Here is a 49,529-nt window from a genome sequence, read left to right as displayed (position 1 = left end):
CCCATTCCGAACCCGGAAGCTAAGGCCCACAGCGCCGATGGTACTGCACTCGGGAGGGTGTGGGAGAGTAGGTCGCCGCCGGACATTCTTTGAACACCGGGAAGGCCCCGCCAACGATGGCGGGGCCTTCCCGCGTTTAACCACCAACCACCCCACGCCCCGACTAGGCTGGGGCTATGAATTCGTCCCTGTTCTCCCACGCGCAGCAAGAGCCTGAACCCTCCAAGAGCGGTGATCCAATGCACTGCCGCGTCACCGTGCCGCGGGAAAGCCAGGAGGCTTTCAGCGGCTTCACCGATCTCATCCATCTCTGGTGGCCGGTGGACCGCCAAAGTGTGGCGGGCGAGGGCAGCCACGTGGAGTTCGAGGACCATGTCCTGACAGAAACGACGCTGGATGATGAGGTTCATGTCTGGGGCGAGATCCTGGAATGGACTCCCGGCAGCCATTTGCGCTGCACCTGGCATCCGGGCACGAGCCCCGCGGCGTCGGGGGAAGTCGACGTCGAATTCGTAGACGTTGGCGATGGCCGCACGGAACTGCGCCTGACCCACTCCGGCTGGGAGAACATGCCCGAGGGCTGGCGAGAGCGGGCCGCCTATGCCGACGGATGGCCGCAGGTGCTCGGCCGCTACGTCCGGTTCATGGGAGGGACTGCGTGACCAGCAACAGCAACGGAACGACCACCGGAGGCCCCGAAAGCGTGACGGATTCTTTTCTGAAGGAACTTCAGCGTGCCCTGCCTGCGGGATCGGTCAGCACCGACCCCACGGACTTGGCTGCCTGCGCCACCGACCAAGGCCCGGTCCTCGACCACCAGCTGCCCATCGCCGTCGTCCGCGCGCAGAGTGCGGAGGACGTGCAGGCAGTGATGCGGTCCGCGCAGGCTGCGGGAGTGCCCGTGGTGTGCCGCGGGGCGGGCACGGGGGTCTCCGGTGGCGCGCACGCGTCCAGGGGCTGCCTGGTGCTGAGCCTCGCGGCCATGGACCGGATCCTGGAGATCCATCCGGAAGACGAGATCGCGCGCGTGGAACCGGGCGTGATCAACGCCGACCTGAATGCCGCCGTCGCCGAGTACGGGCTGATGTACGCGCCGGACCCGGCCAGCTACCGCAGCTCGACAATCGGCGGGAACATTGCGACGAACGCCGGCGGGTTGCGCTGCGCCAAGTACGGGGTGACCCGCGAATCCGTGCTGGCCCTTGACGTGGTGCTCGCCGACGGGACGCTGATCCGCACCGGCCACAGGACGTTCAAGGGCGTGGCGGGTTACGACCTGACCGGACTGTTCGTAGGCTCCGAGGGGACCCTGGGCGTGGTGGTCGGCGCGACGCTGCGGCTGCGCTACCTGCCGGCCGCCCTGGAAACCGTGGCGGCGTTCTTCCCCGATGTGGCAACTGCCGCCGCCGGGGTGCTGGCGGTGGGACGGGCGCGCGTGCAGCCGGCGATCATGGAACTGCTGGACGCAAACACCATGGCGCAGCTGGACCGGGAACAGGGGTCCAACCTGCGCAGCCGCGGCGCCGCGCTGCTGCTGATCCAGACCGACGGCCATGCGGCAGAGGTGGAAGCCGGCATCATCCGCGAGGTCCTCACCGGGCTCGGCGCCGAGATCAAGGCGGCGGACACCGCCGAAGCAATCCGGCTGATGGAACTGCGCCGGCACAGCCGCGGCGCCGAGGTGGACGATGACTACCGGGTGGGGGAGGACGTCGCGGTTCCCCGGTCCCAGCTGGTGCACTACATCAACGAACTGCAGAAAATCGCCGAGCGCCACGGCGTCGGACTGAAAGTGGTCGCGCACGCGGGCGACGGCAACCTGCATCCGACGTTCTGGGTCGGGCCCGGGGACGTGGCCAAGGTGGCGGCGCTCAACGAGGCGCTGGACGAGTCCATCGACGTCGGGCTGGCGCTGGGCGGCACGATCACCGGCGAACACGGTATCGGCCAGTTCAAGGTGCGGTGGCTGGGGCGCGAACAGAGCCACGAGGTGCTGGAACTGCAGCGCCGGCTGAAGGATGTGTTCGACCCTCGGGGGTTGCTGAATCCCGGCAAAGCGTTGCCGGCGCGGATCTCCGAGGCCACGTCGGCGTGAGCCGCGGCGGGGGAACGCATGCCGGCCGTCCACGCGCCCGCCAGTAGGCTGGTGGCATGAGGAAAGAGACGCTGTGGGAAGAGATGAAGCGCCGGAACCCTGGCCATTCGGCGTGGTACATCCAGCGCTTCGAGCAGATGCGCGCCGAAGGCGCCGACCTGCACGGTGAGGCCCGGCTGGTGGACGCCATGGTGCCGCGCGGCAGCAGGGTCCTCGACGCCGGCTGCGGGCCGGGCCGGCTGGGCGGCGAACTGGCGCGCCGCGGACACTCGGTGGTCGGCGTCGACATCGATCCCGAGCTGATCGAAGCGGCCCGCAGGGACCATCCGGACTGTACCTGGCTGGTCGGCGACCTGGCGGAGCTGGACCTGCCCGCGCAGGGCGTCGCCGAGCCGTTCGACGTGATCGTCAGCGCCGGCAACGTGCTGACCTTCCTCGCCCCGGGCACGTCGGGCGGGGTGCTGCGCAACCTGGCCGGCCACCTGGCTCCCGCCGGCCGGCTCGTGACCGGGTTCGGCGCCGGCCGCGGCTACGACTTCGACGAGTTCTTCTCCGACGCCGCAGCGGCGGGCCTGACCCCCGACCTGCGGTTGGCCACCTGGGACCTGCGCCCGTTCACCCCGTCGTCGGACTTCCTCGTGGCGATCTTCAGCAAGAGCGGAGGGCAGCCTGCCTGAGCGCTGTCAGCCTTCGTCCGTCGCGGCCGCGTCCAGGGCGGCGGCGGTCCGCGCATCCGGATCGAGCATGATGGCGGCCTCGTCGCGGCGGTGCCGCAGCACGGTGTCGACGTAGGACTGCACGGCTTCCGCCAGCGGCACGTTGCGGTCCTGCGCTTCGGAGATATACCAGCGGTGCTCGAGCACCTGATGGACCACTTCGGCCGGTTCCAGCTTGCCCGCCAGTTCACGCGGTATGGCGCGGACAATAGGTTCGAAGACATGACGGACCCAGCTGTGGGCGCTGATCTCCTCGCTCTGCTCCGGCTGGTTGTCCGCCCGGTAGGCATCCAGGTCATTGAGCAGCCGGCGTGCCTGGTTCGCCTGCACGTCGAGGCCCGTGAGCCGCAGCAGCCGGCGCTGGTGGTGCCCGGCGTCCACCACCTTGGGTTGGAGCTGGATGGTGGCCCCGTCTGCGGTGGTGTTGATGGAGAACTCCTCCACGTCGAACCCCAAGTCGTTCAGGCGGCGGATGCGGGCGTTGACCCGCCACCGCTCACCCAGGTCGAACGATTCCTCCGCCGTCAGCTCCACCCACAGCTTGCGGTAGCTGTCCATAATCCGCTCGCTGGTGGCCACCGGATCCACTCTTTCCTCGAGCAGGCCGCCCTCGACGAGGTCCATCATCTCGCCGGCGATATTCACCCGCGCGATCTCGAGGTCATGCTCGCGCTGGCCGTCGGAGAGCCGCTGGTGCAGCTCGCCGGTTTCGGCGTCCACCAGGTAGGCCGCAAACGCTCCGGCGTCCCGGCGGAAGAGCGTGTTGGACAGCGAGACATCGCCCCAGAAAAACCCCACCAGGTGCAGGCGCACCAGGAGCAGCGCCTGCGCGTCGATCAGGCGGGTTAGCGTCTCCCGCCGCAGCGTCTGGGAAAACAAGGCGCGGTACGGCAGCGAGAAACGAAGATGCCGGGTGACCAGCACCGGTTGCAGGGGAGTGCCGTCGGTGCGCAGCCGCCCGGTCATCACGGCCACCGGTTCCACGCAGGGGATGGCCAGCCGCTGCAGCTTGCGCAGCATCTGGTATTCGTGCCGGGCAGCTTCTTCGCCGGTCTCCTTGATCGCCACCACGCCCGCGCCCAGCGGGGCGAACCGCACCACGTGCCGGGACAGCCCGCGGGGCAGCGCGGCCAGGTTTTCCGGCGGCCAGTCTTCCAGCGCAAGATGCCAGGGCAGGTCCAGCAGCCGTTCGTCGGTGGTGGCCGCGGTGATGCTCAGCGACGCTATCGAGGCGGCCCCGCCGGACAGGGGCGCGCCGGCGGTCCCTTGGACGGGACCGCCGGTGCCGGGATGTTGGTCAGCCATGATGACTACATCCTAGGCGCGGGGCCTAGTCGGCTGTCTTGCCGGCTTCGATCGGAGTATTGAGGTCCTCCACCGAGGCGGGCGGCGTGCCGGGGGCATGTTCGCCCAGCCGCAGCCCGTTCTCGGTGTCGAACAGGTGCACGTGGCCCTCCTTGGGCCGCACGTAGGTGGTGCTGCCGGCCGGAGGCGGGGTGCGTCCGTCGACGCGGCCGGTGATGTCGTAGCGTTTGCCGTCCAACTCGGTGTGCCCGTAGACGTACGCGTCGGCGCCAAGTTCCTCGACGACGTCCACGAACACCGCGAGCCCCTGGCCGTCCTCGGCGCGCTCCAGGTCCTCCGGCCGGACCCCCAGCGTGACGGTGTTTCCGTGCGCGGCGTCCAACAGGTTGCGCGGCACCGGGTATGTCAGGCCGCCGAACTGGACACCGCCGTCGGTCACCGGCAGTTCCAGCAGGTTCATGGCCGGCGAGCCAATGAAACCGGCCACGAAGACGTTGGCCGGCCGGTCGTAGAGGGCGCGCGGGGTGTCCACCTGCTGCAGGATGCCGTCCTTGAGCACCGCCACGCGGTCGCCCATGGTCATGGCTTCCACCTGGTCGTGGGTGACGTAAACGGTGGTGACGCCCAGCCGGCGGGTCAGGGAGGCGATCTGCGTGCGGGTCTGCACGCGAAGCTTGGCGTCCAGGTTGGACAGCGGTTCATCCATCAGGAAAACCTGCGGATTCCGCACGATCGCCCGGCCCATCGCCACGCGCTGGCGCTGGCCGCCGGAGAGCGCCTTGGGCTTGCGGTCCAGGTACTCCTCCAGGTCCAGCAGCTTGGCCGCCTCGCGGACCCGCTCGACGCGTTCTTCCTTGGACACGCCGGCGATCTTCAGCGCGAAACCCATATTGTCGGCAACGGACATGTGCGGGTACAACGCGTAGTTCTGGAACACCATGGCGATGTCACGGTCTTTCGGCGGTACGTCGGTGACGTCGCGGTCGCCGATCAGGATCCGTCCCGAGTTCACGTCTTCGAGGCCGGCCAGCATCCGCAGCGAGGTGGACTTGCCGCAGCCCGAGGGGCCGACGAGGACCAGGAACTCGCCGTCGGCGATCTCCAGCTTGAGGCTGTCCACCGCGGGCTTTTCGGTGCCCGGATATAAGCGCGTGGCATTGTCGAACGTTACCGTTGCCATGGTTGTTTTCCCTTCACGGGCAGGTACGTGCCCGACGATCCGTAGTGATGGGTGCGTGTTCAGTTTTCGAGCCGCCGCACGGCGGTGTGAGGCGGCTCACGCCCTCAGTATGCCACGGCTGTCAACGAGCCCCTGCGGCGCGGCGACCGGGGACACACGCTCCACGAAAAGTGCCCGGCAGCCAGCAGCCGGTCGCCGCCCTGCCGCGCTAGGCCGGCAGGGCGGCGGCCCGCAGGTCGGCCAGCAGCGCCAGCGCGGCCGCGAACGTCTGCGGAGAGTCCACCCGGTACGCCGCGGCGGTGTCTCCCGGCCCCACCTTGACCCCGACGTCGGAGCCCCGCAACACGGCGAAGGCGTGTTCGTCGGTGACGTCGTCGCCGGCGAAGAACACGGCGGTCGCGCCGGTGAACGAGCGCAGCAGCCCGAGGCCCTGGCCCTTGTCGGCGCTGAGCACCGACGTCTCGAGCACGCGCTTGCCGTCGCTGAGATAGAGCCCGGGGACCTCCTGGAGCTCGGCGCGGGCGCGCTCGGTGGCCGCCGCCGCCACGGCGTCGTCAGCGGTTCGGGTATGGAGCACGACGCCGGCCGGCTTGGCTTCCAGCCGGGTGCCCGGATGGGCGGCCACTACTTTTTCGACGACGGCGGTGGCCGCCGCCAGTGCCTGCTGCTGCGCGCCGTCCAGCACCAGGGGAGGGCTGTCCGGTCCGGTGAAGACCTCGCCGCCGTGCGAGCCGATGAGCAGGGTCCGGTCGTCCGGGGAGGCGACGGCGCGCAGGCTGGCCAGTGCCCGGCCGGAGATGAAGGCGGTGGACGTCCCCGGCAGTGCCGCCAGCGCGGCCACGGCGGCTGCCGAGGCCGGCAGGGGGCGGGCGTCCTCGGCCCGGGGCACGATCGGCGCCAGCACGCCGTCGAAGTCCAGCGCCACCAGCAGCGTCTCGGTGCGGGCGATCCGCTCCAGCGCCTCCCGCAGCTCCAGCGGCACCAGATCGCGGGCGCCGGGGTCAAGCGCGGCGGCGTCAGGGGCGCCGACACCGGGGACACCGGCGTCAGCCCTGCCGGCGCCGGGGCTCACGGGCAGGTGCGGCTGCCTCTCGTCGCGGCGCTCAGTCATCGGCCTGCGGCTGTTGCAGGGCCTTCAGGAACGCGCGCGACCAGTGTTCGACGTCGTTCTGCAGGATCTGCCGGCGCATCGCCCGCATCCGGCGGGTGGCCTCGGCCGGCGGGATGTTGACCGCCCGGATGATGGCATCCTTGAGCCCGTCGATGTCATGCGGGTTGACCAGGATGGCCTGCTTGAGCTGGTCCGCGGCGCCGGCGAATTCGCTGAGCACCAGCGCCCCGTCCACCCCCTTGCGGGAGGCTACGTACTCCTTGGCCACCAGGTTCATGCCGTCGCGCAGCGCCGTCACCAGCATCACGTCCGCGGCCAGGTAGAGCGCCACCATTTCCTCCACCGGGTAGCTGTGGTGCAGGTAGCGGATGGCGGTGTTTTCCAGGGTGTCAAACGTGCCGTTGATCCGGCCCACAGAACCTTCGATTTCCTCGCGCAGCAGCCGGTAGGACTCGACGCGCTCGCGGCTGGGCGAGGCCACCTGGATCAGCACGGCGTTCTCCACGTTCAACTTGCCGTCTTCCAGGAGTTCGCCGTAGGCCTTGACCCTGTGCCGGATGCCCTTGGTGTAGTCCAGCCGGTCCACGCCCAGCAAGACGGTGTCGGGGTTGCCCAGCTCCTGCCGGATCTGCTCGGAGCGGGCGATCACGTCCGGCCGGTTGGCCAGCTCGCTGATGTGGGCCACATCGATGGAGATCGGGAAGGCGCCGGCCTTGCAAAGGCGGGCGCCGCCGTCGTTGTTGACCACCTGCACCTGCTGCTGGCGCACATTCAGGCCGCTGAAGCGGCGCACGCAGCGCAGGAAGTTGCTGGTGTCGCTGGGGCGCTGGAAGCCGACCAGGTCGGCCCCGAGCAGGCCCTCGATCACCTGCCGGCGCCACGGCAGCTGGGCGAAGATCTCCAGCGGGGGGAACGGGATGTGGTTGAAGAAACCGATCTTCAGGTCCGGGCGCATCTCCCGCAACAGCTTGGGAACAAGCTGCAGCTGGTAGTCCTGGACCCAGATGGTGGCACCCTCGGCCGCGATCTCCGCAGTTGCTTCGGCGAAGCGCCGGTTGACCGTTTTGTAGCATTCCCACCAGGCGCGGTGGAACTCCGGCGGGGCGATCACGTCATGGTAGAGCGGCCAGAGCGTGGCGTTGGAGAAGCCTTCGTAATACAACTCGACGTCGTCGGCGCTCAAGGTCACCGGGACCAGATGCATGTTGTCGTGGTCGAACGGGTCCACTTTCTCGTCCGGTACCCCCGGCCAGCCCACCCAGGCGCCGTCGGTCTTCGCCATCACCGGGGCCAGCGCCGTGACCAGCCCGCCGGGCGAGCGCCGCCAGGGACCCTGACCGTCGTCCTCGGGCGCTCGGTCCACCGGCAGGCGGTTGGAGACGACGATCAGGTCGTACTCCCCGAACTGAGATCCTTCTGCTTCCTCGCCGTTCATCTCTGCGGAATTCGCCAACTGACCTCTCCTTTGTGTATACCGTCCTGTTCATGACTTTATAAGGAATGGCAACCCGAGGCTTCCCCGGAGCGCGCTGAGGCATCAAACGTGAACGCGGCCACTCGTTCCGCCTGAACATTGAAGTTGCAACTAAACTAGACCTGTAGTGCCCTGCCTGGGCGAAGCAGACCAACAAGACGCGAGGATCCATGGCTACCCAAAACAGCCCTAAGTCGACCAAGGCCGAGCGCACTGCCGCGGCCCGCGAGAAGGCCCGCCAGATACGCGAAGAGCAGCAGAAGCGCGAAAAGCGGAACTCGCTGCTGGTCAAGGGCGGGGTGGTCGTCGCTGTCCTGGTGATCATCGCGGTGATCGCCGGGGTTGTCATGTCCAACCAGCGCGGACAGGTCGCCGACGTCGGTGCCGCGCCGGCCCACGGCAACGAGTTCGGCGGGTACACCGTCACGCAGGACGGACTGGCGGCCACCGAGCCCATCCAGGTCGACGTGAACAACATCCCGGAGCCGGCCTCCACCGAGGGCGACACCATCGTGCCGGCGGGCGTTGCTGCCGCGCCCGAGGGCGAACCGGCGAACATCGTGGTTTACGTGGACATGGGTTGCCCGGTCTGCAAGGACTTCGAAGGACAGTACGGCGGGTACCTGACCGACCTCACCTCCTCCGGCGAGGCGACCGTGGAGTACCGGGTGGCGACCTTCCTCGACCGCGTGTCCACCACCAACTACTCGTCCCGGGCAGCCAACGCCATGGCCTGCGTGGCCGACTCCCACCCCGAGGCCTTTAACGGCTACCTGACCCAGCTCTTCGCGCAGCAGCCGACGGAAGGCGGGGCCGGACTGGACAACGCCACCCTGACGAGCATCGCGGAAAGCGCGGGAGCCACCGACGTCGCCTCCTGCATTGACGACGGCGAATTCCGCCCCTGGACCGCGTTCGTCAACCAGACGTTCAACGAATACCAGGTCGGCGGCACCCCGGCGGTCTTCGTTGACGGCCAGAAGTGGACGAACTCCGGCAACTTCCAGGAGTTCGCCCAGGGCATCATCGACGCCCGCGCCTAAAGCATCCGCCGGGCTGGTCCCGGCCGGCATCCGGGCGGCGGTTGCTGCGGTTTCACGCAGGGCCGCCGCCTGGGCTACCCTTATCTAGCCGGTTTTGTCCGGCACGCTGGCCCTTCGGTCAGCACGCCTCCTTAGCTCAGTTGGCCAGAGCACCTGTCTTGTAAACAGGGGGTCGCCGGTTCGAATCCGGCAGGGGGCTCCACGAACCCCTCTTTGACTAGGCAAAAAGCTGGTCGAGAGGGGTTTCTCGTGTTACGACGGCAGCCAAAACCAGTCTGCGCACCCGCCGTCCGGAGGCACTGAGGGTCCTGCAATACGGCGGCGCCCGCTCCTTCACCGGAGGAGGGCCGCCTTTCGGTGTTCGGGCGGTCAGCCCGTTTGGCGTTTAGGTGAGGCTTTCGAACACCATCGTTGCCTGGATGCGGTCACCGCCGCCGAATCCCTTGCTGCCGCTGCTCGCGGTGGTGATGGTGTGGAGCCGGTAGCCCTTCGCGGCCTGCTCGTTGATGGCTTGCTCGAGGGATTCCAAGTTGCCCGAGCCGGTTCCGAGCAGCTTCTCTTTGAGGATTACCTGCAAAACGACATATTTCATGAAACGTTCCTTCCGCTGCGGGGCAATTGGGAGCAATGCTACTCGATGCGTTGGGTACGGCCCTCTAAAGGCTCTCCTACATGCTTGGCGTCGTGCCGCTGCCGGCCAGTCAGCAGATTGGTATAGCCTTCTTCTCAGCTTGACCTTTCCGACAGAATGGACCAGTCGTGCAGATTGAACGACTTCACGCACAAGCCGCGGATCAGAGGACGGGCAGGCTCGCCCTGGGCCTATCTCTCCTTGGCCTGGCACTATTCCTGGCTGGCCTGCTGCTGCCGACGATCTGGGTGCTCATGTGGGCGTCGTTGCTGCCGTTGCTGGCAGGACTGATCGCCGGCCTCGTGGCGCTCTCGAAGAATGCGGGCAGGAAACCGGGAGTCTGGGCGATCGTCATCGCCATGCTGCCCATCCTCGCCGGGGCCGTCTTTGGTGCGCTGGTATGGATGGCGCTCTTCAGCGCCATCCTTTAGCAGGCAGCTTCGCACCGAGTGCGGGCTTTTTGATGCAGCAGAGGAACTCGCCGGCATCGCTTCATTGGCCCCATCGGATTACGCGTCCCGCCAACGGGGCTGTCCCTAGGCTGCCTTGACGGCTTTCATCTCGGGGCAGGGCCATTCAACGAGCCGGACGAAGTTGCCCTCCTCGTCATAGCAGCAGTCCTCGCAGATCACCGGTGCGGGCAGTTCGTCGCAGGCGTCGCAGCGGCCGCACGAGTTGGGATCCATGAAGTCGATTCCGATGCCGCGGGAATGTGTCGTGGCCATCTCGTCCTCCTTCTCTCCATCTGAGGTTGCTGCCAACCTAACACCGGCCTCTGACAGGATCGGAGATTTCCAGCGGCGTTGCCGGGACCGGCACGGATTCGGGTCCACAGGAGGGCAAGGAGCGGATCATCATATGGCACGGGCTGAGGGCTGAGGGCTGAGAACTGAGGGGCGAGGGGCGAGAACTGAGGGGCGAGGGGCGAAGGATGTGAGGGGTCAGGAAAGGCGTCACGGTGACCATCCGCCGTCGCAGGATTGGCTCTAAATTGGGGCGGCGCGAGGCTCTGCCGTCACCGATCCCCGGGCCAGCACCTCAACCCATTGTGTGCCCGCCAATCGGCGCCTACCCTAAGAGCCAAGGGTAGGAGTTGGCCATGGAAGTCACCCTTTTCGTTATCGACCTCGTGCTCGCCTTTGCCCCTTTTATGGTGCTGGTGCTTGTGCCGAATCGACGGGAAGGCCGACCCGTTGCGCCGCACCGCCGCTCCCCATCCGGCTTGGCAGCTGCCCGCCGGGCCAGGAAGAAGGTAGTCCCGGAAGGGGCCGGGAATCCTCTCCTGCCAGCGCCGGCGGGTGTCGGTGGAGTAACCGCGGCGACAGTGCGGCTGCGGCCCGCCCGGCGGTTGACCCGGCCGAGGTTCCGTCGCGGCCCAGGACGTCACACCAGGGGACCGCGATAAACGGGAGCATGGAACCGGCGGGTTGAAGCACTTCCACAGGTGCTCACCGTTGTTTGCCCCCTGCCCGCTCCGGAGCCTTTGAACCGCGGAACCGATCCTTGTCTGCGGCTTGTTCCCCACCGCGAAGACTATTGATCGATCAGTGATTTCCCTCCGCTCTGCTCCACCTTCATATGCCTGCCGCTTCGGCGTGTCCATCCGGGCGGGATGAGGCGTCTGCCGTAGACATGAATGGACATGGAGAAGAAGAAACCCCTCGCACTTGCCGGCTTGGCGCTGGCCATCCTGCTGTCCGGCTGCACCTCGCCCGCCGAAGCGGACCAGCCCCTGGTCGCCCCGACCATCGAGGTGACCGACAGCCCCGAACCGACCCGGGTTCCCGAAACCCCGGAACCCACCAAGAAGACGGAGGAGCCCAAGGCCCCGCCGGCGCAGGAACCGGAGGAGGAGCCTGCCGGCGCCGGCACCGCCCTGGAACAACTGGAAAGCATCGCGATCAAGGGCCGCGCCCCGAAGACCGGATACTCGCGCGACCAGTTCGGTGACGGGTGGCTGGATCCGGACCGCAACGGCTGCGACGCGCGTAATGACATCCTCCAGCGCGATCTGGACTACACGGTTCTCAAGGCCGGCGGCTGTGTGGTCACCTCAGGGGTGTTGGCCGATCCCTTCACCGCCACGACCATCGACTTCGTCCGCGGCAACAAGACCAGCACGGCCGTCCAGATCGACCACGTCGTCGCCCTCTCGGACGCCTGGCAGAAGGGTGCCCAGCGGCTGGCCAAGAACCAGCGCGAAGTCTTCGCCAACGATCCGCTGAACCTGGTGGCGGTGGACGGACCCACCAACGGCTCCAAGTCCGACGGCGACGCCGCGACCTGGCTGCCGCCGAACAAGGCGTTCCGCTGCGAGTACGTGGCCCTGCAGACCGCCGTTAAAGCCAAGTACGGACTCTGGATGACCCAGGCCGAGCACGACACCATCAAGAACATCCTCTCCACGTCCTGCCCGGACCAACCGGTCCCGGCCGACGGGGGAGTGGACGTGCCAGTGGCAGCCGAGCCGGCGGCACCCAAGCCCGCTCCTGAGCCAAAGCAACAGCCTGCACCGGCGCCTGTCCAAGAGGCGCCAGCCGGCGGGAACGTGTTCTACAAGAACTGCACCGCCGTGAAGGAAGCCGGCGCGGCCCCGATCCGGGCGGGCGACCCCGGCTGGGACACCAAATTCGACCGCGACGGCGACGGCGTCGGCTGCGAGAGCTGACGAGAGCTAACGAGCGCGGTTGAATCGCCCGAGACATGGTTTCCACGAGGGGCCGGCGCCGCAGCGGTGGCATGACGGTCAGTAACGGCGCCGCAGTCTCATCCGGAGGGGGCGGCCGTCCGGGTCGAAGAGGAGCCGGTAGGCCGGGGCTGCCAACCGGCGCTGCCAAGGGGATCCCTCCGCCGGGCTATGGGAGCGCAGCCGTCCTTGCGGCCGCGGCAGCAAACGACCTGCACGATGCCAGGCATCGAGCTCGTCGGCGCTTGAGCGGACGGCGCGTACAGCCTCGCGGGGATCGAGGAGGTCAGCATTATCGCCGGGGACGCGTCCCAAATGTTCGCAGAGTAGCCGCAGGCGCAGGTCACGGGCGAACGGGCGGGCGCCGTCACCGAGTTTTGCCGGGTCTGCCGGTGGCCTCGGGTCGCGCTGTTCGTCGAGCACGGCGGCCGTGAGTTCGGAATCGTGGCTCCAGGATCGCCGGTTCAGGTTGGCGCTGCCCACGGCGGCCCAGACGTCGTCGACCACGCAGACTTTCGAGTGGACGTAGATTGGCCAGCCCTGCCCGTTTTCGATGTCCAGCATCAGCAGCCGGTCGCCTCCGGCGTCGTGCACCATGCGCCAGGACAAACCCTGACCGAACAGCGCCGGTGGAACCTTGAGCCTGCCCTCCTGGTCCGGGAAGCGGGGGCAGACTGCGATGACATGGAGGCCGGGATTGCGGCGCAGGGCTTCCGCGAAGACCCGGCCGACGTCGGCTGACCACAGATACTGGTCCTCCACGTAGACCAACTGTCGTGCTCGCCGCAGCGCCTTCGCGTAATCGCGGGCCACGCTGCGCTCGCCGCCGGGTGCGAACGGGTAGCCCGGAGAGCGTTTGGGGTAGGTGCGCAGCAACTGCACCTCGCAGTCACCCGCGGCAGGCGGTGCCGGCCGCGGGGGAAGCAAGGGGGAAGCCTGCTGCCGGAGGCCGCGGATCATGTCCGGCAGCCGGTGCCATGGCAAGCGTGCCATCGGTGCGGGGTCGTCCCAGCGCTCACGAAACACCTTCTCCACCTCAAGGACGACCGGTCCGCGCAGCAGCAGCTGCACATCGTGCCATGCCGGAGTCGGTCCGTAGGCGCGGGCAAATCTGCGGGGCTGCGGGTCCCCTCGATGGGTCTCGTCGTCGCGGCGGGACCGGGCCAGATCCATCCCGCCCACGAAGGCGACGTCGGTGGAAGGATGGGCCGCGCGCCGGATGACCACGAACTTCTGGTGGTGACTGCCGAATCTGCGAACGCGGTGGTCGAGCAGCATCTCGGCACCCGAGGCGTTGATGTCGGCGGCCAACTCCCGGTTCTGTCCCAGCGTGCCCACTATCCAGGAGGGATGGGATCGCCACAGGAGCCCCTTGACCGTGGCTCCGCGCCGCGCGCTGCGGCTCAGTGCTTCCGCCACGGTCAGGCCGGCGGTGAGCAGCTCGTCGGCGTCCATCCGCCACCCGGCAAGCAGGACCAGGTCCCCCGGCCCCGTGGCATGCAACTCAGCGGCCAGGAGCGGGAAATACTCCCGGCCGTGCACAAGCACGCGCACCTCGTTGCCGGCCGTCCATGGGAGCAGCTGTGTAGCGTCGTTGCCCCGCTCGGCCCCCGACAACAGCCAGTGTTCGAGAGAAGAGCCGGTCGCTTCTCCCGCCAGCCTCATCTCAGCATCATGCCCGCCCGCCCGGGCACCGGCAATGCACAGTCCCCCGGACCGGGTCCGGGATGCCACACCGGGCTCGGCCTAGCGGCTGCAATTACCTGCGACGGGTACTCCCAGCGGGAGTGCTTCCCGGGTCATTCCCGAGTGGACTCGGGCAAGGAAGCCCCGGGTGAGCCGTACTGGAAAAGCCGGGGCGTGGCTGCGGAAAGTTCTTTGGCAAAGCGGACCAGCATTGCGCCGAGGATTTCCCGGTCTTCAGGCGACCACGTGGAAAGGATTTCGTCGAAGGCCGCCGCGCCGGCCTCGCCGATTTGCCTTTGCAGTTCGATACCCCTGGCTGATGTGCCAAGAAGGGTGGCGCGGCGATCCGCGGGGTCAGGTTGGCGATCGATCAGTCCTCTGCCTTCAAGCCGGCGGACTTGCGGGTTCATGGTCGATTTATTCACTCCCCACTGTGCGGCCAGGTCCGAAAGGCGCATTGGGCCGTTCCCGGTGAGGTATTCCAGCAGCGCCGTATCGGTTGGCGAGAGGTCAGCGGCTGCCGGGCCGAAGACGAAATGTCGGATTTTTTTCCTGCTGGCCCACTGGAGCATCAGGGCGAAGCCGTGCGGACCTGTACTCCTGATGTCGGCCTGTCGCCGTCGCCCGCTGTCGCTGTATCGGTCATGGGAGGAGCCTACCGAGAAAGATTCGGTTCGGCTAACCTAACTAAATTTGCTAAACTTGATGCGTCCACCAAGACAACACCACTGGAGGTAGGAACATGACCACCACATCATTCCAGCATCAGTCGACTGTTTCCGGTCCGGCGGCCCCGGGAACCTCAGCCGTGCTCGCCGAGTTCAAGGACTACCTGCAGGCGCAGCGCCTGGTGGACCGCCTCTCGGATGAGAAGTTCCCGGTGGAGCATGTGCGCATTGTCGGCCTCGGCATCAGCAGCGTGGAGCAGGTCACGGGCCGGATGACCAAGGGCAAGGCCGCGCTGGCCGGAGCTGCGGGCGGCGCCTGGTTCGGCCTGCTCATCGGACTTCTGTTCGGGCTCTTCGTCCCCGGCATTGTCTGGCTGAGCGTGCTGCTGGGAAGCGTCGTCATCGCAGCCGTATGGGGGGCCGCTTTCGGTTTCATCGGGCATTGGAGCACCGGGGGACGCCGGGACTTCAAGTCGGTCAAGTCCCTCGAAGCCGAGAGCTACGCCGTCATGGTCGACGCCGACTACTTCGCCACGGCGGCTGCCATCGCCAATCGGTAGCCTGCCGGAGGGGGCGGGCGTCCCCTCCGGGGGACCGCGGGAGAGCCCCGGGAGCGGTTCACCCTCGCCACCTCTGACCCGTGGCTAGCGAAACGACCGCATCCACCACCGTTGTCGCGTCACTTACGGGATTCGGGGTCCTCGTCTCCAATGTGCCCGGCGGCGTTCGCGTCAAGGACACGCTGGACGAAGGCGGAGTACTCCTCCATGTAGTGGCGCAGGAAGGCCTGCGTCGACTCGTCCCTGACGTCGCCGTCGTCGCCGTAGATGTCCGGGTTGAAGCTGATGTAGGCCTCGGGGGCGTTGAGCTGCGGGGCGTCCAGGAAGCTGAGAACGCTGCGCATGCTCGACTGCATGACGGCGGTGCCGATGCCTCCCGGGGAAGCGCCGATGATGCCGGTGGGCTTGCGGGCGAAGGAGTTGGTCCCCCACGGGCGGGACCCCCAGTCAATGGCGTTCTTCAAGGCTCCGGGGATGGACCGGTTGTATTCGGGTGAGATGAAAAGGATGCCGTCGGAGGCCTCCACCGCTTCCTTCAGTGCCCGGCCCTCGGCGGGGTAGTCGGCGTCGTAATCCGAGTTGTAGAGGGGGAGGTCCCGGATGGGGATCTCGTTGAACTCCATACCCTCCGGGGCGAGCTTAATCAGCGCCTTCGAAAGGGTCCGGTTGATGGAGCCGCTGGCCAGGCTCCCGACAAAATATCCGATCCGATAGTTGGGCATGACGGTTTTCCTTCCAGTCAGCCGGCCGGAGCCGGCATTCATCCTGAGGCCCGGACTTGACCCGGCCCGGCGATTGTCAGGCCACTCCCGTACTAGCACGACGTGCCGCACGCCGCCAGAGCAGCGGACGGAGCGGCACTACGATCGGCAGGATCCTCCGCGTTTCCCGGCGTAGCCCGGATGATGGGCAGCCTCGGGCGCCGGGCGGCTGGGGCGGCCTGACCCTCGACAGCCCGCCTGCCCGCGTCGACAATGGACAGACCCGGTCCGCCTGCAGGCGGCCCCACCTCGACCCGAGGAGCATGCGGTGACCGACAGCAGCGTCGAGGCAGAGAACGCGGCCGCGGCCGCCGTCGTTAGCCACCACCGTGAGATGCTGGCCCGGCTGCAGGCGACGACGGCGGAGCTCACCCGTGCCCTCGACACCGGAGACGAAGACACCGTCTACAACGCGCACGGCATACTGCTGGAGTGGGGCGAACGGGAGATGTTGCCACACGCCGAGTTGGAAGAAGCCCAACTGTACGGGCCGGCCGGGGCGACCGGGGAAGCCCGGCTCCTGGTGGAGTCGCTGCTGGCCGACCATACCGCGCTGGCCTCGCTGCTGGACGAACTCCGGGGCGCCGAAGGAATGGAGACGGCCACGGTGGCCGCCTCGATGTGCAGCGTGTTCGCACTGCACATCGAGAAGGAGAACAGGCTGCTGGTGCCTTTCATTGCCCGGACTCCGGATCTGTCCTTGTCCTCGGCGGTGGAGGGCCTGGTGGAACTCGTCGGCGGCACGCACGTGCACGCGCCGGACGAGAACAAGCGCGCCCACGGGTGAGGGCCTGCAGGCGGCTGAGGAGCCAACACGTAAGCGACGGTGAGGGGAGCAATGCTGTGAGCGAAGACCGCCCGGAACTGGATCCGGACATCCCGCAGAACGAAGACGGCATCGTCATCGAACCCGGATCGGAGATCGACCGGGACCTCGAAGAAAACCTGCCGGCGGACAAGGACGGCGCCGGGTCGGAAGGGGAGCCGCCCCCGGGCGGGGAAGAGTAGCCCGGCAGAACCAGCTCCGCAGGACGCCCCGGCGCGCGCCGGTCAGGAGCACGGCTGGGCGCAGCCGGTCCTCAGTCCTCGGGCGCTCGGCGTCAGCTGCCGATGATCAGGGTTTGCCAGCCGCCGACGCCGATGACGGCCCGCGAGCCAAGCTTGTTGATCAGCACCGGGTAGTGGTACAGATTGCCGCGGGAGTCGCGGGCCAGTACGCCTTGCTTTCCGTCGCCCAGATGGTCCCGGATCAGGGACAGATGCGTCATCGCGTTCCAGCCCGAGGAGCCGATGATCCGTCTGGTCTCGGAAATGAACTTGCCGGCGCCGTTGGACCGGTACAGCTTGAGCTGGCCCTGGGGTGTCTTGGCGACGACGTCCATCTTGGCGTCGCCGTCGATGTCGGCCGTGAAGATCGGCAGGGACTTCCATCCGGTGCCCAGCAGCGTGCGGCTGCCGTGATTGAGTCCGGCCGGGTTCGGATAGTAGTAGAGCCGGCCGGTATCGGTGTTGCGGGCCAGCAGCGCAGGGTAGGGGTCGGCCTGTTTCCACGCGGTAACGGTGACGTCGTAGTTTCCCCACCCGCTGGATCCGATGGTGGCGGCACTTTCCAGTCCGCCGTCCGGCTTGCCGAAGTGAGCCGTCAGTTTGCCGGACTTCCAGCGCACCACCACATCGAGCACGCCGTCGGCGTTCCAGTCGGCCACCTGAACCTGTGACACTCCCTTGAACCCGCTCGCTACAAGCCGGCGCTTGTAAAGGTCGTGGCCCTTGGCCGAGTCGTAGGCGTAGAGGTTCCCCGCGGAGTCGATGGCCGCGACGTCGCCGTGCTGGAAGCTGGCGCGCACCATGCCCGGATGCGGGGGCAGCGTTGCCCGGGTGGTTGCGTAGCCGGCCATGTTCGCCACCGCCACGTACATCCCGTACCAGTCCTTGTGCGTGGTCTTCATATACCCCACGCCGATGTCCGTGGCGTTGGGGCTGAGCAGGCCGGCGCGGTGCGCGGGGGAGTTCATCCACCAGTCCACCACCTCGCGGGCGGAGTTGTTGATGGCGATGTTCTCGGTGTACCAGTCGAAACCGGGCGGGATTTCCTTGCTGCCGTAGCCCGGGCGATGGATCTTGTTCATGTCCAGCGTGTTCTTATTGATCCGCGTGTTCAGCTCCTCGGACCACTGCTGGGCGACATTGCCGACGTTCTGGTTCCAGACCACGGGCGAGAGGCCGTTCTGCGCGCGGTAAAGGTTCGTCAGCCGCAAAACCTCGGCCACGAACGGATCCTGCGCGGTCCTGGTGACCGCCGAGGCCGGGGCCACCCCCGCGAAAGCGAGGGCGAGCAGCAGGATGATGGCAATAAAAGGTTTCACAAGAACGCGCACACCATTCAGGGTACGGGTTGATCGTTAAAACCACGACGGTGAGACTCTTGGCGGACGTCCCCGCGCGCAAAGAAATGACGCCCGCCCGAAAAATCACCACCAAGGCGAGCACGACGACGGCGGGAGGCTTCCCCGCGAAGCCTCCCGCCGCCCTCGAGCGCTGACGCGCGCCAGCCCCGCCCGCCCGGTTGACTACTCCGCCAGCCGCTCCCGCACCAGCGGCGCCACCTTGGTGCCGTAGAGCTCGATGGAGTTCATCAGCTTTCCGTGCGGGAGGGTGCCCAGGCTGTACTTCATGTCCCAGCGGGACAGGCCCAGGCCCTTGACGACCTTCACGATCTTGGTGGCCACGGTCTCCGGGGAGCCGACGAACAGGGCGCCGTCCGGGCCCGCCTCGGCCTCGAACTGGCCGCGGGTCATCCGGCTCCAGCCGCGCTCGCGGCCGATCCGCTCCTGCATGTCCGCATACGGCAGCCACATCTCCTCGCGGGCCTGCTCGTCCGTGTCCGCGATGTAGCCGGGGGAGTGCGCTCCGACGGGCAGCGCCGGCTTTTCGAACTGGTCCAGCGCACGCTGGTAGAGCTCGGTGAAGGGGGCGAAGTTCATCGGCGCCCCGCCGATGATGGCCAGCATCAGCGGCAGGCCGTAGTGGGCCGCGCGGACCACCGACTGCGGGGTGCCGCCGACGGCGATCCAGGTTTTCAGGCTGCCGGACGCCGTGGGCGGGTAGATCCGCTTGTTGTCCAGCCGCGGCCGGGTGCGGCCGGCCCAGGTGACGGGCTCTTCCTTGAGCAGTTCGGTGAAGAGGTGGAGCTTCTCGTCGAAGAGGACGTCGTAGTCGGCCAGGTCCAGGCCGAACAGCGGGAAGGACTCCGTGAACGAGCCGCGGCCCAGGATAACCTCGGCGCGGCCGTTCGAGGCGGCGTCCAGGGTGGAGAAGCGCTGGAACACCCGGACCGGGTCGTCGGAGCTGAGCACGGTCACGGCCGAGCCCAGCCGGATGCGGCTGGTCTGGCCGGCGATCGCGGCCAGCACCACATCGGGGGCCGACACGGCGAAGTCCTCACGGTGGTGCTCGCCGATGCCGATGAAGTCCAGGCCGACCTCGTCGGCCAACTTCGCTTCGGCGATCACGTTCCGAATGACCTCATCGTGCGGCAGGAGCTTGCCGTCGGCTCCGGTGGTGACGTCCCCGAAGGTGTCCAGCCCGAGTTCGATTGTCTGTGCCACGCGGTGGCCGCCTTTCATCATTAAGGTATATATGCATATGCATGGTGTCTACTGGCGGCAACCGCGGGCCGGCCCGGGTTATTCCGCGGCGCGCGGGCGGGAGAGCGGGGGGACCAGCTGGCCGGACTCCCGGCGGATCCACCATTGGCCGGTGCTTCGTTTTTCTGCCCACGTGGAAAACCGGTAGTGGTAGAGCGTCGCGCGCACGTAGAGCGGCCGTACGCCGTCGAATGGATCGTGCCTGAGCAGCTTCAGCGTGGCCTCGTCCGCTTCCAGCAGCCGCACCAGCAGCGGGATGAACCAGTTTTCGCCGCGGGAGCCCAGCGCCAGGAACCACATCAGCCAGTCGAGCCTCAAGTGGTAGGGCGCGTACTGCCGCGGCATCCGCTGCGGGTCTCCGGGCTTGCCCCTGAACCCGTACTCGCGCCAGTGGACGCCGTCGGCGGACCCTTCCACGGCCACTTCGTAACGCTCCCGCGTGATGGAGCCGAAGGCGCCGTAGGCATTGGCCAGGTGCCAGCTGTTGAAACTGGCGTTCATCAGCTGATGCCGGCTGAACAGGTTCTTCAACGGCCAATAGCTCAGGTACACCAGCAGGGCGCACACCGCGAGCACCACAACGGTGAACCACACCGGTTCCTGCCGGTACTCCGGCGTGAAGTCACCCACCGGCAGGATGGCCTGCACCGCGTCGTCGGACACCGCCGCGAAGGCGAGCAGGATGGTCAGGGTGTTCAGCCAGGCGAAGTTGCCCGACGCCACCAGCCACAGCTGCGTGACGATCACGACCGCGGCCGCCATGCTGCCCACCGGCTGCGGGAAAAACAGGAAGAACGGCACCACCAGCTGGGCAAAGTGGTTGCCGGCCACCTCCACCTTGTGCAGCGGTTTGGGCAGGTGGTGGAAAAACCAGCTGGCCGGATTGGGCATCGGCTGGGTCTCGTGGTGGTAGTACAGGGCGGTCAGGTCCCGCCAGACCGGGTCGCCGCGCATCTTGATCATGCCGGCGCCGAACTCCAGCCGGAACACCAGCCAGATGAACAGCCACAGCACCGGGGCCGGCGGCGCCACCCGGTCCGAGCCCAGGAAGGCGGCAAGGAAACCGGCCTCGAGCAGCAGCGTCTCCCAGCCGAAGCCGTAGAACGTCTGGCCCACGTTCACGATGGACATGTACAGGAACCACAGGGCCAGGAACGCGATCATCGGCAGCCACGGCGGCCCCAGCTGCGGCAGCCCGGCCACCACCAGGGCTGCGATGACGACGCCGGCCCAGGCCACCGCCCGCAGCCGGCGGTCCGTGTATCCCCAGCGGAAGAGGGTGAAGCCGCGCGGGGTTCTTCGCTCCAGCAACCGGGGCACGGGCAGCAGCCCGTGTTCGCCCAGCAGGGCCGGGAACTGGGCCAGAGCCGAGGCGAAGGCGATCAGGAACACCGCGGCGATGCCCCGCTGCAGCACCTGCCGCGCCAACTCGAACCCCTCGGCACTGAACCATTCCATGGCATGTCCAACGCTACGACCGGCCGGTCCGCTGTCAAGCAACAGGCCCGGCTCGAAGGAGCCGGGCCTGCCGGGGGTTGAGCTTCACCAGGTGGGCCGGCGAAGCGGTGATGCGGGGGAGGTGCGTAGTGGGGTAGGTGCGCAGTTGGGTCAGCCGAAGAGCGCGGAGACCTTCAGCAGCGTCTGGCTGACGCCGTAGAGCAGCGGCACGCCGACCAGCACCCAGCCGAGGGCTACTTGGGCTTTCTTCATCTCAGGCCTCCTTTCCGGCCATCGCGGCTTCGCCGGCATCCCTGGCCGGTGCCTCGTGGTACTTGCTGTCCACCGGCTTGACCATCAGGTTGGCAATGAAGCCGATGACCAGCAGGCCCACCATGGTGAGCAGGGCCGGCTGGTAGGCCTGCGCCGTCAGCTCGCCCGGCTTGCCCTGGGCATCCAGGAAGGCGTTGACGATCAACGGCCCGGCGATGCCGGCGGCGGACCAGGCCGTGAGCAGGCGGCCGTGGATGGCGCCCACCTGGAAGGTGCCGAACAGGTCGCGCAGGTAGGCCGGCACGGTGGCGAAGCCGCCGCCGTAGAAGCTGATGATGACGGCCGCCAGCAGCACGTACAGCCCGGTGGAGGTGTAGCCGAACAGGGCGAGCACCACGTACAAGGCGGCGCCCACGCCCAGGTACAGCATGTAGTTGTTTTTGCGGCCCAGGTAGTCGGAGGTGGTGGACCAGACAAACCGGCCGCCCATGTTCGCGATCGAGAGCAGCCCCACGAATCCGGCCGCAACGCCCGCGGACACCAGCGAAACGCCGTCGGGCTGGCGGAAGAAGTCCTGGATCATCGGGGAGGCCTGCTCCAGGATGCCGATGCCTGCCGTGACATTGCAGAACAGGGCGACCCAGACCAGCCAGAACTGGCGGGTCTTGATGGCATTCTTCGCCGAGACGTTCGCCGTGGTGACCAGGGCCTTGGCCTTGACCTTCGAGGCGTCGAAGCCTTCGGGCTTCCAGCCGTCCGCCGGCACCTTGATCGTGAAGGCACCGAACAGCATGTAGGCCAGGTACACCACGGCCAGGGTCAGGAACAGCTTGCCGACGGCGTCGCCGCTGGCCACCCAGCCCGGGGTCCCGTCGAAACTGGGGTCGTAGAACTGCAGCAGTGCGGTGGAGACCGGGCTGGCGATCAGCGCGCCGCCGCCAAAGCCCATGATCGCCATGCCGGTGGCCAGGCCGGGGCGGTCCGGGAACCACTTGATCAGGGTTGATACGGGGGAGATGTAGCCGATGCCCAGGCCGATGCCGCCGATCACGCCGTAGCCCAGGTAGACCAGCCAGAGTTGTTCGGTGAAAATGCCCATCGAGCCGACCAGGAAGCCGGAGCTCCAGAACACCGCGGAGGTGAACATCGCCATGCGCGGACCGTTGCGGTCCACCCAGGTGCCCATGACGGCGGCGGAGAGCCCGAGCATCACCATGGCGATGGAGAAGATGATGCCGATCTCGGTCAGGCTGACGTCGAAGTGGGCGACCAGGGCGTTCTTGTACACACTGGTCGCGTAGGCCTGGCCGATACACAAATGCACGGCCAGCGCCGCCGGCGGAATCAGCCAGCGGTTAAAGCCCGGAGGGGCGATCGTATGCGATCGGTCCAACCAACTCATCGTCGGGCGTCCTTTCAGGAGAGGGGTGCGAGCAGAACTGCAACGTGTGCTTCAGTTCACATAGTGGCCGATGGTTGGGCCAGGCAACCGGATTGATCCGGCGTGTCGTCCGGCACTGCCCTTGGGGGCGCCGCGGCCGGTACGGTGGAGGAATGGAACAGGTCCTCGCCGTTCGGGGCGTGGAGGGCTACCGGCAGTACCGGGCTCCGGCGCTCGCCGTGACCCCGGCGGGCAGCGCCGTCGTCGCCTATGCAGGGATGGGAAGGCAGGGCCGGTCGCCTGCGACCGGCGACCTGCTGCTGCGCCGCAGTTTCGACGGCGGCGCGACCTGGGAACCGCAGCAGGTGGCGTGGGCGGACACGTCCGGACACGCGGCGGGCCGGCCGGGACTGTTTTCCGACGCCGCAACCGGGCGGATTTTCCTGGCCTTCGTCGCGGCGGCCGGAGGCGGCGAAGCGGGGCCGGACCCGGCGGCCACGGCACGGCGCTTCGAACTGCTGTCTTCCGACGACGACGGCGCCACCTGGCAGCACCGGTCGGTCGCCCCGCGGCCTGCCTCGGACGCGATCACGCGGCTCGCCGCTGCCGGGCCGGGCACCGGCGTGCACGCCGGCCGATACGCCGGGCGGTTGCTGGTGCTGTTCGCGGTGATGGCCGAGGGCGCGGGCGCGGGGGCCGCCTCCTGCTACAGCGACGACCACGGGGACACCTGGACCTTGGGAAAGCCGCTGCCGGCGCAGGACTCCGGCCCGGCCGCGGAGGACGGCGGGGGTGCCGCCGTCTGCCTGACCGACGGCCGGGTACTGCTGCATACCTGGGCTGCTCCCCGGCGGTTGGCCGCGGTCTCTGACGACGGCGGGCACAGCTACGGGCCGCTGCAGCCGGTCGACGAACTGTCCGATCCCGGGAGCAGCGGCTCCCTGGTCCGCTTCGACGGGCTGCCGGCCGTGGGCGGGCTGGCCGCACCGGCCAGCGACCGCTGGCTGCTGGCCGCCAACTGCCAGGACCCGCTGCTGCCCCGCAACGTGGTACTCAGCCTCTCTCGGGACAACGGGCACTCGTGGCCGCACAAGCTCACCGTTTACGGGAGCGGTGCCAGCGGGCCGGCCGCGGTGCGGCTGCCGGACGGCCGCATCGGGGTGCTGTACCAGCGGCAGGGCGGACGCGAGATCGTCTATGCCACCGCAGATCCGGGGCGGCTGCTGGCGGCCTGGCCGCGCGGGGCCGTCACGGCCCGGGACGACGACGACGCGGCGGGGCCGGGCCCCGTGACCGGGCCGCTGCCGGTGCCCAAGGACTACCCGCTGCGCTTCGACATGGTGCTGGAGGAGATCCGCAGCCCGGCCGGGGGCGGGCCGGCGCCCGGCCACCGCGCCGGGGACGTGCTGGTCTTTGCCGGGCGGGCAAAGATGCTGGGACCGCAGCACCTGAGGGTGAGCCTGGCCGGCGGGTTCGACAACGCCGCGGATTTTCCGCCCCAGGACCTGGGCCCGGGCGGAGAAGCCCGCTACCTCCATCCTGTCCGCACGGTGACGCGCGCCGACGTCGCGGCCGGAGGCCTGACCGTTTCCTTCTCCTGCACCGCGGTCCCGGCGGACGAACCTCCCGGCGGCGCCCCGGTGGCGAGCCGCACGCGGGAGTTCAGCATCGACGTCGTCAGCGGTGAAATCCGCGAGACGTGACGCGCGCCTCGGCACCATCCCGGCGCCCTCCCTGCGAGGTGTGCAAGGATTTAACCCGGGATCAACGAGCGCCGCCCGGCGGTGGCGGAGACGCAGAACGGAGAGGGATTGCAGGACAAGGACCCAGACCAGGAATCCATGTCACCCATGACTCCGCAGGCGGGAATGCTGCCGATCATCAAGCCGAAAAACATCCCGGCCAACGACGCCGGCCGCGGCTCCGGCACCGGACGCGCCGGTTCGGCCGCAGGACCCCAGAGCACCCACCCTCCGGTGCCGCGTCCGACGGACCGGCCGGTAGCCAAGCAGGTCAAGCCCGTTCCCAGCGGCACCGCGCCGCTGCCCGCCTCCGCGGCAGCCTCGCGCTCGAACGCGGCGGCCCGCCGGATGCTGCGCAAGCTCGTGCAGGGCGAGGCCCCGCCCACCGCGCCGATGAGCATCGTCGAGAGGCTGGCCGGCAGCCCCTACGCGAACCCGATGATCCAGACGGCCGGGGTCGATGCCTCCGCCCGCATCACGCTGGACTTTGCCCTGGACGTGGCGGAAACCATGTTCCGCTACGGGGCCGGCGCGCTGGAGGTGGAAACCAGCATCATCGCCGTGACCGCGGCCTTCGGGCTCAGCGACATCGACGTGGACATCACCAACCAGTCCGTGGTGATCAACTACGCCAAACCGGACACGATTCCCATTACCGTGATGCGGGTGGTGCGGTCCTGGACCAACAACTACGCCGGCCTGTCCCTGGTGCACGAACTGGTCACCGACATCGTCAACGGCGGGGTGGGGCGCAGCGAGGCGAAGGAACGGCTGCAGGAGATTACCTCGCGCCCCAAGCCCTTCGCCCGGTGGATGGCCATCGCGGCCGGCGGCGTGTTCTCCGGCTTCATCATTGCCTTCCTCGGCGGCAGCGTCTTCGCGGCCCTGGTGGGCGGCATCTCCACCGTGCTGATGGGTTTGGTCGGGCGGAAGCTGAGCAAATGGCGGATGCCGGACTTCTTCATCACCGGCATCGGCGCCTGCCTGGCCACCGTCATGGCGCTGCTGTTCTGGACGCTGCACGTGCCGATGAGCCCGTCGCTGGTGATCGCCGGCGGCATCCTGTTCCTCCTGCCGACCGGTCGGCTGGTCTCCGCCACCCAGGATGCGATCAACGGCTTCCCGGTCACCGCGTCGGGACGCTATCTCTCGGCCTTCTTTACCTTCGCTGCGATTGCCGCCGGCGTCGCCGTGGGGCTGGTGGGCGGCTCGATGCTCGGCGTCAGCCTGCCCGAAGTCTTTGTGGAGGGCCAGGGCCAGTACCCCTACGTGGTGCGGGCGCTGCTGCTCGTGGTGTCAACCATTGCCCTCAGCATGACCGAGCAGACCAAGCTGAACATGCTGCTGCCCACGGCCGCCGTCGGGCTGGTCGGGCTGTTGATCTACGATCTCGCGGTGTGGGCGGGGATCGGCGACCGGATCGGCCCGGCCGTCGGGGCCGTGGTGATCGGGTTCCTCGGGCGCATCGTGGGCCTGCGGATGGGCTCGCCGCAGCTGGTGGTGGCGGTGCCGGCCGTGCTGTTCCTGCTGCCCGGGCTGTCCGTGTTCCGGTCGATCTTCGAGTTGACCGTCAACTCGGAGGCGCCGTTCAACGGCATCCTGGGGCTGTTCGGTGCGCTGACGGTGATCCTGGCCATTGCCGGCGGTACCGTGCTCGGCGACAACCTGGCCAGGCCGTTCACCAAGGGGCTGGGCTCGAACGAAAACCGGCGGGCCCGGCGCCGCTGAGGACGCCGGATCCGCCGGGTGCGGGATGGGTTGCCCGGCGCCGGGGGCCGGGGCGGGCGTCGGGGGATGGGCGCTCGGAGCCCCGGATGATCCCGGCTCAGGCCGGGTAGTTCTCCGGGAAGATCTGGCCCGCCGGCGTGCGCTTCTCCGCCTGGAAGGCGTCTTCGGCCCGGCCGTAGGCCCAGTAACCCGAGATGGAGACCTGATCGCGGGACAACCCGTGGTCCTTGAACAGGACATCGCGCAGGGACTTCACCTCGTCGCGCTCGCCGTGGACGAATGCATCCACGCGGCCGTCGGGCCAGTCCAGGCCGGCTATGGCGTCGCGCAGCAGGGTAGCGGTCCCGGGCGTTTGGCCGCGCCGGAACAGCCAGTGGATTTCCAGGTTGGCGGGAGCGCCCAGCTCCTGCACGTCCGCCTCGGAATCCACTTCCAGGAAGGCATGGCCGCGCGCGTCCGGGGCCAGTGCCTCAATGGCGGCGGCAACTGCCGGCAGCGCCGCGTCGTCGCCGGCCAAAAGGTACCAGTCGGCGTCGGGATCGGGCCGGTACGCGCCACCGGGTCCGTTGAACATCATCCAGTCGCCCGGCTTGGCCCGCGCGGCCCAGGGGCCGGCGAGGCCTTCGTCGCCGTGGACCACAAAGTCGACCACTACCTCGCGGGTGTCGCGGTTTAGCCGGCGCACGGTGTAGGTGCGGGTGACGGGCAGCTTGTCGGCCGGAAGGGTGTCCTTCAGCTCCGCGACGTTCACCGGAAGCTCCACATCCAGCGCGGGGTCCAGGAAGATGATCTTGATGTACTGGTCGGTGGCGTCCTTGGCGGCAAACCGTTCGGCGAACGAATCGAAGGCCTCGCCGCCGGCGTAGACCCGGACCATGTGCTGTGAAATCCACTCGGTGCGCGTCACCTGGAGATTCGTCTGCACCCGCGGCGGCCGAGCGTTCCGTCCCGCACGGGCGGGGGCTGCTGCCGGTTGTGTCTGCATCCTGCACTACTCCTGACGAAGGGAAACTCCTACTGAGGAGAACCTAATTCACCGGTCGGGTAATCCCAATTTGCGGATGGTAAAGGTCACACGCGCGCCCAGGAACGCACGGACCCCCACCGCGAACCGCTTGGCCTCAGCGGTCCGGGCAAGGTCCCAGCTGTCCACGTTTGGCCGAAACTGTCCATGTCTTGGAAACCGTTGAGGCCTTGACCTGCGGCGACGCCGGAGCCGCGCGCAAAACATGGACAAAACGTTCCGGCGTCTGCCAGCCAGCAGCCCACCCGCCCAGGCCCGGCTCAGCGCAGCTCCCAGTGCACGGGTTCGGCGCCCTGGGCGGCCAGCAGTTCGTTAACCCGGCTGAAGGGCCGCGACCCAAAGAATCCGCGGGAGGCCGACAGGGGGCTGGGGTGCACGGTCTCGATCCGCGGCACCTGCTCCAGTACCGGAGCCAACTGCTGGGCTTCGCGGCCCCAGAGCAGTGCCACCAGCGGGCCGCCGCGCTGGGCCAGCGCCCGGACCGCGAGTTCGGTGACCTGCTCCCACCCCTTGTTGCGGTGGGAGCCGGCCTTGCCCGCCTCCACGGTCAGTGCGCGGTTAAGCATCAGCACGCCTTGGTCGCTCCAGGCGCTCAGGTCTCCGTGCTGGGGCGGCCGGATGCCCAGGTCCATCTGCAGTTCCCGGTAGATGTTGGCCAGGCTGCGCGGCAGCGGACGCACGTGCCGTTCGACGGCGAAGGCCAGTCCGATCGAGTGTCCCGGCGTGGGATAGGGGTCCTGGCCGACGATCAGGACCTTGACCTTGGACAGCGGGCGCTGGAACGCCCGCAACACGTTGGCCGGCGCGGGCAGCAAGGTCTTTCCGGCGGCGCGCTCGCCGTCGAGGTAGGAGGCCAGATCCCAGAGCAGGGGTTCGGCGGGGGCGAGCACCTCGGCCCACTCGGGATGAATCACGGCGGAGAGCTCCCGGGGGGAGGCAAACGGGTACGGGGCGCCAAGGTCCGCGGCAGGCGGGTGGGCTGGCAGCGGAAAGAGGGCACCGTCGTCGTAGTTCACAGTTCCATCTTTGCGGAAACCACCCGCCGGCCGGCAATCAGGTCGCGCACGCCGCTCGCTCGGCCGTTCGGGACGGGCCACGGGGCGGTGAATGACATGCCTGTGATTCGCCTTTATCATGGGGGAGGTATTGATAGCTGTCAGCAAGTACTAGGAAGCGCAGGTGTGTTGTGGCGGGTTCGGCCGAGGCCAGTGCCTTTTCACTCGAGGCCGAGGTTGACGACGCCAGCCCGCTGAGCGAACGCGACCAGCGCATGCTGGCCCTGGAGCGGCAGTGGTGGAAGTACGCCGGAGCCAAGGAGCAGGCCATCCGCGAACTGTTCGACATGTCCGCCACGCACTACTACCAGATCCTGAATGCGTTGATCGACACCGAGGATGCGTTGGCGCACGATCCGATGCTGGTGAAGAGATTGCGTAGACTACGTACGTCCCGCCAGCGCGCGCGCACTGCTCGCCGGCTGGGCACCGACGCCTAGAACCGGGGCGGCCTGGTAGGCCGGTTTCCGTTTCGCCACCACAAGGATGCACTGAAAGCGATGAGCAAGTACCCCCGGGATGAGTTCGACCAGGTCCCCGAAACTTCAGACCGCCACGGTGTGCACCGCGCACGGATGGCGACGCCGAAGTCCAACGGCCTGGGCCTGATCGTCCTGGCCGCGGTACTGGCGTTGGCGGTTGGCGCCCTGTCGTTCTTCGTGCTTCCGCTGCTAGGAGGCGGGGGATCTTCGACCCCGGCCGCTGGCCAGGCCGCCCCCGCGGCCAGCGTTTCGCCCACGCCAACGGCGCAGGAAACCGAAACCGCCGAGCCGGAAGCGACCGCCACCGCGAAGCCGACCGAGGAGGCAACGGAAGAGCCCACCGAGGAGCCGACCGAGGAGCCGACCGAGGAACCCACGGAAGAGGCCGCGGCGGTCAACAAGCAGGACCCGGTGATGATCCTCAACGGCACCGGCGTGACCGGGCTGGCCGGAACCGTGTCGCAGCGGGTGCAGGCGGACGGCTGGTCGATCGCGGTCGTGGACAACTGGGGCGGTGCCCCGCTCGCCGGCTCGGTGATCTTCTACAACCCGGGCCAGGAAGCCAACGCGCGGGCCCTCGGACAATTGCTGGGCATCAGTGCGATGCAGGAAAACGGCAACGTCTCGCAGTACGTCACCGTGGCGCTGGGACCCGGCTACCAGTAAGGCATTCTCCTCGCCGGGCCGCCACTGTGGCATTCGCCAGGCCGGACCCCCAATAGGCCGTGCGCCGGGATTGCGCGCCGGCCGGGCCGCCAATCGCCCGTAGCACCGTAGCCCCATTACCCATGCGGAGCGGCCTCAAAGCGGAATTTCGGTTACGCCTCAATAACATTTAGGTGTGCGGTAGCTCACTTCACCCCGCTGCGCGGTTAAGGTGAAACCATCCTGCCGCTGAACCGTACACGGCAGGCTGGAACTACTGAGTATGGAGAACGCTATGGCGCTGGGAACCGTCAAATGGTTCAACGCGGAAAAGGGCTACGGCTTCATCACCGTGGACGAAGAAAATTCCGATGTTTTTGTCCACTGGTCCGCTATTCAAATGGATGGTTACCGTTCCCTCGATGAGGGGCAGCGCGTAGAGTTCCAGATCGGCCAGGGCCAGAAGGGTCCGCAGGCAGAAGAGGTCCGGGTCGCCCCGTAGCAGACCCGCAATGACGACGGCGGCGGAGGCTGGAGTGCCTCCGCCGCCGGTTTCGTCGCGCCGGTTTCTCGCGCCCGTTCCGTCGCGCCGGTCGGGTTATTCCTTGAGCGGGATCCCGCGGGCGTCGCGCTTGAACGGCTCTGCCCCGACCAGGATCATGATGCCCTCGACGAACCCCCAGACGGCGCCGAAACCAAACGTCAGGAACGTGACGACAATCTGCACCACGCCGATGGCGACGTGGCCCAGATAGAACCGGTGGACGCCCAGGCCGCCCAGCAGGATGCCGAGCAGCCCGCCGATCAGCCGGGACTTCTGTTCCGGATAGTAGTAGCCCGGGGGAGCCCCGTAGTACTGCTGCTGCCCGTAGGGCTGGCCCGACTGGCCGGGCTGCGCGTATGGCTGTCCCGGGGCGCCGTACGGCTGCTGGCCGAAGGGCTGCTGGCCCGGGGCGGGCTGCTGTTGCCCCGGAGCCCCGTAACCCGGCTGGCCGGGCTGCGGGTATTGCTGTCCCGCTCCGTCGTACGGCGGCTGTCCGCCGAGCGGCCTCGTCGGGTTGGTGCCCGGTGCCAGGGGCTCGGTGGGGTTACTGGTGTTCTTCTCGTCCGGTGATTCAGACATGGTTCTCCGACCTTTGCCCGGTGCCGGGCCGATTGTTCGCGTGCGCTGTCTTGCCTGCCAATCTACGCGGGAGGGGCCTGTCGTTTCCATGGGGGTCCACCCTGATTGTTGGCCCGGGGGTGCTCAGGGGGATCTCGGCCGGAGAAGCGCGTCATCCGGCAGGCCCAACAGCTTGCACTCGACACCTGCGAGTGCTAATTATTGAGTTAGCACTCTCGCGGGCTGACTGCTAAGAAAGCCCGTAGGGAGTGAAACCCGCCACCTCGGTGAGGTGAGCGGCGCGGCGTACCGAATCCGCCGTCGTCGTGAGCCGTCCGTCGCGGGCACCGCAGGTGGCCAGCAGCCGTCAAAAGCTGCGTCCAGTGTCTATTGTCCAGAAGGGACGTAAGCCGCTATGGCAAAGATCATTGCATTTGACGAAGAGGCCCGCCGCGGCCTCGAGCGCGGACTCAACACCCTCGCTGACGCCGTTAAGGTAACCCTCGGCCCGCGTGGCCGCAACGTCGTGCTCGAGAAGAAGTGGGGCGCCCCCACGATCACCAACGATGGTGTTTCCATCGCCAAGGAGATCGAGCTGGACGACCCGTACGAGAAGATCGGCGCCGAGCTGGTCAAGGAAGTCGCCAAGAAGACCGACGACGTCGCCGGTGACGGCACCACCACCGCCACCGTCCTGGCCCAGGCCCTGGTCAAGGAAGGCCTGCGCAACGTTGCTGCCGGCGCCGACCCGCTGAGCCTGAAGCGCGGCATCGAGAAGGCTGTTGACGCCGTCACCACCGAGCTCATCGCTTCCGCCAAGGAAATCGAGACCAAGGAACAGATCGCCGCTACCGCGTCGATCTCCGCCGGAGATCCGCAGATCGGCGAGCTGATCGCCGAGGCCCTGGACAAGGTGGGCAAGGAAGGCGTCGTCACGGTCGAGGAGTCCAACACCTTCGGCCTGGAGCTGGAGCTCACCGAAGGCATGCGCTTCGACAAGGGCTACCTGTCCGCATACTTCGTCACCGACGCAGAGCGCCAGGAGACGGTCCTCGAGGATCCGTACATCCTGATCGTCAACTCCAAGATCTCCAACGTGAAGGACCTGGTTGGCATCCTGGAGAAGGTCATGCAGTCGGGCAAGCCGCTGCTGATCATCGCCGAGGACGTCGAGGCCGAGGCCCTGGCCACCCTGATCGTGAACAAGATGCGCGGCACCTTCAAGTCCGTGGCCGTCAAGGCTCCGGGCTTCGGTGACCGCCGCAAGGCCATGCTGGCCGACATCGCCATCCTGACCGGCGGCCAGGTCATCGCCGAAGAGGTCGGCCTCAAGCTGGAGAACGCCACCCTGGACCTGCTGGGCCAGGCCCGCAAGGTGGTTGTCACCAAGGACGAGACCACCATCGTCGAAGGTGCCGGCGAAGCCGACGCCATCGCCGGGCGCGTCAACCAGATCCGGGCCGAGATCGAGAACTCCGATTCCGACTACGACCGCGAGAAGCTGCAGGAGCGCCTGGCCAAGCTGGCCGGCGGCGTTGCAGTCATCAAGGCCGGTGCCGCAACCGAGGTCGAGCTCAAGGAGCGCAAGCACCGCATCGAGGACGCTGTCCGCAACGCGAAGGCTGCCGTTGAGGAAGGCATCGTCGCCGGTGGCGGCGTGGCCCTGATCCAGGCCGGCGCCAAGGCGTTCGCCAACCTCAACCTCGAAGGCGACGAAGCAACCGGCGCCAACATCGTCAAGGTTGCCATCGACGCTCCGCTGAAGCAGATCGCCCTCAACGCCGGCCTGGAGCCGGGCGTCGTGGCCGACAAGGTCCGCGGCCTGGCCGACGGCCACGGCCTGAACGCCGCCACCGGTGTCTACGAGGACCTGCTGGCTGCGGGCGTGAACGATCCGGTCAAGGTGACCCGCTCTGCCCTGCAGAACGCGGCCTCCATCGCCGGCCTGTTCCTGACCACCGAAGCCGTGGTCGCCGACAAGCCGGAGAAGGCCGCTCCGGCCATGCCGGGCGGCGACGAGATGGGCGGCATGGGCGGCTTCTAAGCTTCCCCGCCACAACCTCGGCCTGACAGCAGGCCACGGTTCAGCGAGGCGCGGTTCCCGTCATGGGAGCCGCGCCTCGCGGCCTTTATCCCCTTTCCGCAGCGAGCCAGTCGGGCCTCTCGTGCCAGGCTTCCAGCTCGGCCGAGAGGTTGTGCCGGGCACGCTCCAGCCACTTCTCCCTGGCCGCGGGGGTCCGGTAGAGCGGATCCAGCGCCAGCAGACCGCGGACGACGGCGGTGCGCCCGGCGGCGAAGTCGGCGTCGGGCACGTGCGCATAGTCTTTGCGGACGTCCCGGACATAGCTGCGGTACTCCGCCGGCGATCCGCCGAGGACGGACAGGTCGGCGTCGCACAGCAGGGCACCGGTTAGATCCTGCGGGCCGGGCGAATGGATGGCCGTGAGCAGGACCAGCCGAACCACTTCGGCCGTCTCCTCGCCGCTGCAGCCCGCCGTCGGCAGGCAGGCAGCCGCGAGATCAGCCGATTCCTGTTCGTCGACACCGGGCCGGCCGTTGTAGACGGCGTCATGGAACCAGGCCGCCAACCATACTGCCCGCGGCCGGGGAACGGAGCCGGCCGGGGCAGTGAGCTGTTCCAGCGCCTCCAGGACAGCCAAAAGGTGGCCGGGGCCATGGTAATGGCGGTGCGGTTCTCCCCAACGGTCCAGCAGGTCTCGGCCGAGGTCCTCGTGTCCGGGCAGCAGCTCGTTCCACCGGCGGAGCAGCACCCTGCGCAGCCTCTCCGGGCGCTGACGGGCCGGTACCCGCAACCCGCTCGCCTGCAACCGGCGGGTCAGGTCACCGGCGCTGACTTCGACGGCACCCAGCCTGACCAGCTCGGCGTAGCGGCTGGCCGGCACATCGTAGTGGTCCCGGTCGAAGGCCCGCTCGCGGATCCCGGCTGCCGCGGCGAAGCGGTGCAGCTCGGCCAGCGACGTGTCGGAGACCAGATGGGAAAAGTGGGTGCCATGCGCGGGCCAGAGCGGAGGATCGATGAGTATTGCCACGTGCCCAGCCTAGGGCCAGGAATGTCTGCCCCGCGCCCGCCCTAGGGCCAGGAATGTAGGCCACGTGCCCCGCGCACGGACAGGAACGGTGGTCGGATCTGAAAAGATGGAGATCATGACTATCACTGCTGCCGCCGATGGCTCCGCGCTCGGCAACCCCGGACCGGCTGGCTGGGCCTGGTACATCGACGACACCGCGTGGGCTGCCGGGGGCTGGCCGCACGGCACCAACAACCAGGGCGAGCTGATGGCCGTGCTGGACCTGTTCCGGGCCACGGCGCACCTGCCGCAGGAACACCTGCGCGTGTTGTGTGACAGCCAGTACGTGATCAACTGTGTGACCAAATGGATGCCGGGCTGGAAGCGGCGGGGCTGGAAGAAGGCCGACGGCAAGCCGGTGCTGAACATCGACCTGCTCAAAGACATCGACGCCGCGATCAAGGGACGCAGCTACGAGTTCGAGTGGGTGAAGGGCCACGCCGGACACAGGCTGAACGAAGCCGCCGACGAACGCGCCCGAGCGGTGGCCCTCGCCTTCCAGAACGGCACCGGCGCACCGGCCGGCCCGGGCTTTCCCGGCGGACCGGGAACCTCCGGCAGCGCCGTCATCGGATCGGCGCCGGGTGCCGCCCGCCCGGGAACCACCCCGGCTGCCGCCGCCCGCCCGGGGAATACCCCGGCTGCCGCCGCCCGTCCGGGAAACACCCCGGCTGCCCGGCCGGCGGCCGCAGTCGTGCCGGAACCCGATCTTTTTTCCGAGTTGGAAGACTTCGCCGATTCGTCCGCGGTCGGGGACGCCGCGGAAGAGCTGGTGGTGCGGCTCGAGAGGGAGTTGCTCAGCCCCGCCGTCCGGGCTGACTACGGGCGCCTGGCCGTGCTGCTGCACCCCGACTTCGCCGAGATTGGCGAGGCAGGCCGGATGTGGACGCGGGACGCGATGATCAGCGAACTCCAGGAAAGCCCCGATCTGGACGCGTCCATGGAGGTCTTCGCCGTCGAACGGCTGGGGGAAGACAGCATTCTGCTGACCTACCGTAGCGTCCGCCGCGACAGTTCGGCACTGCGGAGTTCGCTCTGGCTGCGCGATGGCGGGCGGTGGCGCCTGCGCTTCCACCAGGGCACCCCCGAGCAGGACTGAACGGCGGGCCGCACACCCGGCGGCGCCGCGGCCAAACCCTGCGGCCGCGCAGCGGCATCCGCCCGGACGATGGTCAGGCCAGGAACATCCGGGCGTTGGCCTCCTCGGCCTGCGAGTACTGCTGGGAGGCGTGGGACAACGCCGCGTTGATGCTGGCCAGGGATTCCTCCACCTTCAGCTGGGTGGCCCGCCAGTCCGTGATCAGCTGCTGGAAGTTCGTCGCCGCCGAACCGGTCCACAGCGACTCCAATTCGCGCAGCCCGGACTGCATGGTGTTCACCTCCGCCTGCAGCCGACCGATGGTGCCCTGGACGGCAAGGCTCTTGGCGGCCAGAGCCTCGCTGTCTACCTGGAATACGGCCATGGTGTCCTCCGCTCGTGAATGTATCTGTTCGACACGTTCAGGCTAGGCAGCGGCGGAAGACGCGGCGAGACCCGAACCGACGGATGTGGAAAACCCCCAGCGCGGGACGGGCCCGCGGTCACCCGAGGTCGAAGGCGCCGTCCTCGTCCGCCGGCGGGTGATACGGGATCCGGATGGACATGGTTGCCCCGCCGCCCGGGGTTTGAGCCAGCCTGACGCTTCCGTCGTGTTGGGCCACCAGGGCCGCGACGATGGCCAGGCCGAGCCCGGTGCCTCCGGTTTCGCGATCGCGGGAGGTGTCCGCCCGGTAGAAACGTTCGAACACCCGTGAGGCCTCGTCTTCGGAGATGCCCGGTCCGTGGTCGCGGATCTCCAGCACAGAATCCAGGCGGTCGTCGCTCGCGGGCTGGACGCCGACGGCGATCTCCAGCGGTGAACCGTCAGGTGTGTAGCGCAGGGCGTTCGTGACCAGGTTGGCGACCACCTGTCGCAGCCGGGCCTCGTCGCCCACGATCGGCGCCGGCCGCGGCGCCCCGCCGTCGAGCCCCACGACCGTAATGGCGCGGTTGGGGGCACTGGCCCGCGCATCCAACGCCGCATCATTGCCGAGCATGAGGAGATCCAGCGGCTTGGTTTCGAGCGGACGCTGTTCGTCCACCCGTGCCAGGGTCAGCAGGTCTTCCACGAGCTGGCCCATGCGCTTGGCTTCGCTCTCGATCCGGCCCATGGCGGCACCGACGTCGTCGGGCGTCTGCAGCGCGCCGTGCCGGTACAGCTCGGAGAAGCCGCGGATGGTGACCAGCGGGGTGCGCAGCTCGTGCGAGGCATCCTGGACGAAACGCCGCATTCGCTGTTCGGACGCGGTCCGGGACGCGAAGGCGGTTTCGATGTGCGCGAGCATGGCGTTCAGCGAACTGGACAGCCGGCCCACTTCGGTCGCCGGGTTCACCACGTCGACGCGGCGCGAGAGGTCCCCGGCGGCAATGGCCGCTGCCGTTTTCTCCACCCGCGCCAAGGGCCGGAAGGAACGGGTGACGGCCAGCCACACGATGCCGATGGCGGCCACCGTGGCCGAGACGGCGATCAGAAGCGTACTGGCCGCGACCTTGTCGAAGGTGCTGTTCACCTCGCTGTAGCTCACCGCCACCGCGACGGAACCGGAATCGTTCTGGAGGGGCGTGACCCACACCCGCCAGCCCTGGCTGTCCCGTTCGGTGCCGGCAACGTGGAACCCCCGGCCCTCGAGTGCCTGGGCCCGGTCGGGGGTGATGTCCCGCAGGTCCGGGCGGTCACCCGTGGGGTTGGTGTCAAGCGTGAGCTCGCCGCTGCGCGTGAACAAGGCGCCGTAGTACCTCGACGAGTAGGACATCCCGGTGGGGGCCGTCGCCTCACGGACCAGGAAGGACGAGATGGACTGGCGGTTCTTGAGCAGGTCCTCGTCGAGCTGCCTCACCAGTGTGTCGTGCAGCTGGGTCAGGATCAGCGCCGAGGTCAGGGACAGGGTGGCGACCATGAGCACGCCCATGATCAGCACCAGCTGCGACCGCAGGGATGCTGACTTCCATCGATCCAGCATGGATCAGCGGCGGTCGGCCGTGCGCAGCAGGTACCCCACGCCGCGCTTGGTCTGGATCAGCGGCGGAGTATCCGGATTCGTGTCGATCTTCCGGCGCAGGTAGGAGATGTAGGACTCGACGATCGAGGCGTCGCCGTTGAAGTCATACTCCCAGACATGGTCCAGGATCTGCGCCTTGGAGAGCACGCGGTTGGGGTTCAGCATCAGGTAGCGGAGCAGCTTGAACTCGGTGGGGGAGAGGTCGATGACGTCGCCGCCCCGACGGACCTCGTGCGCGTCGTCGTCGAGCTCCAGGTCATCCACCTGGATGATCGCGTCGTCTTCCAGCAGCGGCCGGGTGCGGCGGAGCACGGCGCGGATCCGGGCCACCACTTCGTCCAGGCTGAACGGCTTGGTCACGTAGTCGTCGCCGCCGACCGTTAGGCCGGTGACCTTGTCTTCGGTTTCGTCGCGGGCGGTGAGGAAGACCACCGGGAAATGCCGGCCGGAGGCCCGCAGCTTGCGGGTGACGGTGAATCCGTCCATGTCCGGCAGCATCACGTCCAGCACGGCCAGATCCGGTAAATGCTCTTCGGCGGCGTCCAGGGCCTCGCGGCCGTTCGCGGCAGCCACTACCTCGAATCCTGCAAACCGCAGCGAGGTGGACAGCAGTTCCCGGATGTTCGGCTCGTCGTCGACGACCAGCAGTTTGGCTTCGGGCTCAGGCTTTTTCACCCTTTCAGTGTGCTCCCGGTTTCTGGGAGTTTGCTGAATGAATGCTGCGCGTGCAGGGCGGCCAGGATGCCCCATGCCCGGCCGGCGCAAATGGGTCGTTTGCCCGATGCTGCCACACCTGTCGGCGACGGATTCTTGATTCGTCGGCGAAAGTCCGGCACAAGCCGAAAGGGAAATCATGCAGTCAGCAGTATTGGCCCGCGAATCCGAAGCAACGGATCTTCATGAGGCGGTTGAGGAGTTCGACGGTTCCCGAACCTTGAAACTCCGGCAGTTGCTCCGCGACACGGCGGAGGCGCTGAGCGCGGCGGCGGGCACCGCACGCCGAAGCCTTGCCCGTCGCCGCATGGACCGGCGCCGCTGGGCGGTTGATTACCAGCGGCTGGAGGAAGTCCGCGAAGAGGCCTTCCTCCAGTTGTACCGAAACGGCGGCCTGCGCTGAGGCCGGCGGCAGCCCCAAACCGGCCTACGGCTGCAGCACGTCGTTGGCATCCTTGATGGTGTAGGCGTAGCCCTGCTCGGCCAGGAAGCGCTGGCGTTTGGCCGCGAAGTCCTGGTCCAGCGTGTCCCGCGACACCACCGTGTAGAACCGGGCAGCCCGGCCGTCCGACTTCGGGCGCAGGAGCCGGCCCAGGCGCTGGGCTTCTTCCTGACGCGAGCCGAACGAACCGGACACCTGGATGGCCACGGTGGCTTCGGGCAGGTCGATGGAGAAGTTGGCGACCTTGGAGACGACCAGCGTCTGCAGTTCGCCGCGGCGGAACGCGTCGAACAGCCGCTGCCGTTCCTTCACCGACGTCTCGCCCTTGATCACCGGCGCATCCAGGTGCGCGGCAATCTCATCCAGTTGGTCGATGTACTGCCCGATCACCAGGAGCTGCTCGCCCCGGTGCGCCCGCACCAAGGCATCGACCACGGGGGTCTTGGTCGGCGACGTTGCGCACAGCCGGTACTTGTCGCCGTCGTCGGCCATGGCGTATGCCACCCGCTCGTCCCGCGGCAGGTCCACCCGGACTTCGACGCAGTCGGCGGGGGCGATGTAGCCCTGTGCCTCGATGTCCTTCCACGGCGCGTCGTAGCGCTTCGGGCCGATCAGCGAGAACACCTCGCCCTCGCGGCCGTCCTCGCGCACCAGCGTGGCGGTCAGCCCCAGCCGCCGCCGCGCCTGCAGGTCAGCGGTCATCCGGAACATCGGGGCCGGGAGCAGGTGCACCTCGTCGTAGATGATCAGACCCCAGTCGTTGGCATCCAGGAGCTCCAGGTGCGGGTGCAGCCCGCCGCGGCGCATGGTCAGCACCTGGTAGGTGGCGATGGTGACCGGCCGGACCTCCTTGACCGAACCGGAGTATTCACCCACCTCCTCCGCGGTCAGGGAGGTCCGGCGGACCAGTTCGTCCTTCCACTGCCGCGCGGAGACGGTGTTGGTCACCAGCACCAGGGTGGTGGTGGAGCTGGTGGCCATCGCGGCCGCGCCGACCAGCGTCTTGCCGGCCCCGCACGGCAGGACGACGACGCCGGAACCGCCGGCCCAGAAATTCTCCACGGCCAGGCGCTGGTACGGCCGCAACTGCCAGCCGCCGGGTTCCGCGGATTCGGCCAGCGCGATCGGATGCGGCGTGCCGTCGACGTAGCCGGCCAGGTCCTCCGCGGGCCAGCCCAGCTTGAGCAGCAGTTGCTTGAGCTGGCCGCGCTGGGAGGAGTGCACCACGGTGGTCTCGCCATCGATCCGCGGACCCAGCAGCGGCTGGATCTTCTTGGCGTGCATGACCTCTTCGAGCACGGGGTAGTCGGTGGTGCGCAGCACGAGGCCATGCTGCGGGTCCTTCTCCAGCCGCAGCCGCCCATAGCGGGACATGGTGTCCTCGATGTCCACGAGCAACGCGTGCGGCACCGGGAAGCGGGAGTAGTTCAGCAGCGTGTCCAGCACCTGTTCGGCGTCCAGCCCGGCCGCGCGCGCGTTCCACAGCCCCAGCGGAGTGATCCGGTAGGAATGCATGTGCTCGGGTGCGCGCTCCAGTTCGGCGAACGCGGCGATGGCGTGCCGGGCCTCGGTGGCCTGTTCGTGGTCCACTTCCAGCAGGATGGTCTTGTCGCTCTGGACGATCAGGGGTCCGTTGGCCATTCAGTTGCCCTCCACTAGTTCGATGTCCATGACGCGGTGGATGGAGACAGTGCGCTCGCTGTCACGGTCGGGGTCGAAAACCCGCACCCGCCCGCCGCTGACGGACAGCGGGAGCATCACCTGGCGCCGGTGGTTGCCGTCCGGGTCCACGATCCCGATCCGCACCTTCTGTTTCAACCGGACCGCGGTGCGCAGCGTTTCCAGCGCCAGCAGCGGCCCGGCCTCGGCGGCCGGCCGGGCGGGAACGCCGCTGCTCCGCAGCATCGCCAACTGCGCATCCGTGTCTTCGGCGCTGAGTTCCCAAGGGTTCGTCCTGACCGGGAACGACGACGGCGCCCGGCCGGCCTGCGCCGCGCCGGAACCATCGGCCGGGGTGCTGTCGGCGGAAGTGCGGCCGCCGCCGGTGCCTGCCCCGGCGCCCAGGGCCACGCCGTCGCCGGCGCCTGCCCCGGCGCCCAGGGCCACGCCGTCGTCGGCCTCCGGAGCCGGCGCATAACCGAGCTGGCGCAGGGAGGCGAGCAGGTCGCGGGAACCGGCCCGCGACACCAGCACCGTAGGGGCCAGCCGGCGCAGGCCCAGGCGGGCGGTGCGCGGGTCGGCGAGCAGGTCCGTCAGGGCATCTTCGTCGTCGCTGCGCAGGAAACTCGCGGCCGATCCCACCCGCAGCGACCCGTGCCGGGAAGCGGTGTCCTCCACCAGGTACCCCAACGGCTGCGGCACGCCGGTTGCCGAATGCCGGGTCAGGAAGCCGAGAATTCCGGCCGCATCCCGGCCGGTGTCCAGGGCGCGCCGGATGCTGTTGGCCGAGAACCGGTAGATGGCCGCCGGGCCCTGGCCTTCGGCGTCGGACAGCAGGGACAGCTCGGCGGCGATGTTCGGTGCCAGATACCCGGGAGCAACGGCCGTCAGGTCCGCCTGCAGCATGAATTGGTCCAGCGGTTCCGGCAGCTGCTCCGCCAGCAGCGCGGCGGCCTCGGCCAGCCGGTCCTGCGCCGTGGCCCGGCCAAGATCGGTCAGGGCGCCGGAGCCTGTGAGACCCAGCCTCGCGGCCTCGGTCAGGATGCCCGGGACCAGCCGCTTGTACCGGCGCTGCTGCCGGGGCCGCCGCCAGACCAGGTAGGCGGTAACCGCTTCCGGCGAGGGCGCCGGCGTGCTGCCGCTGGTCGCTCCACCCTCTTCCGGCGCGCCCTGTCCCACCCGACCTGTGGCGGAATCGGCCGCACCGCAGAGTTCGTCCACTGCCTCGAGCACGTGGCGCCGGACTGCCGGTGCATCGGGGCGCGACGCTTCGGCTGCCAGCGCATTAATGGCGGTGTCCGACGTCGTCCGCCCGCCCACCAATGACGGCGCCCGGTCGAGCTGGAGCCAGGACGCGACCAGCAGCTGCCATTGGTCCCGGCGCTCCAGGGAGCCGAACGTGGCGCCCGCAGGGACCACCCAGCGGGAGGTGTCTACGTCCAGGACGACCAGGCCGGCGGCGGCGGACAGCTCCAGCAGCCAGCCGGTCATGCCCGGTTCGATCCGCAACGCCTCGGCCAGCCGCCGGACTTCGCGGACCCCCACGCCGCCGGCCCGCAGCGTGGCCACCGGGCCCCGGCGTATCTGTTCCAACAGTTCGGCCACCAGCCGAAGCGTCTCGGCCGCGGCGGAGAAAGCGGCGTTGTCGCGCAGCGAATTCCGGACCTGCCGGGCTGCAACCTCCGGCGGCCGCGTGTGCCAGGGGTCAGCCACGGCGCCGCCGCGCACCGCCAGGCCCACCGGGCGGGGGAGCTCCACGTGCGATGCGTCGATGGGCACCAGCAGCGCGTGGACGGCCAGCCAGTCGATGGGCGAGGCGGCGTCTCGCGGGCCGGTATCGGCCAGCCGGTGCGGCAGCGCCCCGAGCGGGGAGCGGCGGAACTTCCCGAGCAGTTCCTCCGTGTGCGCCGGTGCCCGGGCCATCAGCTCCGGCCAGGTCCGCGGGTCGGCGAGCCAGCTCTCGAGGGCGGCGGCTGCCCGGACGCCCGGGGACGGGGCGCCGGAGCCTTCGTCCGGGTCCGGCTCGCCAACGTCGGCGGGGAGGGCGTGACCGGCCTCCCGCAGCAGCCGCGCCGTACGGACCAAATGGTCGGCGGCGGCGGGGCTGGCGGCGGCCAGGGCTGCGTAGCTGCGGCCAAGGCCGGACGGGTACGGACCCAGTGCTTCGGCCAGGCTCGCCACCGGTAGGTAGGCCGGGGAAGGAGGGGCGGCACCGCCGTCGTCGTCGGGGGAGGGCGGTGCGGCGAGCAGCAGCAGGGCCAGCCCGTGCAGCCGCGTCAGGCACGAGTCCAGTTCGTGAAGCATCGCAGTGCCGTCCGGCGGCAAGAGCAACGGCCGCAGGGAGCGGGCGTCGGCGGCGCGTCCGGCATCCACGTCGGTGCTGAGCACTACGGCTTCGAGTACCTCCAGCTCGGGCCGGGACAGCTGCTCCAGCACCCGCTGCAGGCTGATCCGCGTGCACGCGCGCGCAGCCAGCGCGGAAAAGTCCGGCACGGCCGGCAGGCAGAGATCCGGACGGGCGCCAAACAGTTGCCGCAGCTCGGTGTCGCTGCGGGCGGCCAGTTGACCAGCCAGGGCGCGGATGGAGGACACCGGATTAACGTTACCCCGGGCCTCTGCGGCGCGACGGTGCCGAGGCGGGACTGTCTCGGGAGCGGCTGCTGCCCGCTAGCTGCGGCTGCGCGCTGGCTGCCCGCTAGCTGCGGCGGCGGCGGCGGACGCTGCCGGCCACCAGCAGCACCATCAGCACGAAGGCGATCGGAAAGCAGAACCAGGCCAGTCCCAGAAAGCCGGCCCACACCTCGGTTCCGGCCATGGCACCGGCCAAAATCACGCCCAGGCTGCCCAAACCGGTCAACAGCGCGACGACGGCGGCAAGGACCAGCACTCGGTGCAAAGCACCGGACTCGGCGGGGCGGGACGCATTGTGGGCGGGGACGGTTGCGGGCATGACACCAGATTACAGCCGCCATTTCGGGGCCTCATTCCGGGCGCTCACGCCACGAGCGGAAAGCGGCGGGCAACGGGCTCGGCGGTCAGCGGAACGCGATAACCTAGAGACAGACTTTCCCCGATTCGGCGCGGTCGCATGTGCGACCGCTGTGCTACCGGCGGGGCCCATGGTAAGAACGCAGCAGCGTGCGGTACCGCTGCATCATGAAGCAGAACGAGGTAAGCAAAGTGCCCATCGGCAAAGTCAAGTGGTTTGACACGGATAAAGGGTTTGGATTCCTGGCCAGCGAGGACGGACAGGAAGTGTTCCTGCACGCCTCGGCGCTGCCGGCCGGCGTCAAAGACGTCAAGCCAGGCACCCGGATGGAATTCGGTATAGCGGATGGCCGGCGTGGCCCCTCCGCGCTCTCGGCGCGCATCCTCGACGCCGCTCCCTCGGTGGTCCGGGCGACGCGGAAGCCGGCCGAGGACATGGCCGTGATCACCGAAGACCTGATCAAGCTTCTGGACGAGGTCTCCAACGGCCTGCGCCGGGGCCGCTACCCGGAGCGCTCCCACGCGTCGAAGGTTGCAGCGGTGCTCCGCCGCGTGGCCGACGACCTGGACGCGTAGAGCAGCCTCGATGACTGAAAATATGACCGACGCCGGCGCTGAAACGGTTGACGAGGGGCAGGCGCTCGCCGACGAGCCGAAGGCCGAGGCGGCGCCCCGGCGTCGTCCCGCCAAGCGTGCTCCGAAATTGGACCCTGTGTTGGCCGAAGCGGTGGACCGTGCGCGCGACGGTGTGCTGGAGATCGCCCCGTCGGAGCAGATCGGTGCACACGTAGGCACGTTTGCCGACGGCGACCGCCTGGTCACCCACCGGTTCGAGGCCCAACTGGCGGGCTACGCGGGCTGGCAGTGGTTCGCCACGCTGGCCCGGGTGCCGCGGGGCAAGGAAGCAACTGTTTGCGAAGTGGGCCTGCTTCCCTCCGAGAAGTCGCTGCTGGCGCCCGAGTGGGTGCCGTGGGCCGACCGGGTTCGGCCCGAAGAAGCCGCGGCTGCGGCGGAAGCAGAGGCTGCGGAGCGCTCCGAGGCTGCTGCTGCAAACGATGGGGCGGACGCGGCGGAACGCTCCGAGCCTGCTGCCGCCGATGATGCGACGGCTACGGACCGGGCCGAGGCAGCCGCGGACGGCGTGGCGGAGGCAGCGGACGGCACCGAGGCCGCTGCTGGCGATGATGTGGAGGCGGCGGACGGCACCGAGGCCGCTCCTGCCGACCATGTGGCAGCGACGGATCGGGCCGAGGCAGACGATTCCGATGTAGCCGCGGACGGCGTGGCTGCAGCCGAGGACCTGCGCCCGGCCACGGAGGACGTATCCGAAGGGAACGGCACCGAGGCCACCGACGGCACCGCGACCAAGGCCTCCGACGTCACCGCGGCCAAGGACGGCGCCGAAACTACGTCCTGACACGACCCATCGACGAGGCAGGTGTGCAGCCGGAAAGGGCGGTAAAGCGTGTTTCGTTCACTGAGGTTGTTCAACTACCGGATCTGGTTCATCGGAGCCTTGGTCTCCAATATCGGTACGTGGATGCAGCGCACGGCGCAGGACTGGCTGGTCTACGACATCCTGACCGAGCAGGACGCCGCTGCCATGGGCATCGTGATGGCCCTGCAGATGGGGCCACAACTGGTTCTGGCTCCTTGGGCAGGGCTCGTTGCCGACCGCTTTGACCGGCAAAAGCTGCTGATGGCCACCCAGATTTCGATGGCCGTGCTGGGCTTGGCGTTGGGGTTGATGGTGATCGCCGACGTCGCCCAGTTGTGGCATGTCTACGCCTTTGCTCTGGCACTCGGCATGGTGACAGCGGTGGATGCGCCGGCACGGCAGACGTTCGTCTCGGACGTGGTGCGCGACGATTACCTGCCCAACGCAGTGGCGCTGAACAGCACGTCCTTCAACCTGGCCAGAATGGTCGGGCCGGCCATTGCCGGTGTGCTCACCGTCGCCATTGGTCCCGGACCGGTATTCCTGATTAACACCGCTACCTTCGCGGCAATGATCGCGGCGCTGCTCGCCATCCGACGGCAGGAGCTTCACCTGCGGGAGAAGGCCGCCAAGGGACGCGGGCAGATCCTCGAAGGCTTCCGGTATGTGAAGCAGCGGCCCGACCTGGTGGTCGTGCTCGCTGCCATCTTTATCATCGGTACTTTCGGCCTGAACTTTTCCGTCTTTGTCGCCTCCATGGCGCGGACCGAATTCGGCGGACACGCCGGTGATTTCGGCCTGCTCTCCTCGGTCATGGCCGCAGGTTCGGTCACCGGTTCGTTGCTTAGCGCACGGCGTGACCGGCCGCGGCTGCGCTATATCTTTGGCGCCTCGGTGGCCTTCGGCATCGCCTGTACTGCGGCAGGGCTCGCCCCCACAATTTGGCTCTTCGGGCTGGCGCTCGTGCCGGTCGGCGCTGCCGCCATCACGATCATGACCAGCGCCAATGCGTATGTGCAGACCACGACTGCTCCCATGATGCGCGGGCGCGTCATGTCTTTGTACATGGCCATCCTGATGGGCGGGACCCCGATCGGTGCGCCTCTGGTCGGTTTGGTGGCCAACAGCTTCGGCCCGCGCTGGGGGCTGGGGGTGGCCGCGCTGTCCGGCGTGGCTGCAGCCGCGGTCGGGATCGTATGGGCCTGGCGTGCCCACCACATGCGTCTGCGCTTCGACCGCTCTGCGGCCCGGAAACTCACCATTACCTACGGTGTGCCGGACCGTCGCGCCTAAGAGATTCCGAGACCGCAGGCGCCCCACGCACCCGGAATCTTCTGCTGGCGTTACAGCATTCTCCGCAGGCGCCGCCGACATTTTTTGCTCGTGCCGCGGGAAGCTCAGAATGGGGGTGGTGCGTTGGGGTCGGTGTTTTCGTCGGGCAGTTCGATGCCGCCGAGCGTACGTTTTGGTGGTTGGTCGCCGCGGTCGCTGATATCGCGGGCGGCGCCGTCTCCAGTGGCGGCAGCGGCGCCGGCTGCATCTGGGGCCCCGTCGGTGTTCTCTTCGCTTTCGCCGCTGGATGCCGCTTCCGTCTCCTTCGGCCGGGGCAGGAGAGTGTCCCAGCCCTCGTCCGGGTAAGTGGTCTTGCGGTGGCCGGTGCGCGTGGTCCATGTGATCTCACCGTGTGGCCCGGCCTGGGCATGGATGTGCCCGCCGGTCTTCGCCGCGTGGTGGGCGCTGCACAGGCACTGCAGGTTTTCCGGCATAGTCGGCCCGCCGTCGTCCCACCCGCGGACATGGTCGATCTCGCAGTATCTGGCCGCGCGGCGGCAGCCGGGGAAGCGGCAGTGCCGGTCCCGGACACGGACCAGGCGTTTGAGCCATTGGGGCGGAGTCCGCAGTTTCCGGGCGGCCGCGATCGCCTGGCCGTGGTCGTCGGTGAGCACCGGCAGCCAAGACCTGGCCAGCTGCGCCAGTTCCCGTCCCATGTCTGCCGGGATCGGGCCGTGCCCGGCCAAGTCCCCGGGCTCCTCGCCCAGTCCCAGCAGCGTGGCCAGGGGCACCGTGACCAGCGTCCCCGGCCCCGCACCACCACAGTTGCCGCCGCCGCTGACGGCGGTTGCCTCGCATCCAACGAAGGCGCCGCTACCGGCGGTTGCCGGTGCCGTGGCCGGGGCTGCCGGTGTCGTGTCGTCCGTCGTCGTCGTGGCCGCCCCGCCGGCCGGGCAGGTGCGGCCGGTCAGCATGAGGTCAGAGAACACGTCGGCGCGCAGTTGGGGCAGGGTCCTGGCCTCGCCGGGGCCTTGGAGGGAGCGGGCTGTGGCCTGGATCCGGTCGAAGACCAGATGCGCCTTGTCCGCGCTGGTCCGGATCCACAACTCGGCCATCCCGTCGTCCTGGTCGGTCAGTTGCACGTCCCGGGACTCGTTCGCCCGCCGGTGCCGCTGCTCCAGGGATTCCGGGTGCAGCCGGTCCCGCATCCGCCGGGCACGGGACCGCACGGTATCCAATGTGACGTCCCCGGCGCCGGGCAGCACCGCGGCCTCAAAATCCTGCAGGCATTCCGCCGGCAGGTCCGCGCAGCCGCGGGCCAGCGCCTTCGCCCGCGGCAAGTCCAGGTCCCCGCGGCCCATCGCCTCGAGAGTGCCCGGCAGGTGTGTGCAGATCTGCCGGGCGTCGGCCAGCATGGCCCGCGCCGCGGCGTCACCGGTGCACAGGTGCGCCGAGATCTCGTGGTGCGCGAAGCGGGAAAAGCCTTCCGGGTCCCGGTCCCCGCCAACACCGGGACGCAGCCGGGCGAAGCGGTCCAACGCCTTCACCCGGCACGACTGCACCCACGCCTCCACCCGCGCGGCAGCCAAAAGATAATCCATGGTCTGCACGTCATCCAGTTCCGCCGGCTCCACCACCGCCAACAAACCGGCCAGCACGGCAGGCACCCCCACCCCGCCCTCGGGCATCACAGGATCGCCACCGGCGTCCTCCGGCACCACGGTCAGTCCTACCCCCTCCTCGGTGGTCCCGGCCGTCGGTTGTCCGGCGCCAGATTCCTGGGATGCTCCGGGATCCTCGGATACGGTTGGCTGCCCGCCGCCGTCGGCTTTGGTTGGCGAGGGAATCTCTGCAGTGTCGGCCGCCTCGGCGGCGGCAGACGCACCAGGGTCAGCGGCCGCCGAGTAGAGTCCGGCGCGATCAGAGCTGATGCCATACCGGCGGAGCAACGCTTCTGCCACCACGTGCTGCAGCAGCGCTTCCAGCAGGGAACTGTCCGGACGCGAAGGCACACCAAGGTCCATCACCAGTCCCTGTCCGGGAACCGGGAACCGAAGCTCGTCGCCCTCGCCCTCCATATCCTCACGCTACCGGCTGCCTCCGACAGTTTGAGGGGCGAGCGTTCAGGCTCGCTGGACGGCGGGACGCGGCTGGCGCAACGCCCTACGCAACTGCTGCCAATGCGAAAGGTCCGGCCGCCGCGAACGGTAGCCGGACCTTTGCGAAACGACGCGAGGTCGGGGGAATCAGCCCTTGACCCGGTCCACCACGTAGTCGATGCAGGCCAGCAGCGCGCTGACGTCCTCCGGCTCCACGGCGACAAAGGTGGCGATGCGCAGCTGATTGCGGCCGAGCTTGCGGTACGGCTCCACGTCCACCACTCCGTTCGCGCGCAACACCTTGGCGACCGCCGCGGCGTCAACCGACTCGTCGAAGTCCACCGTCGCGATGACGTTCGAGCGGTGCTCCGGGTTCGCCACGTACGGGGTCGCCACGGCGGAAGCCTCCGCCCACTGGTACACCCGTCCTGCCGAATCGGCGGTCCGGGCGGAAGCAAAGTCCAAACCGCCGTTGCCGTTCAGCCACTCGATCTGGGCGTTGAGCGTGACCAAGGTTGCCAGCGCAGGCGTGTTGTAGGTCTGGTTCTTCAGCGAATTGTCGATGGCCGTTTCAAGATTGAGGAAGTCCGGAATCCAGCGGTCGGTGGCACCGATCCGGGCGGCCCGTTCCAGCGCTGCGGGGGAGAAGACGCCCAGCCACAGGCCGCCGTCGGACGCGAAGTTTTTCTGGGGCGCGAAGTAGTAGACGTCGCTCTGGGCGACGTCGACGTCGAGCCCGCCCGCGGCGGAGGTGGCGTCGATGAGGACCAAGGCGCCGTCGTCGGCACCCTTCACTCGCTGCACCGGAGCCGCCACGCCGGTGGAGGTTTCGTTCTGCGCCCACGCATAGACATCCACGCCGGCCTCAGCCCGCGGCTCCGGCCGGGAGCCGGGTTCCGAGGTGATGATGCTGGACTCGGCCAGGAACGGAGCCTTGTTGGTGGCCGCGGCGAACTTGGAGCTGAACTCCCCGAAGGACAGGTGCTGGGCCTTCTGCTCGACCAGTCCGAAGGTTGCAACGTCCCAAAACGCCGTCGAGCCGCCAACGCCCAGGATGACCTCGTAACCCTCCGGCGCCTTGAAGAACTCCTTGAGCCCTTCGCGGACGCTGCCCACCAGATTCTTCACCGGTGCCTGGCGGTGCGACGTGCCCAGGAGGTTCTTGCCGGCGGCGACCAGGGCGTCGACCTGTTCCGGGCGCACCTTGGACGGCCCGGCGCCAAAGCGCCCGTCTTTCGGCAGCAGGTCGGCGGGAATGCTGATGGACTGGGTATCGCTCATGAATACCTTTCCTGGCGTGGTGGCAATGATCTCGATGGCGGTTCGCCGTTGAACGCCCGTTTCATTCTGCCTCAACGCCGAGGGCCGCCGTTAGTTGCAGTGGCCATTGTTGCGTTGGGCGCCCGACGCGTCAGCCCGCGGCGAAGCTGCCGGTCCGGCAAGGAAAACAGGCTAGGCTGGGGAGGGGAAAACACCCTCATGCATGCTGCTGGAGCAGCCTTTTCACCGCGCCGAGGAGCAAGAAGCCATTGACTGATCTCATCGACACTACCGAGATGTACCTGCGCACTATCCTCGAGCTCGAAGAAGAGAACATCGTCGCGCTGCGCGCCCGGATCGCCGAGCGGCTGCGCCACTCGGGCCCGACCGTGTCGCAGACGATCGGGCGGATGGAGCGGGACGGACTCGTGGTCGTCACCGGCGACAGGCATCTGGAACTGACCGAGCTGGGCCGGCGTAAAGCCACCGAAGTGATGCGCAAGCACCGACTGGCCGAGCGGCTGCTCTCCGACGTCATCGGACTGGACTGGGCCTACGTGCATGACGAGGCCTGCCGCTGGGAGCACGTGATGAGCGAGCGGGTGGAGCAGCGGCTCTACGAACTGTTGGGCAGGCCGACGGTTTCGCCGTACGGCAACCCCATCCCCGGCCTGGAAGCGCTCGGGGGCCAGCCGGCCGAAGAGTTCACCACCGGCGTGCTCAATCTGGCGCAGGCCATGGGCAGCTACACGTCCGACAAAGAGGTGAGCATCGTCAGGCTGGCGGAGCCCATCCAGGTGGAACCGGAACTGTTGCTCCAGCTGGAAGAGGGCGGTTTGAAGCCGGGCGCCAGCCTTCAGCTGGAGACCGCCGGCGAGTACATCTCCGTGCGCGTGCCGGGGATCGAAGGGGCCTTGGAGCTGCCGCCGGAAGTCGCCGCGCACATCTTTGTATCAATGCGATGAAACGTTGACCCTTGAAAACACGCACCCCGGATAACGGATTTATTACTTTCGGGGAGTTTTACGTATAGTTGACCCGGGCATCGAGACATCGAT

At 68.3% G+C, this 49,529-nt stretch carries 47 protein-coding genes, 1 tRNA gene and 1 rRNA gene; 23 read left to right on the top strand and 26 right to left on the bottom strand.

The features are described from left to right. From rrf to AC5RWG_RS16550, 4 genes are all read left to right on the top strand, one after another. A 5S ribosomal RNA gene (gene rrf / locus AC5RWG_RS16565) occupies positions 1–84 on the top strand; the annotation flags it as partial. Positions 85–176: 92 nt separating this feature from the next. Beyond that, positions 177–662 carry an SRPBCC domain-containing protein gene (locus AC5RWG_RS16560; protein WP_494139929.1) on the top strand — a complete coding sequence of 162 codons (486 nt, stop codon included), beginning with the start codon at positions 177–179 and terminating at the stop codon, positions 660–662. Then, positions 659–2,095 (top strand): FAD-binding oxidoreductase, encoded by a 1,437-nt coding sequence (locus AC5RWG_RS16555; protein ID WP_494139930.1) that lies wholly within the window; start codon positions 659–661, stop codon positions 2,093–2,095. Before AC5RWG_RS16560 ends, AC5RWG_RS16555 begins: the two co-directional genes overlap by 4 nt. Positions 2,096–2,151: 56 nt before the next feature. Then, complete coding sequence (locus AC5RWG_RS16550) at positions 2,152–2,772, top strand: class I SAM-dependent methyltransferase (protein WP_494139931.1); 621 nt, start codon at positions 2,152–2,154, stop codon at positions 2,770–2,772. A gap of 6 nt (positions 2,773–2,778) precedes the next feature. Here the strand turns inward: AC5RWG_RS16550 and AC5RWG_RS16545 are convergent, their stop codons facing one another. From AC5RWG_RS16545 to otsA, 4 genes are all read right to left on the bottom strand, one after another. After that, positions 2,779–4,116, bottom strand: a complete 1,338-nt coding sequence (locus AC5RWG_RS16545; RefSeq protein ID WP_494139932.1) for a DUF4032 domain-containing protein — start codon at positions 4,114–4,116, stop codon at positions 2,779–2,781. 25 nt (positions 4,117–4,141) lie between these two features. Then, complete coding sequence (locus tag AC5RWG_RS16540; protein ID WP_494001859.1) at positions 4,142–5,296, bottom strand: ABC transporter ATP-binding protein; 1,155 nt, start codon at positions 5,294–5,296, stop codon at positions 4,142–4,144. Positions 5,297–5,504: 208 nt separating this feature from the next. Continuing rightward, entirely contained in the window at positions 5,505–6,407 is a 903-nt protein-coding gene (gene otsB, locus AC5RWG_RS16535) for a trehalose-phosphatase (protein ID WP_494139933.1), read from the bottom strand. Further along, on the bottom strand, positions 6,400–7,842 hold the full coding sequence (gene otsA / locus AC5RWG_RS16530; RefSeq protein WP_494014723.1) for an alpha,alpha-trehalose-phosphate synthase (UDP-forming): 1,443 nt from the start codon (positions 7,840–7,842) through the stop codon (positions 6,400–6,402). The genes otsB and otsA overlap by 8 nt, the downstream gene beginning before the upstream one ends. Before the next feature lie 209 nt (positions 7,843–8,051). On the opposite strand from otsA, the gene AC5RWG_RS16525 reads away from it, so the two are divergent. Then, the gene (locus AC5RWG_RS16525; RefSeq protein ID WP_494167405.1) at positions 8,052–8,924 is read left to right on the top strand and encodes a DsbA family protein; all 873 of its coding nucleotides are present in this window, start codon (positions 8,052–8,054) and stop codon (positions 8,922–8,924) included. Positions 8,925–9,049: 125 nt separating this feature from the next. Continuing rightward, positions 9,050–9,126: transfer RNA gene (locus tag AC5RWG_RS16520), tRNA-Thr, on the top strand. A gap of 183 nt (positions 9,127–9,309) precedes the next feature. On the opposite strand, the gene AC5RWG_RS16515 is transcribed toward AC5RWG_RS16520, so the two are convergent. Beyond that, entirely contained in the window at positions 9,310–9,516 is a 207-nt protein-coding gene (locus AC5RWG_RS16515; RefSeq protein WP_494014711.1) for a DUF4177 domain-containing protein, read from the bottom strand. Positions 9,517–9,683: 167 nt separating this feature from the next. On the opposite strand from AC5RWG_RS16515, the gene AC5RWG_RS16510 reads away from it, so the two are divergent. After that, the gene (locus AC5RWG_RS16510) at positions 9,684–9,986 is read left to right on the top strand and encodes a hypothetical protein (protein WP_494167404.1); all 303 of its coding nucleotides are present in this window, start codon (positions 9,684–9,686) and stop codon (positions 9,984–9,986) included. 105 nt (positions 9,987–10,091) lie between these two features. Here the strand turns inward: AC5RWG_RS16510 and AC5RWG_RS16505 are convergent, their stop codons facing one another. After that, positions 10,092–10,280 (bottom strand): hypothetical protein, encoded by a 189-nt coding sequence (locus AC5RWG_RS16505; RefSeq protein WP_494167403.1) that lies wholly within the window; start codon positions 10,278–10,280, stop codon positions 10,092–10,094. Between the two features lie 917 nt (positions 10,281–11,197). Here AC5RWG_RS16505 and AC5RWG_RS16500 point away from each other — a divergent pair. Continuing rightward, complete coding sequence (locus tag AC5RWG_RS16500; protein ID WP_494167402.1) at positions 11,198–12,223, top strand: GmrSD restriction endonuclease domain-containing protein; 1,026 nt, start codon at positions 11,198–11,200, stop codon at positions 12,221–12,223. Positions 12,224–12,301: 78 nt separating this feature from the next. On the opposite strand, the gene AC5RWG_RS16495 is transcribed toward AC5RWG_RS16500, so the two are convergent. Beyond that, complete coding sequence (locus tag AC5RWG_RS16495) at positions 12,302–13,906, bottom strand: phospholipase D family protein (protein WP_494167401.1); 1,605 nt, start codon at positions 13,904–13,906, stop codon at positions 12,302–12,304. Positions 13,907–14,040: 134 nt separating this feature from the next. Next, entirely contained in the window at positions 14,041–14,499 is a 459-nt protein-coding gene (locus tag AC5RWG_RS16490; RefSeq protein ID WP_494167400.1) for a MarR family winged helix-turn-helix transcriptional regulator, read from the bottom strand. Positions 14,500–14,669: 170 nt separating this feature from the next. Between AC5RWG_RS16490 and AC5RWG_RS16485 the strand changes: the two genes are divergently transcribed. Then, positions 14,670–15,155, top strand: a complete 486-nt coding sequence (locus AC5RWG_RS16485) for a general stress protein (RefSeq protein WP_494167399.1) — start codon at positions 14,670–14,672, stop codon at positions 15,153–15,155. A 119-nt stretch (positions 15,156–15,274) separates the two neighbouring features. Here AC5RWG_RS16485 and AC5RWG_RS16480 read toward each other — a convergent pair whose 3' ends face one another. Next, a complete protein-coding gene (locus AC5RWG_RS16480) occupies positions 15,275–15,877 on the bottom strand; it encodes an NADPH-dependent FMN reductase (protein WP_494167398.1) in 603 nt (200 codons plus the stop codon). A 307-nt stretch (positions 15,878–16,184) separates the two neighbouring features. Here AC5RWG_RS16480 and AC5RWG_RS16475 point away from each other — a divergent pair, with 307 nt between their 5' ends. Both AC5RWG_RS16475 and AC5RWG_RS16470 read left to right on the top strand, forming a co-directional pair. Beyond that, positions 16,185–16,703 carry a hemerythrin domain-containing protein gene (locus AC5RWG_RS16475; RefSeq protein ID WP_494001793.1) on the top strand — a complete coding sequence of 173 codons (519 nt, stop codon included), beginning with the start codon at positions 16,185–16,187 and terminating at the stop codon, positions 16,701–16,703. 56 nt (positions 16,704–16,759) lie between these two features. After that, positions 16,760–16,924, top strand: coding sequence for a hypothetical protein (locus AC5RWG_RS16470; protein ID WP_494167397.1), 165 nt, complete (start codon positions 16,760–16,762; stop codon positions 16,922–16,924). Positions 16,925–17,016: 92 nt separating this feature from the next. On the opposite strand, the gene AC5RWG_RS16465 is transcribed toward AC5RWG_RS16470, so the two are convergent. From AC5RWG_RS16465 to AC5RWG_RS16445, 5 genes are all read right to left on the bottom strand, one after another. Continuing rightward, positions 17,017–18,282, bottom strand: a complete 1,266-nt coding sequence (locus tag AC5RWG_RS16465; protein ID WP_494167396.1) for a CAP domain-containing protein — start codon at positions 18,280–18,282, stop codon at positions 17,017–17,019. A 204-nt stretch (positions 18,283–18,486) separates the two neighbouring features. Then, entirely contained in the window at positions 18,487–19,524 is a 1,038-nt protein-coding gene (locus tag AC5RWG_RS16460) for an LLM class flavin-dependent oxidoreductase (RefSeq protein ID WP_494014700.1), read from the bottom strand. A 78-nt stretch (positions 19,525–19,602) separates the two neighbouring features. After that, complete coding sequence (locus AC5RWG_RS16455) at positions 19,603–21,021, bottom strand: lipase maturation factor family protein (RefSeq protein ID WP_494001789.1); 1,419 nt, start codon at positions 21,019–21,021, stop codon at positions 19,603–19,605. A gap of 150 nt (positions 21,022–21,171) precedes the next feature. Beyond that, a complete protein-coding gene (locus tag AC5RWG_RS16450) occupies positions 21,172–21,273 on the bottom strand; it encodes an MFS transporter small subunit (RefSeq protein ID WP_493968694.1) in 102 nt (33 codons plus the stop codon). Between the two features lies 1 nt (position 21,274). After that, positions 21,275–22,675: an OFA family MFS transporter gene (locus AC5RWG_RS16445; RefSeq protein ID WP_494023389.1), complete on the bottom strand. Its 1,401-nt coding sequence runs from the start codon at positions 22,673–22,675 to the stop codon at positions 21,275–21,277. 152 nt (positions 22,676–22,827) lie between these two features. Here AC5RWG_RS16445 and AC5RWG_RS16440 point away from each other — a divergent pair, with 152 nt between their 5' ends. Together AC5RWG_RS16440 and AC5RWG_RS16435 are read left to right on the top strand one after the other, a co-directional pair. Next, positions 22,828–24,357, top strand: coding sequence for a sialidase family protein (locus tag AC5RWG_RS16440; protein WP_494167395.1), 1,530 nt, complete (start codon positions 22,828–22,830; stop codon positions 24,355–24,357). Positions 24,358–24,495: 138 nt separating this feature from the next. Further along, complete coding sequence (locus AC5RWG_RS16435) at positions 24,496–26,124, top strand: threonine/serine exporter family protein (RefSeq protein ID WP_494001786.1); 1,629 nt, start codon at positions 24,496–24,498, stop codon at positions 26,122–26,124. A gap of 97 nt (positions 26,125–26,221) precedes the next feature. Here AC5RWG_RS16435 and AC5RWG_RS16430 read toward each other — a convergent pair whose 3' ends face one another. Further along, positions 26,222–27,109 (bottom strand): siderophore-interacting protein, encoded by an 888-nt coding sequence (locus AC5RWG_RS16430; RefSeq protein WP_494167394.1) that lies wholly within the window; start codon positions 27,107–27,109, stop codon positions 26,222–26,224. Between the two features lie 299 nt (positions 27,110–27,408). Beyond that, on the bottom strand, positions 27,409–28,164 hold the full coding sequence (locus AC5RWG_RS16425) for a uracil-DNA glycosylase (RefSeq protein ID WP_494014694.1): 756 nt from the start codon (positions 28,162–28,164) through the stop codon (positions 27,409–27,411). 170 nt (positions 28,165–28,334) lie between these two features. Between AC5RWG_RS16425 and AC5RWG_RS16420 the strand changes: the two genes are divergently transcribed. From AC5RWG_RS16420 to AC5RWG_RS16410, 3 genes are all read left to right on the top strand, one after another. After that, on the top strand, positions 28,335–28,643 hold the full coding sequence (locus AC5RWG_RS16420) for a DUF3263 domain-containing protein (protein WP_127515197.1): 309 nt from the start codon (positions 28,335–28,337) through the stop codon (positions 28,641–28,643). A 60-nt stretch (positions 28,644–28,703) separates the two neighbouring features. Continuing rightward, positions 28,704–29,351, top strand: a complete 648-nt coding sequence (locus AC5RWG_RS16415; RefSeq protein WP_494101973.1) for a LytR C-terminal domain-containing protein — start codon at positions 28,704–28,706, stop codon at positions 29,349–29,351. Between the two features lie 274 nt (positions 29,352–29,625). Then, positions 29,626–29,832, top strand: a complete 207-nt coding sequence (locus AC5RWG_RS16410; protein WP_127515201.1) for a cold-shock protein — start codon at positions 29,626–29,628, stop codon at positions 29,830–29,832. Positions 29,833–29,928: 96 nt separating this feature from the next. Here AC5RWG_RS16410 and AC5RWG_RS16405 read toward each other — a convergent pair whose 3' ends face one another. After that, on the bottom strand, positions 29,929–30,453 hold the full coding sequence (locus AC5RWG_RS16405) for a TM2 domain-containing protein (protein WP_494167393.1): 525 nt from the start codon (positions 30,451–30,453) through the stop codon (positions 29,929–29,931). Positions 30,454–30,847: 394 nt separating this feature from the next. Between AC5RWG_RS16405 and groL the strand changes: the two genes are divergently transcribed. Further along, positions 30,848–32,476, top strand: a complete 1,629-nt coding sequence (gene groL, locus AC5RWG_RS16400; protein WP_494001781.1) for a chaperonin GroEL — start codon at positions 30,848–30,850, stop codon at positions 32,474–32,476. 85 nt (positions 32,477–32,561) lie between these two features. Here groL and AC5RWG_RS16395 read toward each other — a convergent pair whose 3' ends face one another. Beyond that, positions 32,562–33,482 (bottom strand): DUF4031 domain-containing protein, encoded by a 921-nt coding sequence (locus tag AC5RWG_RS16395; protein WP_494139948.1) that lies wholly within the window; start codon positions 33,480–33,482, stop codon positions 32,562–32,564. Between the two features lie 115 nt (positions 33,483–33,597). Between AC5RWG_RS16395 and AC5RWG_RS16390 the strand changes: the two genes are divergently transcribed. Beyond that, positions 33,598–34,620 (top strand): RNase H family protein, encoded by a 1,023-nt coding sequence (locus AC5RWG_RS16390; protein ID WP_494167392.1) that lies wholly within the window; start codon positions 33,598–33,600, stop codon positions 34,618–34,620. Positions 34,621–34,693: 73 nt separating this feature from the next. Here AC5RWG_RS16390 and AC5RWG_RS16385 read toward each other — a convergent pair whose 3' ends face one another. From AC5RWG_RS16385 to AC5RWG_RS16375, 3 genes are all read right to left on the bottom strand, one after another. After that, positions 34,694–34,984 carry a WXG100 family type VII secretion target gene (locus AC5RWG_RS16385; protein ID WP_494001778.1) on the bottom strand — a complete coding sequence of 97 codons (291 nt, stop codon included), beginning with the start codon at positions 34,982–34,984 and terminating at the stop codon, positions 34,694–34,696. 118 nt (positions 34,985–35,102) lie between these two features. Beyond that, on the bottom strand, positions 35,103–36,560 hold the full coding sequence (locus AC5RWG_RS16380; RefSeq protein ID WP_494167391.1) for a sensor histidine kinase: 1,458 nt from the start codon (positions 36,558–36,560) through the stop codon (positions 35,103–35,105). Positions 36,561–36,563: 3 nt separating this feature from the next. Further along, positions 36,564–37,274 carry a response regulator transcription factor gene (locus tag AC5RWG_RS16375; RefSeq protein WP_494001776.1) on the bottom strand — a complete coding sequence of 237 codons (711 nt, stop codon included), beginning with the start codon at positions 37,272–37,274 and terminating at the stop codon, positions 36,564–36,566. A gap of 178 nt (positions 37,275–37,452) precedes the next feature. Between AC5RWG_RS16375 and AC5RWG_RS16370 the strand changes: the two genes are divergently transcribed. Beyond that, positions 37,453–37,716, top strand: a complete 264-nt coding sequence (locus AC5RWG_RS16370; RefSeq protein WP_494139951.1) for a hypothetical protein — start codon at positions 37,453–37,455, stop codon at positions 37,714–37,716. Positions 37,717–37,740: 24 nt separating this feature from the next. Here the strand turns inward: AC5RWG_RS16370 and AC5RWG_RS16365 are convergent, their stop codons facing one another. The 3 genes from AC5RWG_RS16365 to AC5RWG_RS16355 form a co-directional block, all read right to left on the bottom strand. Next, complete coding sequence (locus AC5RWG_RS16365; protein ID WP_494167390.1) at positions 37,741–39,396, bottom strand: DNA repair helicase XPB; 1,656 nt, start codon at positions 39,394–39,396, stop codon at positions 37,741–37,743. Beyond that, positions 39,397–42,006, bottom strand: a complete 2,610-nt coding sequence (locus AC5RWG_RS16360) for a helicase-associated domain-containing protein (RefSeq protein WP_494167389.1) — start codon at positions 42,004–42,006, stop codon at positions 39,397–39,399. Between the two features lie 103 nt (positions 42,007–42,109). Beyond that, on the bottom strand, positions 42,110–42,364 hold the full coding sequence (locus AC5RWG_RS16355) for a hypothetical protein (protein WP_494073372.1): 255 nt from the start codon (positions 42,362–42,364) through the stop codon (positions 42,110–42,112). A 230-nt stretch (positions 42,365–42,594) separates the two neighbouring features. Between AC5RWG_RS16355 and AC5RWG_RS16350 the strand changes: the two genes are divergently transcribed. The 3 genes from AC5RWG_RS16350 to AC5RWG_RS16340 are packed head-to-tail and all read left to right on the top strand — an operon-like array spanning position 42,595 to position 45,133. Continuing rightward, positions 42,595–42,978 (top strand): cold-shock protein, encoded by a 384-nt coding sequence (locus AC5RWG_RS16350; RefSeq protein WP_494014722.1) that lies wholly within the window; start codon positions 42,595–42,597, stop codon positions 42,976–42,978. Positions 42,979–42,988: 10 nt separating this feature from the next. Next, positions 42,989–43,819: a DUF3027 domain-containing protein gene (locus AC5RWG_RS16345; protein WP_494167388.1), complete on the top strand. Its 831-nt coding sequence runs from the start codon at positions 42,989–42,991 to the stop codon at positions 43,817–43,819. Positions 43,820–43,867: 48 nt separating this feature from the next. Next, the gene (locus AC5RWG_RS16340) at positions 43,868–45,133 is read left to right on the top strand and encodes an MFS transporter (RefSeq protein WP_494128094.1); all 1,266 of its coding nucleotides are present in this window, start codon (positions 43,868–43,870) and stop codon (positions 45,131–45,133) included. 104 nt (positions 45,134–45,237) lie between these two features. Here AC5RWG_RS16340 and AC5RWG_RS16335 read toward each other — a convergent pair whose 3' ends face one another. Beyond that, on the bottom strand, positions 45,238–47,190 hold the full coding sequence (locus AC5RWG_RS16335; protein ID WP_494167387.1) for an HNH endonuclease signature motif containing protein: 1,953 nt from the start codon (positions 47,188–47,190) through the stop codon (positions 45,238–45,240). A 168-nt stretch (positions 47,191–47,358) separates the two neighbouring features. After that, complete coding sequence (gene serC / locus AC5RWG_RS16330) at positions 47,359–48,492, bottom strand: phosphoserine transaminase (RefSeq protein ID WP_494128092.1); 1,134 nt, start codon at positions 48,490–48,492, stop codon at positions 47,359–47,361. A gap of 248 nt (positions 48,493–48,740) precedes the next feature. Here serC and AC5RWG_RS16325 point away from each other — a divergent pair, with 248 nt between their 5' ends. After that, positions 48,741–49,436, top strand: a complete 696-nt coding sequence (locus tag AC5RWG_RS16325) for an iron-dependent transcriptional repressor DtxR (RefSeq protein WP_494001767.1) — start codon at positions 48,741–48,743, stop codon at positions 49,434–49,436. The last annotated feature ends 93 nt before the right edge of the window (positions 49,437–49,529 follow it).

The sequence above is a fragment of the Arthrobacter sp. Y3221160 genome (assembly GCF_059092585.1).
This window is presented reverse-complemented; position numbering and strand designations above follow the sequence as displayed.

Bases quoted from the DNA above. Each gene is read 5' to 3' on its own strand.
- AC5RWG_RS16355 (WP_494073372.1), bottom strand. From the start codon at position 42,364: ATGCCCGCAACCGTCCCCGCCCACAATGCGTCCCGCCCCGCCGAGTCC.
- AC5RWG_RS16385 (WP_494001778.1), bottom strand. From the start codon at position 34,984: ATGGCCGTATTCCAGGTAGACAGCGAGGCTCTGGCCGCCAAGAGCCTT.
- AC5RWG_RS16480 (WP_494167398.1), bottom strand. From the start codon at position 15,877: ATGCCCAACTATCGGATCGGATATTTTGTCGGGAGCCTGGCCAGCGGC.
- AC5RWG_RS16440 (WP_494167395.1), top strand. From the start codon at position 22,828: ATGGAACAGGTCCTCGCCGTTCGGGGCGTGGAGGGCTACCGGCAGTAC.
- AC5RWG_RS16410 (WP_127515201.1), top strand. From the start codon at position 29,626: ATGGCGCTGGGAACCGTCAAATGGTTCAACGCGGAAAAGGGCTACGGC.
- AC5RWG_RS16505 (WP_494167403.1), bottom strand. From the start codon at position 10,280: ATGGCCACGACACATTCCCGCGGCATCGGAATCGACTTCATGGATCCC.
- AC5RWG_RS16495 (WP_494167401.1), bottom strand. From the start codon at position 13,906: ATGAGGCTGGCGGGAGAAGCGACCGGCTCTTCTCTCGAACACTGGCTG.
- otsB (WP_494139933.1), bottom strand. From the start codon at position 6,407: ATGACTGAGCGCCGCGACGAGAGGCAGCCGCACCTGCCCGTGAGCCCC.
- AC5RWG_RS16525 (WP_494167405.1), top strand. From the start codon at position 8,052: ATGGCTACCCAAAACAGCCCTAAGTCGACCAAGGCCGAGCGCACTGCC.
- AC5RWG_RS16435 (WP_494001786.1), top strand. From the start codon at position 24,496: ATGTCACCCATGACTCCGCAGGCGGGAATGCTGCCGATCATCAAGCCG.
- AC5RWG_RS16455 (WP_494001789.1), bottom strand. From the start codon at position 21,021: ATGGAATGGTTCAGTGCCGAGGGGTTCGAGTTGGCGCGGCAGGTGCTG.
- AC5RWG_RS16515 (WP_494014711.1), bottom strand. From the start codon at position 9,516: ATGAAATATGTCGTTTTGCAGGTAATCCTCAAAGAGAAGCTGCTCGGA.
- AC5RWG_RS16540 (WP_494001859.1), bottom strand. From the start codon at position 5,296: ATGGCAACGGTAACGTTCGACAATGCCACGCGCTTATATCCGGGCACC.
- serC (WP_494128092.1), bottom strand. From the start codon at position 48,492: ATGAGCGATACCCAGTCCATCAGCATTCCCGCCGACCTGCTGCCGAAA.
- AC5RWG_RS16550 (WP_494139931.1), top strand. From the start codon at position 2,152: ATGAGGAAAGAGACGCTGTGGGAAGAGATGAAGCGCCGGAACCCTGGC.
- AC5RWG_RS16485 (WP_494167399.1), top strand. From the start codon at position 14,670: ATGACCACCACATCATTCCAGCATCAGTCGACTGTTTCCGGTCCGGCG.
- AC5RWG_RS16370 (WP_494139951.1), top strand. From the start codon at position 37,453: ATGCAGTCAGCAGTATTGGCCCGCGAATCCGAAGCAACGGATCTTCAT.
- AC5RWG_RS16405 (WP_494167393.1), bottom strand. From the start codon at position 30,453: ATGTCTGAATCACCGGACGAGAAGAACACCAGTAACCCCACCGAGCCC.
- AC5RWG_RS16560 (WP_494139929.1), top strand. From the start codon at position 177: ATGAATTCGTCCCTGTTCTCCCACGCGCAGCAAGAGCCTGAACCCTCC.
- AC5RWG_RS16415 (WP_494101973.1), top strand. From the start codon at position 28,704: ATGAGCAAGTACCCCCGGGATGAGTTCGACCAGGTCCCCGAAACTTCA.
- AC5RWG_RS16445 (WP_494023389.1), bottom strand. From the start codon at position 22,675: ATGAGTTGGTTGGACCGATCGCATACGATCGCCCCTCCGGGCTTTAAC.
- AC5RWG_RS16365 (WP_494167390.1), bottom strand. From the start codon at position 39,396: ATGGCCAACGGACCCCTGATCGTCCAGAGCGACAAGACCATCCTGCTG.
- AC5RWG_RS16545 (WP_494139932.1), bottom strand. From the start codon at position 4,116: ATGGCTGACCAACATCCCGGCACCGGCGGTCCCGTCCAAGGGACCGCC.
- AC5RWG_RS16335 (WP_494167387.1), bottom strand. From the start codon at position 47,190: ATGGAGGGCGAGGGCGACGAGCTTCGGTTCCCGGTTCCCGGACAGGGA.
- otsA (WP_494014723.1), bottom strand. From the start codon at position 7,842: ATGAACGGCGAGGAAGCAGAAGGATCTCAGTTCGGGGAGTACGACCTG.
- groL (WP_494001781.1), top strand. From the start codon at position 30,848: ATGGCAAAGATCATTGCATTTGACGAAGAGGCCCGCCGCGGCCTCGAG.
- AC5RWG_RS16390 (WP_494167392.1), top strand. From the start codon at position 33,598: ATGACTATCACTGCTGCCGCCGATGGCTCCGCGCTCGGCAACCCCGGA.
- AC5RWG_RS16500 (WP_494167402.1), top strand. From the start codon at position 11,198: ATGGAGAAGAAGAAACCCCTCGCACTTGCCGGCTTGGCGCTGGCCATC.
- AC5RWG_RS16490 (WP_494167400.1), bottom strand. From the start codon at position 14,499: ATGCTCCAGTGGGCCAGCAGGAAAAAAATCCGACATTTCGTCTTCGGC.
- AC5RWG_RS16380 (WP_494167391.1), bottom strand. From the start codon at position 36,560: ATGCTGGATCGATGGAAGTCAGCATCCCTGCGGTCGCAGCTGGTGCTG.
- AC5RWG_RS16450 (WP_493968694.1), bottom strand. From the start codon at position 21,273: ATGAAGAAAGCCCAAGTAGCCCTCGGCTGGGTGCTGGTCGGCGTGCCG.
- AC5RWG_RS16430 (WP_494167394.1), bottom strand. From the start codon at position 27,109: ATGCAGACACAACCGGCAGCAGCCCCCGCCCGTGCGGGACGGAACGCT.
- AC5RWG_RS16345 (WP_494167388.1), top strand. From the start codon at position 42,989: ATGACTGAAAATATGACCGACGCCGGCGCTGAAACGGTTGACGAGGGG.